The organism is Streptomyces sp. NPDC002788 (assembly GCF_053592115.1).
In genome coordinates, this window is the sequence record NZ_JBSFVB010000009.1 from 105375 (window position 1) to 162875 (window position 57501).

At 70.8% G+C, this 57501-nt stretch carries 55 protein-coding genes (2 of these 55 running past the window's edge); 5 read left to right on the forward strand and 50 right to left on the reverse strand.

The window, feature by feature from the left end:
- Window positions 1–33 carry the final stretch of a glycoside hydrolase family 3 C-terminal domain-containing protein gene (locus tag ACWD1U_RS18305; RefSeq protein WP_451108644.1) on the forward strand. 2907 nt of this gene lie to the left of the window's left edge, so 33 of the gene's 2940 nt are visible here — the last part of the coding sequence; its start codon lies off the left edge, out of view; the stop codon is at window positions 31–33.
- A 184-nt stretch (window positions 34–217) separates the two neighbouring features.
- On the opposite strand, the gene ACWD1U_RS18310 is transcribed toward ACWD1U_RS18305, so the two are convergent.
- Both ACWD1U_RS18310 and fmt read right to left on the reverse strand, forming a co-directional pair.
- Window positions 218–1636, reverse strand: a complete 1419-nt coding sequence (locus ACWD1U_RS18310) for an RsmB/NOP family class I SAM-dependent RNA methyltransferase (RefSeq protein WP_451108646.1) — start codon at window positions 1634–1636, stop codon at window positions 218–220.
- A 183-nt stretch (window positions 1637–1819) separates the two neighbouring features.
- A complete protein-coding gene (gene fmt, locus ACWD1U_RS18315) occupies window positions 1820–2752 on the reverse strand; it encodes a methionyl-tRNA formyltransferase (protein WP_451108968.1) in 933 nt (310 codons plus the stop codon).
- A gap of 322 nt (window positions 2753–3074) precedes the next feature.
- On the opposite strand from fmt, the gene ACWD1U_RS18320 reads away from it, so the two are divergent.
- Entirely contained in the window at window positions 3075–3620 is a 546-nt protein-coding gene (locus ACWD1U_RS18320; protein WP_451108648.1) for a hypothetical protein, read from the forward strand.
- A 311-nt stretch (window positions 3621–3931) separates the two neighbouring features.
- Here ACWD1U_RS18320 and ACWD1U_RS18325 read toward each other — a convergent pair whose 3' ends face one another.
- The 14 genes from ACWD1U_RS18325 to pyrR form a co-directional block, all read right to left on the reverse strand.
- Window positions 3932–6091 carry a primosomal protein N' gene (locus tag ACWD1U_RS18325; protein ID WP_451108649.1) on the reverse strand — a complete coding sequence of 720 codons (2160 nt, stop codon included), beginning with the start codon at window positions 6089–6091 and terminating at the stop codon, window positions 3932–3934.
- Between the two features lie 307 nt (window positions 6092–6398).
- A complete protein-coding gene (metK, locus tag ACWD1U_RS18330) occupies window positions 6399–7607 on the reverse strand; it encodes a methionine adenosyltransferase (RefSeq protein ID WP_363121126.1) in 1209 nt (402 codons plus the stop codon).
- 237 nt (window positions 7608–7844) lie between these two features.
- Window positions 7845–9047 carry a bifunctional phosphopantothenoylcysteine decarboxylase/phosphopantothenate--cysteine ligase CoaBC gene (gene coaBC, locus ACWD1U_RS18335; RefSeq protein ID WP_451108650.1) on the reverse strand — a complete coding sequence of 401 codons (1203 nt, stop codon included), beginning with the start codon at window positions 9045–9047 and terminating at the stop codon, window positions 7845–7847.
- A 107-nt stretch (window positions 9048–9154) separates the two neighbouring features.
- Entirely contained in the window at window positions 9155–9427 is a 273-nt protein-coding gene (gene rpoZ, locus ACWD1U_RS18340; RefSeq protein ID WP_030247008.1) for a DNA-directed RNA polymerase subunit omega, read from the reverse strand.
- A 67-nt stretch (window positions 9428–9494) separates the two neighbouring features.
- Window positions 9495–10088, reverse strand: a complete 594-nt coding sequence (gene gmk, locus ACWD1U_RS18345) for a guanylate kinase (protein ID WP_451108652.1) — start codon at window positions 10086–10088, stop codon at window positions 9495–9497.
- 80 nt (window positions 10089–10168) lie between these two features.
- Window positions 10169–10492, reverse strand: a complete 324-nt coding sequence (locus ACWD1U_RS18350) for an integration host factor (RefSeq protein WP_003977346.1) — start codon at window positions 10490–10492, stop codon at window positions 10169–10171.
- A 264-nt stretch (window positions 10493–10756) separates the two neighbouring features.
- Window positions 10757–11602 (reverse strand): orotidine-5'-phosphate decarboxylase, encoded by an 846-nt coding sequence (gene pyrF, locus ACWD1U_RS18355; protein ID WP_451108654.1) that lies wholly within the window; start codon window positions 11600–11602, stop codon window positions 10757–10759.
- Complete coding sequence (locus tag ACWD1U_RS18360; protein WP_451108656.1) at window positions 11599–12705, reverse strand: quinone-dependent dihydroorotate dehydrogenase; 1107 nt, start codon at window positions 12703–12705, stop codon at window positions 11599–11601. Before ACWD1U_RS18360 ends, pyrF begins: the two co-directional genes overlap by 4 nt.
- A 72-nt stretch (window positions 12706–12777) precedes the next feature.
- A complete protein-coding gene (gene carB, locus ACWD1U_RS18365) occupies window positions 12778–16086 on the reverse strand; it encodes a carbamoyl-phosphate synthase large subunit (protein WP_451108658.1) in 3309 nt (1102 codons plus the stop codon).
- Complete coding sequence (carA, locus tag ACWD1U_RS18370) at window positions 16079–17221, reverse strand: glutamine-hydrolyzing carbamoyl-phosphate synthase small subunit (protein WP_338776484.1); 1143 nt, start codon at window positions 17219–17221, stop codon at window positions 16079–16081. Before carA ends, carB begins: the two co-directional genes overlap by 8 nt.
- Window positions 17218–17787 carry a PH-like domain-containing protein gene (locus tag ACWD1U_RS18375; RefSeq protein WP_451108660.1) on the reverse strand — a complete coding sequence of 190 codons (570 nt, stop codon included), beginning with the start codon at window positions 17785–17787 and terminating at the stop codon, window positions 17218–17220. Before ACWD1U_RS18375 ends, carA begins: the two co-directional genes overlap by 4 nt.
- Entirely contained in the window at window positions 17784–19070 is a 1287-nt protein-coding gene (locus ACWD1U_RS18380) for a dihydroorotase (protein ID WP_451108662.1), read from the reverse strand. Before ACWD1U_RS18380 ends, ACWD1U_RS18375 begins: the two co-directional genes overlap by 4 nt.
- A gap of 5 nt (window positions 19071–19075) precedes the next feature.
- Complete coding sequence (locus tag ACWD1U_RS18385; RefSeq protein ID WP_451108664.1) at window positions 19076–20053, reverse strand: aspartate carbamoyltransferase catalytic subunit; 978 nt, start codon at window positions 20051–20053, stop codon at window positions 19076–19078.
- Between the two features lie 92 nt (window positions 20054–20145).
- Entirely contained in the window at window positions 20146–20712 is a 567-nt protein-coding gene (pyrR, locus tag ACWD1U_RS18390) for a bifunctional pyr operon transcriptional regulator/uracil phosphoribosyltransferase PyrR (protein ID WP_451108666.1), read from the reverse strand.
- Window positions 20713–20978: 266 nt separating this feature from the next.
- Between pyrR and bldD the strand changes: the two genes are divergently transcribed.
- On the forward strand, window positions 20979–21482 hold the full coding sequence (bldD, locus tag ACWD1U_RS18395; RefSeq protein ID WP_020938842.1) for a transcriptional regulator BldD: 504 nt from the start codon (window positions 20979–20981) through the stop codon (window positions 21480–21482).
- A gap of 165 nt (window positions 21483–21647) precedes the next feature.
- Here the strand turns inward: bldD and nusB are convergent, their stop codons facing one another.
- From nusB to ACWD1U_RS18490, 19 genes are all read right to left on the reverse strand, one after another.
- Entirely contained in the window at window positions 21648–22082 is a 435-nt protein-coding gene (gene nusB, locus ACWD1U_RS18400; protein WP_451108668.1) for a transcription antitermination factor NusB, read from the reverse strand.
- A gap of 2 nt (window positions 22083–22084) precedes the next feature.
- The gene (gene efp / locus ACWD1U_RS18405) at window positions 22085–22651 is read right to left on the reverse strand and encodes an elongation factor P (protein ID WP_451108670.1); all 567 of its coding nucleotides are present in this window, start codon (window positions 22649–22651) and stop codon (window positions 22085–22087) included.
- A 49-nt stretch (window positions 22652–22700) separates the two neighbouring features.
- On the reverse strand, window positions 22701–23816 hold the full coding sequence (locus ACWD1U_RS18410; RefSeq protein WP_451108672.1) for an aminopeptidase P family protein: 1116 nt from the start codon (window positions 23814–23816) through the stop codon (window positions 22701–22703).
- 330 nt (window positions 23817–24146) lie between these two features.
- A complete protein-coding gene (locus tag ACWD1U_RS18415) occupies window positions 24147–25010 on the reverse strand; it encodes a Pro-rich N-terminal domain-containing protein (protein WP_451108674.1) in 864 nt (287 codons plus the stop codon).
- 331 nt (window positions 25011–25341) lie between these two features.
- Window positions 25342–26433, reverse strand: coding sequence for a 3-dehydroquinate synthase (aroB, locus tag ACWD1U_RS18420; RefSeq protein ID WP_451108675.1), 1092 nt, complete (start codon window positions 26431–26433; stop codon window positions 25342–25344).
- The gene (locus ACWD1U_RS18425) at window positions 26430–26945 is read right to left on the reverse strand and encodes a shikimate kinase (RefSeq protein ID WP_451108677.1); all 516 of its coding nucleotides are present in this window, start codon (window positions 26943–26945) and stop codon (window positions 26430–26432) included. The genes aroB and ACWD1U_RS18425 overlap by 4 nt, the downstream gene beginning before the upstream one ends.
- On the reverse strand, window positions 26942–28126 hold the full coding sequence (gene aroC, locus ACWD1U_RS18430) for a chorismate synthase (protein ID WP_451108678.1): 1185 nt from the start codon (window positions 28124–28126) through the stop codon (window positions 26942–26944). Before aroC ends, ACWD1U_RS18425 begins: the two co-directional genes overlap by 4 nt.
- Window positions 28127–28160: 34 nt before the next feature.
- Complete coding sequence (locus ACWD1U_RS18435) at window positions 28161–28676, reverse strand: hypothetical protein (RefSeq protein ID WP_451108680.1); 516 nt, start codon at window positions 28674–28676, stop codon at window positions 28161–28163.
- Window positions 28677–28727: 51 nt separating this feature from the next.
- Complete coding sequence (locus tag ACWD1U_RS18440) at window positions 28728–29567, reverse strand: shikimate dehydrogenase (RefSeq protein WP_451108681.1); 840 nt, start codon at window positions 29565–29567, stop codon at window positions 28728–28730.
- The gene (mltG, locus tag ACWD1U_RS18445) at window positions 29548–31272 is read right to left on the reverse strand and encodes an endolytic transglycosylase MltG (protein WP_451108683.1); all 1725 of its coding nucleotides are present in this window, start codon (window positions 31270–31272) and stop codon (window positions 29548–29550) included. The genes ACWD1U_RS18440 and mltG overlap by 20 nt, the downstream gene beginning before the upstream one ends.
- A 123-nt stretch (window positions 31273–31395) precedes the next feature.
- Window positions 31396–31860, reverse strand: a complete 465-nt coding sequence (gene ruvX / locus ACWD1U_RS18450) for a Holliday junction resolvase RuvX (protein WP_451108685.1) — start codon at window positions 31858–31860, stop codon at window positions 31396–31398.
- 15 nt (window positions 31861–31875) lie between these two features.
- Window positions 31876–34548: an alanine--tRNA ligase gene (gene alaS / locus ACWD1U_RS18455; protein WP_451108686.1), complete on the reverse strand. Its 2673-nt coding sequence runs from the start codon at window positions 34546–34548 to the stop codon at window positions 31876–31878.
- A complete protein-coding gene (locus ACWD1U_RS18460; protein ID WP_451108687.1) occupies window positions 34548–34901 on the reverse strand; it encodes a hypothetical protein in 354 nt (117 codons plus the stop codon). The genes alaS and ACWD1U_RS18460 overlap by 1 nt, the downstream gene beginning before the upstream one ends.
- A 9-nt stretch (window positions 34902–34910) precedes the next feature.
- Window positions 34911–35342, reverse strand: coding sequence for a DUF948 domain-containing protein (locus ACWD1U_RS18465; RefSeq protein WP_451108688.1), 432 nt, complete (start codon window positions 35340–35342; stop codon window positions 34911–34913).
- A gap of 184 nt (window positions 35343–35526) precedes the next feature.
- On the reverse strand, window positions 35527–36141 hold the full coding sequence (gene rpsD / locus ACWD1U_RS18470) for a 30S ribosomal protein S4 (protein ID WP_010046470.1): 615 nt from the start codon (window positions 36139–36141) through the stop codon (window positions 35527–35529).
- Between the two features lie 310 nt (window positions 36142–36451).
- Window positions 36452–37804 carry a replication-associated recombination protein A gene (locus tag ACWD1U_RS18475; RefSeq protein ID WP_451108690.1) on the reverse strand — a complete coding sequence of 451 codons (1353 nt, stop codon included), beginning with the start codon at window positions 37802–37804 and terminating at the stop codon, window positions 36452–36454.
- A 57-nt stretch (window positions 37805–37861) separates the two neighbouring features.
- A complete protein-coding gene (locus tag ACWD1U_RS18480; RefSeq protein ID WP_451108692.1) occupies window positions 37862–38518 on the reverse strand; it encodes a vitamin K epoxide reductase family protein in 657 nt (218 codons plus the stop codon).
- Between the two features lie 687 nt (window positions 38519–39205).
- Window positions 39206–40468, reverse strand: coding sequence for a histidine--tRNA ligase (gene hisS, locus ACWD1U_RS18485; protein WP_451108694.1), 1263 nt, complete (start codon window positions 40466–40468; stop codon window positions 39206–39208).
- 11 nt (window positions 40469–40479) lie between these two features.
- Entirely contained in the window at window positions 40480–41196 is a 717-nt protein-coding gene (locus ACWD1U_RS18490; RefSeq protein WP_451108696.1) for an MBL fold metallo-hydrolase, read from the reverse strand.
- Between the two features lie 167 nt (window positions 41197–41363).
- Here ACWD1U_RS18490 and ACWD1U_RS18495 point away from each other — a divergent pair, with 167 nt between their 5' ends.
- Both ACWD1U_RS18495 and ACWD1U_RS18500 read left to right on the forward strand, forming a co-directional pair.
- On the forward strand, window positions 41364–42209 hold the full coding sequence (locus ACWD1U_RS18495; protein ID WP_451108697.1) for a peptidylprolyl isomerase: 846 nt from the start codon (window positions 41364–41366) through the stop codon (window positions 42207–42209).
- 136 nt (window positions 42210–42345) lie between these two features.
- On the forward strand, window positions 42346–43575 hold the full coding sequence (locus tag ACWD1U_RS18500) for a DUF349 domain-containing protein (protein ID WP_451108699.1): 1230 nt from the start codon (window positions 42346–42348) through the stop codon (window positions 43573–43575).
- 72 nt (window positions 43576–43647) lie between these two features.
- On the opposite strand, the gene relA is transcribed toward ACWD1U_RS18500, so the two are convergent.
- The 15 genes from relA to ACWD1U_RS18575 form a co-directional block, all read right to left on the reverse strand.
- The gene (gene relA / locus ACWD1U_RS18505) at window positions 43648–46161 is read right to left on the reverse strand and encodes a GTP pyrophosphokinase (RefSeq protein WP_451108701.1); all 2514 of its coding nucleotides are present in this window, start codon (window positions 46159–46161) and stop codon (window positions 43648–43650) included.
- 192 nt (window positions 46162–46353) lie between these two features.
- Entirely contained in the window at window positions 46354–46893 is a 540-nt protein-coding gene (locus tag ACWD1U_RS18510) for an adenine phosphoribosyltransferase (protein ID WP_451108703.1), read from the reverse strand.
- Window positions 46890–48002 (reverse strand): protein translocase subunit SecF, encoded by a 1113-nt coding sequence (gene secF, locus ACWD1U_RS18515; RefSeq protein ID WP_451108704.1) that lies wholly within the window; start codon window positions 48000–48002, stop codon window positions 46890–46892. Before secF ends, ACWD1U_RS18510 begins: the two co-directional genes overlap by 4 nt.
- A 1-nt stretch (window position 48003) precedes the next feature.
- Window positions 48004–49764: a protein translocase subunit SecD gene (secD, locus tag ACWD1U_RS18520; protein ID WP_451108706.1), complete on the reverse strand. Its 1761-nt coding sequence runs from the start codon at window positions 49762–49764 to the stop codon at window positions 48004–48006.
- Between the two features lie 133 nt (window positions 49765–49897).
- Entirely contained in the window at window positions 49898–50395 is a 498-nt protein-coding gene (gene yajC / locus ACWD1U_RS18525) for a preprotein translocase subunit YajC (protein WP_451108708.1), read from the reverse strand.
- A 185-nt stretch (window positions 50396–50580) separates the two neighbouring features.
- Window positions 50581–51651: a Holliday junction branch migration DNA helicase RuvB gene (gene ruvB, locus ACWD1U_RS18530; RefSeq protein ID WP_451108710.1), complete on the reverse strand. Its 1071-nt coding sequence runs from the start codon at window positions 51649–51651 to the stop codon at window positions 50581–50583.
- Between the two features lie 25 nt (window positions 51652–51676).
- Window positions 51677–52282 (reverse strand): Holliday junction branch migration protein RuvA, encoded by a 606-nt coding sequence (gene ruvA / locus ACWD1U_RS18535; protein WP_451108712.1) that lies wholly within the window; start codon window positions 52280–52282, stop codon window positions 51677–51679.
- On the reverse strand, window positions 52279–52809 hold the full coding sequence (ruvC, locus tag ACWD1U_RS18540) for a crossover junction endodeoxyribonuclease RuvC (protein ID WP_451108714.1): 531 nt from the start codon (window positions 52807–52809) through the stop codon (window positions 52279–52281). The genes ruvA and ruvC overlap by 4 nt, the downstream gene beginning before the upstream one ends.
- 120 nt (window positions 52810–52929) lie before the next feature.
- Window positions 52930–53682 (reverse strand): YebC/PmpR family DNA-binding transcriptional regulator, encoded by a 753-nt coding sequence (locus ACWD1U_RS18545; protein WP_190196877.1) that lies wholly within the window; start codon window positions 53680–53682, stop codon window positions 52930–52932.
- 48 nt (window positions 53683–53730) lie between these two features.
- The gene (gene pdxT, locus ACWD1U_RS18550; protein WP_451108716.1) at window positions 53731–54336 is read right to left on the reverse strand and encodes a pyridoxal 5'-phosphate synthase glutaminase subunit PdxT; all 606 of its coding nucleotides are present in this window, start codon (window positions 54334–54336) and stop codon (window positions 53731–53733) included.
- Window positions 54337–54340: 4 nt separating this feature from the next.
- The gene (pdxS, locus tag ACWD1U_RS18555; protein ID WP_451108718.1) at window positions 54341–55246 is read right to left on the reverse strand and encodes a pyridoxal 5'-phosphate synthase lyase subunit PdxS; all 906 of its coding nucleotides are present in this window, start codon (window positions 55244–55246) and stop codon (window positions 54341–54343) included.
- 137 nt (window positions 55247–55383) lie between these two features.
- Window positions 55384–55926 (reverse strand): hypothetical protein, encoded by a 543-nt coding sequence (locus ACWD1U_RS18560; RefSeq protein WP_451108720.1) that lies wholly within the window; start codon window positions 55924–55926, stop codon window positions 55384–55386.
- Between the two features lie 32 nt (window positions 55927–55958).
- Window positions 55959–56096, reverse strand: coding sequence for a hypothetical protein (locus ACWD1U_RS18565; RefSeq protein ID WP_451108721.1), 138 nt, complete (start codon window positions 56094–56096; stop codon window positions 55959–55961).
- A gap of 52 nt (window positions 56097–56148) precedes the next feature.
- A complete protein-coding gene (locus ACWD1U_RS18570) occupies window positions 56149–57312 on the reverse strand; it encodes a glycosyltransferase family 4 protein (protein WP_451108723.1) in 1164 nt (387 codons plus the stop codon).
- Window positions 57309–57501, reverse strand: partial view of a phosphatidylinositol mannoside acyltransferase gene (locus tag ACWD1U_RS18575; protein ID WP_451108725.1) — the 3' end only. 716 nt of this gene lie beyond the right edge of the window; 193 of the gene's 909 nt are visible here — the last part of the coding sequence; the start codon falls outside the window, past its right edge; it ends in the stop codon at window positions 57309–57311. The genes ACWD1U_RS18570 and ACWD1U_RS18575 overlap by 4 nt, the downstream gene beginning before the upstream one ends.

Sequence of the window (57501 nt, forward strand, 5' to 3'; positions counted from 1 at the left end):
GGCCAGAGATTGTCGACGTTCTCGCTGCGCTGACCCGGACGGCGAACCGCCGCCCCGCCACACGACACGTGAACCCGCTGCCCGGGGCGCCCGAAAGGCCGCCCCGGGCGGCACCTCACCTCAGCACTCGCTCAGCGCCGCCCCTCGGCACCTCTCAGCACTCTGCCGGCCTGCGCGATGAGCACTCCAGCAGGCAGGCGTCCACGGTCTCAGGGGGTCATCCGGTCCGGCGAATGAGTGCGAGATACATGGCGTCGGTCCCGTGCAGATGCGGCCACAGCTGCACGTCGGGCCCGTCACCAAGATCCGGGACGCCGGGCAGCAGCGGGCGTGCGTCGAGGAGATCGGTGTCCGGGTGCTGCTTGAGCACGTCGGCGACGACGGCCCGGGTCTCGGCGAGATGCGGCGAGCACGTCGCGTAGCCCACGACGCCGCCGACCCGCACCGACTCCAGAGCGGTCCGCAGCAGCCCGCGCTGCAACGGCGCGAATCCCTCCAGGTCCTCCGGCCGGCGCCGCCAGCGCGCCTCCGGGCGGCGGCGCAGGGCGCCGAGGCCGGTGCACGGCACGTCGACCAGCACCCGGTCGAAGCTGCCGGGCCGCCACGCCGGACGGGTCCCGTCCGCGGCGATCACCTGGTACGGCCCGGGATTCCCGTCCAGCGCCCGGGCCACGAGCCCGGCCCGGTGGGTCTGCTTCTCGGAGGCCACGAGCAGTGCCCCCCGTTCGGCGGCGAGAGCCCCCAGCAGCGCGGCCTTGCCGCCGGGCCCCGCACACCCGTCCAGCCACCGCCGGTCGGACCCTTCCACCGGCGCGTTGGCCAGGGCGATCGCCACGAGCTGGCTCCCCTCGTCCTGCACACCCGCGCGCCCGTCCCGCACCGCCGCGATGGCGCCGGGCTCCCCGCCCTCGGTCAGCCGCACAGCGTACGGCGACCAGCGCCCCGGCACGGCGGCGTCCTCACCGAGCAGCTCCTCGGCGCCGGACCGCCCGGGCCGCGCCACCAGGGTCACCTCGGGCCGCTCGTTGTCGGCGCGCAGCAGCTCCTCGATGCCGGAGCGTCCGCCACCGAGGGAGTCCCACAGCGCGGACACGACCCACCGCGGGTGCGAGTGCACGACGGCGAGATGGTCCTCGGGATCCGCGTCGTAGGGCGGCGCGACCCGCTCCAGCCAGCCGTCCAGATCGTCCTGGGCGACCTTCCGCAGCACGGCGTTGACGAACTTGGCCCGCCCGTCGCCGAGGACGACCCGGGCGAGCTCGACGGTGGCGGACACGGCCGCGTGCGTGGGGATCCGCGTCCCGAGCAGCTGATGCGCGCCGAGGCTCAGCACGTCCAGCACCGGCGGGTCCACTTCCCCGAGCGGCCGGTCCACGCAGGTCGAGAGGATCGCGTCGTACGTCCCCTGCCGCCGCAGCGTCCCGTACACCAGCTCGGTGGCGAGCGCCGCGTCCCGGGCGTCGAAGTCGCCCTGCTCACGCGCCTTGCGCAGCAGGGGCGGCAGGACGAGGTTGGCGTAGGCGTCCCGCTCGTCCACGGCCCTCAGCGCGTCGAAGGCGAGGATGCGGACGGGGTCCTTCTTGGGCCGACGGTAGGGCTTGCCGGACGTGCGGGGCCGACGGGGCTGGTCGCTCACGAAAAAGGTGCTCCGGGGGTGAGAAGAAGTGCGCCGCCCAGCCTACGCCGCCGGGCGCGAGAGGGAATCAGCGGCGGGGCATCGAGCCGCTGGGGGCAAGAAGCGCCCGGCGGCCGGGCACCCAGCCGCCGGACGCGGAGGCAACCAGCGGCCGGGCAACCCAGCCGCCCCGCCCGTCCGGCTTCAGCCCCCGAGCCGCTCCCCTTCGGTGATCCGCATCCCGCGGGCCCAGTCCGCCGCCCGCATCGGCTTCTTGCCCTGGGCCTGCACCCACAGCAGCTCGACACCGTAGGAACCGGTGCCGACGTACACGTTGTTCTTCCCGGCGGCGATCTGACCCGGGGCGAGGTCCGTCCGGTCGGGCAACGGGGCGACCTGGATGAGCTTGAGCCGTTCCCCGCGGAACGTGGTCCAGGCACCGGGCGCCGGGGTGCAACCCCGCACCACCCTGTCGACGCGCAGCGCGGGCGCCTTCCAGTCGAGGTGCGCGTCCTCGACGTTGACCTTGGGGGCCAGGCTGACCCCCTCGGCCGGCTGTGGAACGGGCTTCAGCGTGCCGTCCTCGATCCCGTCCATGGTCGCCGCGAGCAGCCCGGCCCCGGCGAACGCGAGTCGCGTCAGCAGGTCCCCGCTGGTGTCGGTGGCCCGGATCTCCTCGGTCACCGTCCCGTACACCGGCCCGGAGTCGAGGCCCTCCTCGATCAGGAACGTGGAGGCCCCGGTGATCTCGTCGCCGGCCATGATGGCGTGCTGCACGGGTGCGGCGCCCCGCCAGGCGGGCAGCAGCGAGAAGTGCAGGTTGACCCAGCCGTGCGCGGGGATGTCGAGGGCGACGCGGGGCAGCAGGGCGCCGTAGGCGACGACGGGGCAGCAGTCGGGCGCGATCTCCCGCAGTCGCTCCAGGAACCCGGGGTCCTTCGGCTTCGCGGGCTTCAGCACCTCGATCCCGGCCTCCTCCGCCCGCTCGGCGACGGGCGACGCGACGAGCCTGCGCCCCCGTCCGGCCGGCGCGTCGGGTCGCGTGACGACAGCGGCCACCTCGTGCCGCCCGGAGGCGAGAAGAGCGTCCAGAGCGGGAACGGCGACCTCGGGTGTACCGGCGAAGACGAGCTTCATGGGGTGGTGGGGGCCTCTCGGGCAGGGATCGATGACGGGCAACGCCCAAGTCTATGAGCTCGAAACGGGAAGCCGCCGACGGCGGCCCGCCCCTGCGGTGAGCTCAGCCTCTCGGCCAACGGCTTCGGGCGGTGCGGGGGGTGGAGACGACTCCGAGGCCGCAGCCCGAAGGCGCACACCCCGCGCAAACGGGCGCACGCATATGCCCCACGCCCCCACACCGTGACCCGCGGAGCGGATCCGCGTTGGTCAAGACAGAGTTGACCACAGCGGGCCGCGATCGCGGCCCATTCCTTTCAACGCCGGTTCGAGAGGCTTGTTCATGGCCGACCACGCAACCCACGACGCCCAGGCTCGGGCCAGCCTGCACTTGCTGGTGCGGGACATCGAGCGGGTCCGCCGGCAGGTGGACGCACTGCGCACACTCACCGCCCAGCTGGGCAACGTCTACCGCCCGCGCCGCTCCGGCCCGTCCACGGGCTTCGTCGTCTACGGACGCGCCCCCGCCCCGACGGTACGTCTCGCCCAGGAGCTGCGGGACAGTGTCGAGACCCTGGTCACGGCGGCCGTGGACTTCGACCGCTCACTCGGCTTCTCGTGGGACGCCGTGGGCTCCGCACTCGGAGTCACCAAACAGGCGGTCCACCGCCGTTACGGCACCCGTCGCGCCACGGCCCAGACGGCCACGGCCGAGCCGGAGCGCACGCCGGAGCCGACGGGCACCCGCGCGGTCAATGTGCCCGCCGGGCTCCCCACGGTGCCGACGGTCCCCGCAGCCCGCTCCATGCCGACGCAGCCCACGGCGGGCAGCCGGGCGCTCCAGGACGAGGCGAGGCCGACGGCCTTCCCGGGTCCGCGCAACGGCTGACGCGCGCCGACTGACCCCCTCACCTGCCCTCCCGGGACGCTCCGGGAGGGCAGTCGCGCATCCGGGCGATGCCCAGCACACACGGCACCGGCGCACACAGTCACCCACACGGCATCACCGGCACCCGCCCGCACGCACGGTGCCAGGAGCCATCACCGGACACCCGTCCACACCCGCCGTCGCACACCGGCGTCACGGCACCAGTTCACCCACGAGACGCAGCGGCATCACAGGCACGCCACACACACCCGGCGCACGGCATCAGCGCACCGCTCCGCACGCCGTACACACCGGTTCGCTCACGGCTCCGCTCACCCGATGTCAGCCGGATCGACTCGCACCCAGACGCCGGTCCCGCTCCCGCCGCCACTCCCCCGGGCCATCCGCGCAGCCTGCGCGGCCTTGAGCGCCGCCGCCAACGCAGCCCCTCTGCCCGGCGGCACGCGCAGCAGCGCCCGCTCCCACTGCTCGCCGGGCGGCGGCGCCCCCGCCCGCCGCGGTCGCCCCGCGGCGGGAACCGGCAACGGCACGGGCCCCAGTACCTCGGCCTCCGGCGGCAGCTCGGCCGTCCGGAGGAAGTCGGCCACCGCCTCCCCCGGGCCCGACACGGCCGCCATCCGCGACACCGGCGGGAACCCCAGCTCGGCCCGCTCAGCGAGCTCCCGCACGGCGTGACCCACGGGATCCCACCGTACGAGCGCCTGCACGGGCCGCAGCGTCGGCTCGGCCACGACCACCACCGTGCCGCCGGCCGACTGCGGACGGACGAGGGAGGCGGCCGCGATCCACCGCCGCAACGCGTCCTCCCCGGCCCGCAGATCGGGACGCCCCAGCATCGCCCACCCGTCCAGCAGCAACGCCGCCGCATACCCGCCCTCGGCGACCGGCTCGGCCCCCGGCGTGCTCACGACGAGCGCGGGCGCCCCCGGCACCGTGTCGAGCACGTGTTCACGCCCTGAGGTGCGCACGGGCACCGCGGGGAAGGCCCGTCCGAGTTCCTCGGCGGTCCGCCGCGCCCCCACGACCGAGGCGCGCAGCCGGAAGGAGCCGCACTCCGGGCAGTGCCAGTCACTCTCCTCGCGTCCGCACCACCCGCAGCACAGGGCGCCGCCGTCCCGCGTCTCCATCGGCCCGGCGCAGTGCCGGCACCGCGCGGGCGCCCGGCAACTCGCGCACGCCATGCGCGGCACGTACCCGCGCCGGGGCACCTGCACCAGTACCGGCCCTTGCCGCAGACCGTCCCTGACTGCCTGCCAGGCGAGGGTAGGCAGCCGGGCGGCCCGGGCGGCCTCGTCCCTGACGAGATCCCCGTCCCCGACGGTCCGTACGAGCGGAGCGGTTGCCCGCACCTGCTCGCGCCCGGCGACGAGCGGCCTCGCCCACCCGCTCTCGACGAGCTGCGCGGCCTCCACGGTGCAGGCCCAGCTGCCCAGCAGAAAGCCGCATCCGTCCTGGGCGGCGCGCAGCAGGAGCACCTCCCGGGCGTGGGGCTGCGGGGCGTGCTGCTCGCTGTGGCTGTCGTCGCCGTCGTCCCAGAGGGCGACCAGGCCGAGGTTCTGGACCGGCGCGAACATCGCGGCCCGGGTCCCGATCACGGCCCGTACGGATCCCCGCCGTACCGCGAGCCACTGCGCGTACCGCTTCTCGGGACCGGCGTCGGCGGTGAGGACCGCGTGCCGTCCCTCACCCAGCAGGGAGGTCAGCGCGGCGTCGACCCGGGCGACCGCCCGCCCGTCGGGCAGGACGACGAGCGCCCCGCGCCCGGAGGACAGCGTCGCCATGACGGCCCGGGCCAGCTCGTCGCTCCACTGCGGTCCGGGCAGCGCGTTCCACACGGCCCGGGGTGCGCCGCCCGAGGCCAGCGACTCCAGGAAGGCCGCGCCTCGCTCGTACCGCTGCCAGGAGCCTGCATCAGGCGCCCGGGGAGGAGGCAGGGGCTCGGGGGACGGGCGCTGCTCGGCCCGTGCGTTGCGCGGCGGCACGGCGAGCTGCAGGACGTCGGCGAGGCTGCCCGCGTACCGGTCGGCGACCGCCCGGGCCAGCCCGAGCAGTTCCTCGCTCAGTACCCGCTCGGGCGAGACGACCTGGGCGAGGGCGGCCAGCGGCCCGGAGTAGTCGGACTCGGGCAGCCGCTCGACGAGGAACCCGTCGATCAGCCCGCCGCCCTCGCGGCGGCCCTCCCGCACCCGGTGCCGCCCCGCCCCGAACCGTACCCGGACCCGGACGCCCGGCTGGGCCTGCTCGTCCAGTTCCTCGGGCACGGCGTAGTCGAAGTACCGGTCGAGATGGAGCACGCCCTTGTCGACGAGGACGCGTGCGACCGGCAGGTCCTTGGCGAGCGCCGCCCCCCGCCATGTCCGCGGCTTGGCCCGGGGCGTCTTGGCCTTCCGCACGCTTTCGCGGATGAGCGCGAGCTGCTCGGGCGGCGCGCCTTCCGCCCCGCCGTCCGCTTGCTCGTTCTCGCTGCTCACGCTTGCATTCTTACCAAACGCCACTGACATGCGACGGCGCCCGAGTTCCCCGGCTGCGACGGCACGCACTCGCCCTGGACCACTCGGCCACCCACGCGCACCCGCCCGGCGACGGCGGGATTCGAACCCGCGAGGGCTCCAGCGGGCGCCCCGGCACGCTCACCAGCGTAGGGACCGCCTGCCGTCGTCCGCGAACCGATTGCGCGCCCCGGAGGGCACGAGGGCCCCCAGGAGGACTCCCGGCACGCGGCGAGGCCCGGCTCCCCAAGGGGTGCCGGGCCTCGCGCAGTGCCGTGGGGGCCGGAGACTACAGCCCCGCCGCCTTCCGCAGCGCGTCCACGCGGTCCGTGCGCTCCCACGTGAAGTCGGGGAGCTCGCGGCCGAAGTGGCCGTACGCGGCGGTCTGGGAGTAGATCGGGCGGAGCAGGTCGAGGTCACGGATGATGGCGGCCGGGCGGAGGTCGAAGACCTCGTCGATCGCCTTCTCGATCCGGTCCGTGTCGATCTTGGCGGTGCCGAAGGTCTCGACGAACAGACCGACCGGCTCGGCCTTGCCGATCGCGTACGCGACCTGCACCTCGCAGCGCGTGGCGAGACCCGCGGCCACCACGTTCTTGGCGACCCAGCGCATCGCGTACGCCGCGGAGCGGTCGACCTTGGACGGGTCCTTGCCCGAGAAGGCACCGCCGCCGTGGCGGGCCATGCCGCCGTAGGTGTCGATGATGATCTTGCGGCCGGTCAGGCCGGCGTCGCCCATCGGGCCGCCGATCTCGAAGCGGCCGGTGGGGTTGACCAGCAGACGGTAGTTCTCCGTCTCGAGCTTGATGCCCTCGTCGAGCAGCGCCTTAAGCTCCGGCTCGACCACGAACTCCTTGATGTCAGGGGCCAGGAGCGAGTCCAGGTCGATGTCGGAGGCGTGCTGGGAGGAGACCACGACGGTGTCCAGGCGGACCGCCTTGTCGCCGTCGTACTCGATGGTGACCTGCGTCTTGCCGTCCGGGCGCAGGTAGGGGATGGTGCCGTTCTTGCGCACGTCGGACAGGCGCTTCGACAGGCGGTGGGCCAGGAAGATCGGCAGCGGCATCAGCGTCGGCGTCTCGTCCGTCGCGTAGCCGAACATCAGGCCCTGGTCGCCCGCGCCCTGCTTGTCGAGCTCGTCGTCGTCGCCCTCGACACGGGTCTCGTAGGCCGTGTCCACGCCCTGGGCGATGTCCGGGGACTGCGCGCCGATCGACACCGACACGCCGCAGGAGGCGCCGTCGAAGCCCTTCTTCGAGGAGTCGTAGCCGATTTCGAGGATCTTGTTCCGGACCAGCGTCGCGATGTCCGCGTACGTCTTGGTCGTAACCTCGCCGGCCACGTGGACCAGGCCGGTCGTGATCAGGGTCTCGACGGCGACCCGAGAGGACGGGTCTTCGCGCAGCAGCGCGTCGAGGATGGTGTCGCTGATCTGGTCAGCGATCTTGTCGGGGTGACCCTCGGTCACGGACTCCGAGGTGAACAGACGACGGGACACAACGCTCCCTGGGGTTGCAGCGGCTGCTGGCTGATCATTGGCGGACGGCGGGGGCTGCACCCGGCGCCGTCCTTGGAACAGTTTATCGGTCACGCTTCGGCCACGGCCCCCCTGTCTCGCCACTCGGGAGTGGTGTGACCTGCGGCACTGGCATTCTGCCCAATGCCGAGCGGCGTTGGCCAGAGTCGCCACGCCCCGATCGACCGGGATTCGAGAGGGTGTACGGCGACCGGGACATCAGCTCAGGCGTTCGGCCACCAGGTCCCACACCGTTTCGGCGAGGGATTCCTTCGGGCCGTGCGCGACAGCCGTCTCGCTGCCGTCGGCGTCGATCACCACGGCCTCGTTCTCCTCGGAACCGAAGGTCTTGCGCTCCCCCACCTCGTTCACGACCAGCAGATCGCACCCCTTGCGCTTCAGCTTGGCGCGGCCGTTGGCGAGGACGTCGTCCGTCTCCGCGGCGAAGCCGACGACCACCTGACCGGCGCGGGCCCGGTCGGCGGAGATCTCCGCGAGGATGTCGGGATTCCGCACCAGGGTGATCGGCTCGGGCTCCTGATCGTCCTTCTTCTTGATCTTCCCGGCCGCGTAGGCGGCCGGGCGGAAGTCCGCCACCGCCGCCGCCATCACCACGGCGTCGGCGTCGGCGGCGGCCTTCAGCACCTCCTCGCGCAGCCGCGCCGCCGTGTCGACCGGGACCACGTCCACGCCGGCCGGGTCCGGGAGGGTGCTGTTGGCGGCGATCAGCGTGACACGGGCGCCGCGGGCGGCGGCGGTGCGGGCGAGGGCGTAGCCCTGCTTGCCGGAAGAGCGGTTGCCGAGGAAGCGGACGGGGTCCAAGGGCTCGCGGGTGCCGCCCGCGCTGACCACGACGTGCCGGCCCGTGAGGTCCGGCTCTCGCACGCCCCGGGCCAGCACCCGGCGGCAGGCCTCGAAGATCTCGGCCGGGTCGGGGAACCGGCCCTTTCCGGTGTCGACGCCGGTGAGGCGGCCCACTGCCGGTTCGATGACCAGGGTTCCGCGGCGGCGCAGCGTCGCCACGTTCTCCTGGGTGGCGGGGTGCTCCCACATCTCCGTGTGCATGGCGGGGGCGAAGACCACCGGGCAGCGGGCGGTGAGCAGGGTGTTGGTGAGGAGGTCGTCGGCGAGGCCGTGCGCCGCCTTGGCGAGCAGGTCGGCGGTGGCCGGGGCGACGACGACCAGGTCGGCGTGCTGCCCGATGCGGACGTGCGGGACCTCGTGCACGTCGTCCCACACCTCGGTGGAGACCGGGTTGCCGGAGAGGGCGGACCAGGTGGCGGCGCCGACGAAGTGCAGCGCGGAGGCGGTGGGCACGACGCGCACGTCATGGCCCGACTCCGTCAGCCGCCGCAGCAGCTCACAGGCCTTGTACGCGGCGATGCCGCCACTGACCCCCAGCACGACCTTCGGCTTGTCCACTGTCTCTCCCCGGACCTCGGCGACGTACATGTCCCATCACACACCACAGGCCCGGCAGTCGACCTGCCAGGCCTGTGGATAAGTCAGCGTCAAGCTGTAAATCGCATTTACTGCGCCGGGCCCTCGACGGCCTCGGACGTCAGGAGCCCCGCGTTGATCTCACGGAGGGAGATCGAGAGCGGCTTCTCGTGGACGTGGGTGTCGACGAGAGGACCGACGTACTCGAGGAGACCCTCGCCGAGCTGCGAGTAGTACGCGTTGATCTGGCGGGCCCGCTTGGCCGCGTAGATCACGAGGCTGTACTTCGAGTCGGTGGCCTCGAGGAGCTCGTCGATCGGCGGGTTGATGATGCCCTCGGGCGCGGAGATGGAAGAGGACACGCTCTACCTTCCGATGGATGGGAAAGAATCTGTCAGGTGATCAGCGGACCGGAACGATCAGCGATGGTCACACGACGTCCATCAAGGCTAGCAGCTCGCGCGCCACGTCCTCGACGGAGGTGTTGACCAGGGTGGTGTCGAACTCCGGCTCGGCGGCCAGTTCGATCTTCGCTGCCTGCAGCCGGCGCTCGATCACCTCGGGCGGTTCGGTGCCCCGCCCGGTGAGTCGGCGCACCAGTTCCTCCCACGAGGGGGGAGCCAGGAACACCAGCTGGGCCTCGGGCATCGACTCCCGGACCAGGCGGGCGCCCTGCAGGTCGATCTCGAGGAGTACCGGCTCGCCCTTCTCCAGGCGCTCCTGCACGGCCGCACGCGGTGTGCCGTAGCGGTTGCCGGCGAACTCGGCCCACTCCAGCAGTTCGCCGTTGGCGATCAGCTTGTCCATCTCGTCGTCGGTGACGAAGAAGTAGTGGACTCCGTGCTGCTCGCCGGGGCGGGGCTTGCGGGTCGTCGCCGACACCGAGAGCCAGACCTCGGGATGTTCCTTGCGCATATGGGCGACGACCGTGCTCTTACCGACCCCGGAGGGGCCGGAGAGCACGGTCAGCCGCGGACGTACGTCCGGGGGCACGGGGGTCGTCCCCCGGGGTGTTGCAGCCATGCAGCGATTATCCAGCAATCCCGGAGTGCCCGGGACTCGCTTCCCAGGAGTGCCGGACTCGCTTTCCCGGAGTGCCCGGTTCAGGAGCCGGTGCTGCCGAACTCGCGCTCCAGGGAGGCGATCTGGTTGGAGCCGAGACCACGCACGCGGCGGCTCTCGGAGATGCCGAGTCGCTCCATGATCTGCTTGGCGCGGACCTTGCCCACGCCCGGCAGGGACTCAAGAAGGGCGGAGACCTTCATCTTGCCGATGACGTCGTTCTCCTGGCCCTGCTTGATGACCTCGTGAAGCGAGGCGCCGGAGTGCTTGAGTCGATTCTTGACCTCGGCCCGCTCCCGGCGAGCCGCGGCGGCCTTTTCGAGCGCGGCTGCGCGCTGTTCAGGGGTAAGGGGCGGAAGAGCCACGCCTACGTCACCTCGGATGTCGAACTGTCGGATACGGACCGGTGAGGAACCTAGTCGCCCCACACCTGGGGAGCCACGAGCAACACGCTTGCCCGTTCTCTCGTCGGAGACTAGCGGGCAAGTCCGCCAGAGTCAGCGAGAACAGCGGAAAAGTCCTGGTCAGCCTTCATCTGAACGGACATTTAGGACATACTGCCCCGGATTTGAGGATGTATTCAGACTCAGGCGAACCCGGGAGCACTCATCGGAGGATTCGGGAGGAGGTCAGCAGGACGCGACCGTGTGACGGATCTCCTCCGTGAAGCGCTCCGCGGCGTCACGCAGAGCGACCGCGTCGGGACCGTGGCGTAGCACTCCCCGGCTGACGTTCGGCACGACATTGCGCACCGCCGCCCCGAAGACCCGGGGGAGATCGGCCGGCGTGGCACCCTGGGCACCGATGCCGGGCGCGAGGAGCGGGCCGTTGATGTCCAGGTCGTACGTCGACAGGTCACCGAGGGTGGCGCCGACGACCGCGCCGAAGGACCCCAGGGGGTCCTCCCCCGCGTTCTCGGCGGCCAGGTGCGCGAGCATGGTCGCTCCGACGTTCCGGCCGTCGGAGCGCACGGCGTGCTGGACCTCGCCGCCCTCCGGGTTGGAGGTCAACGCCAGCACGAACAGCCCGGCGCCGCTCTCCCGGGCCAGCGCGACGGCCGGGCTCAGCGAGCCGTAGCCGAGGTACGGCGAGACGGTCAGGGCGTCGGAGAACAGCGGGGCGTCCTTGTGCAGGAAGGACTCGGCGTAGGCGGCCATGGTCGAGCCGATGTCGCCGCGCTTTGCGTCCATCACGACCAGCGCGCCCGCCGCCCGCGCCTCGGCCACCGACTTCTCCAGGACGGCGACGCCGCGCGAGCCGAACCGCTCGAAGAACGCGCTCTGCGGTTTGAGCACGGCGACCCGGTCGGCCACCGCCTCGACGACCGTGCGGCTGAACCGCTCCAGGCCCGCCACGTCGTCGTTCAGGCCCCACTCCGCGAGCAGGGAGGCGTGCGGGTCGATACCGACACACAGGGGGCCGCGCTCGTCCATGGCCCGGCGCAGACGCGTGCCGAAGGGTTCCAGGGCACTCATGCCGTCTTCCTCACGTCGGCGCCCACCGCGTCGGCGAGCGTGGCGTAGGGGCTCGTGGCCAGGCGTGCGGCGAGCCCCTTGTGGATCGCGCGGCCCCAGAAGGGACCCTCGTAGACGAAGGCGCTGTAGCCCTGGACCAGAGTGGCGCCGGCCAGGATGCGCTGCCAGGCGTCCTCGGCGTTCTCGACGCCGCCGACGCCCACCAGGGTGATCCGGTCGCCCACGCGCGCGTAGAGGCGGCGCAGGACCTCCAGGGAGCGCTCCTTCAGGGGCGCCCCGGACAGACCGCCGGTCTCCTTGACCAGGGCGGGGTCGGACTTCAGACCGAGTCCTTCGCGCGCGATGGTGGTGTTGGTGGCGATGATGCCGTCCAGGCCGAGTTCCACGGCCAGGTCGGCGACCGCGTCGACGTCCTCGTCGGCGAGGTCCGGCGCGATCTTGACCAGGAGCGGGACGCGCCGCGCGGACACGGCGCGGTCGGCGGCCTCGCGGACGGCGCTCAGGAGCGGACGGAGCGCCTCGGTGGCCTGGAGGTTGCGCAGACCGGGCGTGTTCGGGGAGGAGACGTTGACGACCAGGTAGTCGGCGTACGGCGCCAGCCGCTCGGCGGACTTCACGTAGTCCGCGACCGCCTCCTCCTCAGGTACGACCTTGGTCTTGCCGATGTTGACGCCGACGACCGGCTTGAAGACCGGCGCACGGGAGGCCAGGCGGGCGGCGACCCGGAGCGAGCCGTCGTTGTTGAAACCCATGCGGTTGATCAGCGCCCGGTCCTTGACCAGGCGGAACAGCCGCTGCTTGGGATTGCCGGGCTGCGGCTCGCCGGTGACCGTGCCGATCTCGACGTGGTCGAAGCCGAGCATGGCCATGCCGTCGATGCCCACGGCGTTCTTGTCGAAGCCCGCGGCGAGCCCGAAGGGACCGTGCATGCGCAGCCCGAGGGCCTCGGTGCGCAGCTCTTCGTAACGGGGCGCGAGGGCGGCCGCCAGGAAGGTGCGCAGCACGGGCACGCGGGCGGCCAGGCGGATCCAGCGGAAGGCGAGGTGGTGGGCCTGCTCCGGGTCCAGCCGTTTGAAGACGAGACGGAAGAAGATCTTGTACATGGTGTCCTCACGAAGACGTGGCGTCCTCACGAAGAGGGGGACACCGTTTCCGGTGTCCCCCTCGGGGCTGGGCTAGTCGCGGGCCGCGGTCAGGTGTTCCGCGTGTTCCTGGAGCGACCGGACGCTCACGTCGCCGCGGTTGAGGGCGTCGATGCCCTGGACCGCCGCCGCGAGCGCCTGGACCGTCGTCAGGCAGGGCACGGAGCGTGCCACGGCCGCCGTACGGATGTCGTAGCCGTCGAGGCGGCCGCCCGTGCCGTACGGGGTGTTGACGATGAGGTCGACCTCGCCGTCGTGGATGAGCTGGACGATGGTCTTCTCGCCGTTCGGGCCGGTCCCTTCGGACTGCTTGCGCACGACCGTGGCGTTGATGCCGTTGCGCTTGAGGACCTCGGCCGTGCCGGAGGTGGCCAGCAGCTCGAATCCGTGCGCGACCAGCTCGCGGGCCGGGAAGATCATCGAACGCTTGTCACGGTTGGCGACCGAGATGAACGCGCGGCCCTTGGTGGGCAGCGGGCCGTAGGCGCCCGCCTGCGACTTGGCGTACGCCGTGCCGAAGACGGAGTCGATGCCCATGACCTCGCCGGTGGAGCGCATCTCCGGGCCGAGGATCGTGTCGACGCCGCGGCCGTGGATGTCGCGGAAGCGCGACCACGGCATGACGGCCTCCTTGACGGAGATCGGCGCGTCCAGCGGCAGCTCGCCGCCGTCGCCGCTCGCCGGGAGCAGGCCCTCGGCGCGCAGCTCGGCGATGGTCGCGCCCAGCGAGATGCGGGCGGCGGCCTTCGCGAGCGGCACCGCGGTCGCCTTCGAGGTGAAGGGGACGGTGCGCGAGGCGCGCGGGTTGGCCTCCAGGACGTAGAGGATGTCGCCCGCCAGCGCGAACTGGATGTTGATCAGGCCGCGCACCCCGACGCCCTTCGCGATGCCCTCCGTGGAGGCGCGCAGGCGCTTGATGTCGAAGCCGCCGAGCGTGATCGGGGGCAGGGCGCACGCCGAGTCACCGGAGTGGATGCCGGCCTCCTCGATGTGCTCCATGACACCGCCGAGGTACAGCTCCTCGCCGTCGTAGAGCGCGTCGACGTCGATCTCGATCGCGTCGTCCAGGAACCGGTCGACCAGGACCGGGCGGGACGGGCTGATCTCCGTCGACTCGGCGATGTACGCCTCCAGGCGCGTCTCGTCGTAGACGATCTCCATGCCGCGCCCGCCGAGGACGTACGACGGGCGGACCAGGACCGGGTAGCCGATCTCGTCGGCGATGGCCTTGGCCTCGGCGAAGGTGGTGGCCGTGCCGTGCTTGGGGGCGGGGAGGCCGGCCTCCTTGAGGACCCGGCCGAAGGCGCCGCGGTCCTCGGCGGCGTGGATGGCCTCCGGGGAGGTGCCGACGATCGGCACGCCGTTGTCCTTCAGCGCCTGCGACAGGCCCAGCGGGGTCTGGCCGCCGAGCTGGACGACGACGCCCGCGACCGGGCCGGCCTGCTGCTCGGCGTGGACGATCTCCAGCACGTCCTCGAGCGTCAGCGGCTCGAAGTACAGGCGGTCGGAGGTGTCGTAGTCCGTGGAGACGGTCTCCGGGTTGCAGTTGACCATCACGGTCTCGTAGCCCGCGTCGCTCAGCGCGAAGGAGGCGTGGACGCAGGAGTAGTCGAACTCGATGCCCTGGCCGATGCGGTTCGGGCCGGAGCCCAGGATGATGACGGCCGCCTTCTCGCGGGGCGCGACCTCGGTCTCCTCGTCGTAGGAGGAGTAGAAGTACGGCGTCTTCGCGGCGAACTCGGCGGCGCAGGTGTCGACCGTCTTGTAGACCGGGCGGATGCCCAGCGCGTGCCGGACCTCGCGGACGACGTCCTCGCGCAGGCCGCGGATCTCGCCGATCTGCTGGTCGGAGAAGCCGTGCCGCTTGGCCTCGGCGAGCAGGTCGGGCGTGAGTTCGGCGGCGGCGGCGAGCTCGTCCGCGATCTCCTTGATCAGGAAGAGCTGGTCGACGAACCAGGGGTCGATCTTCGTGTACTCGAAGACCTCCTCAGGGGTGGCGCCCGCGCGGATCGCCTGCATGACGGTGTTGATCCGGCCGTCGGTGGGGCGGACCGCCTCGCGCAGCAGCTCGTCCTTGTCGCCGGGCTCGCCGACGAAGGTGAACTGGCTGCCCTTCTTCTCCAGCGAGCGCAGGGCCTTCTGGAAGGCCTCGGTGAAGTTGCGGCCGATGGCCATGGCCTCACCGACCGACTTCATGGTGGTGGTGAGGGTGGAGTCCGCGCTCGGGAACTTCTCGAAGGCGAAGCGCGGGGCCTTCACGACCACGTAGTCGAGCGTCGGCTCGAAGGAGGCGGGCGTCTCCTGCGTGATGTCGTTCGGGATCTCGTCCAGCGTGTAGCCGACGGCCAGCTTGGCGGCGATCTTGGCGATCGGGAAGCCGGTCGCCTTGGAGGCGAGCGCGGAGGACCGGGAGACGCGCGGGTTCATCTCGATGACGATGACCCGGCCGTCCTCGGGGTTCACCGCGAACTGGATGTTGCAGCCGCCGGTGTCGACGCCGACCTCGCGGATGACGGCGATGCCGATGTCGCGGAGGGTCTGGTACTCGCGGTCGGTGAGGGTCATGGCCGGGGCGACCGTGATCGAGTCACCCGTGTGCACGCCCATGGGGTCGAAGTTCTCGATGGAGCAGACGACCACGACGTTGTCGTGCTTGTCGCGCATGAGCTCCAGCTCGTACTCCTTCCAGCCGAGGATGGACTCCTCCAGGAGCACCTCGGTGGTCGGCGAGAGCGTGAGGCCCTGCCCGGCGATGCGGCGCAGCTCCTCCTCGTTATGGGCGAAGCCGGAGCCGGCGCCGCCCATCGTGAAGGACGGGCGGACGACGACCGGGTAGCCGCCGAGCTCCTCGACGCCGTTGAGGACGTCGTCCATGGAGTGGCAGATGTAGGACCGGGCGGACTCGCCGTGGCCGATCTTCTTGCGGACCTCCTCCACGACCTCCTTGAACTGGTCGCGGTCCTCGCCCTTGTGGATCGCCTCGACGTTGGCGCCGATCAGCTCGACGCCGTACTTGTCGAGGACGCCGTTCTCGTGCAGCGAGATGGCGGTGTTGAGGGCCGTCTGGCCGCCCAGTGTGGGCAGCAGCGCGTCGGGCCGCTCCTTGGCGATGATCTTCTCGACGAACTCGGGGGTGATCGGCTCGACGTAGGTGGCGTCGGCGATCTCCGGGTCGGTCATGATCGTCGCCGGGTTGGAGTTCACCAGGATGACGCGCAGGCCCTCGGCCTTGAGCACGCGGCACGCCTGGGTGCCGGAGTAGTCGAACTCGGCGGCCTGGCCGATGACGATCGGGCCGGAGCCGATGACCAGGACGGACTGGATATCGGTGCGCTTAGGCACGCTGGCCCTCCATCAGGGATACGAAGCGGTCGAACAGGTAGGCGGCGTCATGCGGGCCGGCTGCCGCTTCGGGGTGGTACTGGACGCTGAAGGCGGGGCGGTCGAGGAGCTGAAGCCCCTCCACCACGTTGTCGTTCAGGCACACGTGCGACACCTCGGCGCGGCCGAACGGGGTCTCGGAGACCTGGTCGAGCGGGGCGTCGACGGCGAAGCCGTGGTTGTGCGCGGTGACCTCGACCTTGCCGGTCGTGCGGTCCTGCACCGGCTGGTTGATGCCGCGGTGGCCGTACTTCAGCTTGTAGGTGCCGAAGCCGAGGGCACGGCCCAAAATCTGGTTGCCGAAGCAGATGCCGAACAGCGGAGTGCCGCGCTCCAGGACGCCCCGCATCACGGAGACGGGGTGGTCGGCGGTGGCCGGGTCGCCCGGGCCGTTGGAGAAGAACACGCCGTCCGGATTCACCGCGTAGACGTCCTCGACGGTCGCGGTCGCCGGGAGCACGTGCACCTCGATGCCGCGCTCGGCCATGCGGTGCGGGGTCATGCCCTTGATGCCGAGGTCGACGGCGGCGACGGTGAACTTCTTCTCGCCGATCGCGGGGACGACGTACGGCTCGGTGGTGGCGACCTCGGCGGAGAGGTTCGCGCCCTTCATCTGCGGGGCTTCCTGCACGCGCGCGAGGAGTGCGCTGTCGTCCCGGACGGCGTCGCCGCTGAAGATGCCGACGCGCATCGCGCCGCGCTCGCGCAGGTGGCGCGTGAGGGCGCGGGTGTCGATGCCGGAGATGCCGACGACGCCCTGCGCCGCCAGCTCCTCGTCCAGCGAGCGCCGGGAGCGCCAGTTGGACGGTACGCGCGCGGGGTCGCGCACGACGTACCCGGAGACCCAGATGCGCTGGGACTCGGGGTCCTCGTCGTTGACGCCGGTGTTGCCGACGTGCGGTGCCGTCATCACCACGACCTGGCGGTGGTACGACGGGTCGGTGAGGGTCTCCTGGTAGCCGGTCATGCCGGTGGAGAACACCGCTTCGCCGAAGGTCTCCCCCACGGCCCCGTAGGCACGGCCGCGGAAGACCCGGCCGTCCTCCAGGACGAGTACGGCGGGAGTTTTGGCTGCTCCCCTGGTGGAGGTCGTCATCGTTCGGCGCCTTCCCTGCTGTTCGTTTCGATCATGGAGTTGATGGCCTCGACCCACTCGTTGTGCTCGGCCGCGTGGTCGGAGCGGAAGCCGGAGTCGATCAGCCGGTCGCCGTGCTCCCAGGTGACGACCAGCAGGCCGCCCTCGGTGAGCACCTTGCCGGCGATGCCCTTGTCGAGCCGGGCCTCGCGGAGCTGTGCGGCCGGGACGAAGAAGTCGCTCGCCCCGGGGCGCACGACGTCCAGTCCGGCGTCCGTGAGCGTGAGCTCGGCGCGGCTGCGGGTGCCCAGACCCTGCGCGACGATGCGGTCGAGCCACTGTCCGGCGGTGGTGGAGCCGTGGTAGCGGCCGCTCATCGTCAAGCGCGCCGGGCCCGGGTCGTCCGGGGTGGTCGGCAGCTCGGGCAGGTCGCCCTGGAGGGTGCCGCGCCACTTCCAGCCTTCGCGCATCAGCCAGTAGACGAGCGCGACGAACAGGGCGAGGCCGACGACCCAGCCGATACGGGCGGCCCAGTCGGTCACTTGCGCCGATTCCTTCTCGGCGGCCAGGAGGAGTACAGGTGTCACGTGAGCTTCCCGTCGACGAGCGTGGCCTTGCCCCGCAGCCACGTGTGCGTCACACGGCCCGGCAGCTCACGCCCCTCATAGGGGGTGTTGCGGCTGCGCGAGGCGAAGCCCGCGGGGTCCACAGGGCCACGGTATGCCGTGTCGACGAGGGTGAGGTTGGCGGGCTCACCTGCCGAGACAGGACGGCCGTGACCCTTGGCCTGTCCGATCTGCGCGGGCTTGACGGACATGCGGTCGGCGACGCCGGCCCAGTCCAGCAGGCCCGTGTCGACCATGGTCTCCTGCACCACCGACAACGCGGTCTCCAGGCCGACCATGCCCATGGCGGCCGCGGCCCACTCGCAGTCCTTGTCCTCGTGCGGATGCGGGGCGTGGTCGGTCGCGACGATGTCGATCGTGCCGTCGGCGAGCGCCTCGCGCAGGGCCATCACGTCGCGCTCGGTGCGCAGCGGCGGGTTGACCTTGTAGACGGGGTTGTACGTGCGGACCAGCTCGTCGGTGAGGAGCAGGTGGTGCGGGGTGACCTCGGCGGTGACGGCGATGCCGCGGGACTTGGCCCAGCGGACGATCTCGACGGACCCGGCGGTCGACAGGTGGCAGATGTGGACGCGGGAGCCGACGTGGTCGGCGAGCAGGACATCCCGGGCGATGATCGATTCTTCGGCCACCGCGGGCCAGCCCCCGAGCCCCAGCTCGGCGGAGACGACGCCCTCGTTCATCTCGGCGCCCTCGGTCAGCCGCGGCTCCTGCGCGTGCTGCGCGACGACACCGCCGAAGGCCTTCACGTACTCCAGGGCCCGGCGCATGATCACGGCGTCGTGGACGCACTTGCCGTCGTCGGAGAAGACGGTGACCCCGGCGGCCGACTCGTGCATGGCACCCAGCTCGGCGAGCTTCCTGCCCTCCAGGCCGACGGTGACGGCACCGATCGGCTGGACGTCGCAGTAGCCGTGCTCCTTGCCGAGCCGCCAGACCTGCTCGACCACGCCGGCGGTGTCGGCGACCGGGAAGGTGTTGGCCATGGCGAACACGGTGGTGTAGCCACCGGTGGCCGCGGCCCGGGTGCCGGTGAGGACGGTCTCGGAGTCCTCGCGGCCGGGCTCGCGCAGATGCGTGTGCAGGTCGACCAGGCCCGGCAGCAGCACCTTGCCCCCGGCCTCGACGACCTCCGCGCCATCGGCGGACAGCCCGGCACCCACCTCGGCGATGGTGCCGCCGTCGACCAGCACGTCCTGCGGCTCGCCGCCCAGCACCTTCGCACCACGGATCAGGATCTTGCTCATCTGTCTTACTTCTCCTCGGTACGGGTGTGGGTGACGGCGGGCTCGTTTCCACCGAGCAGCAGGTACAGGACGGCCATCCGGATGGACACTCCGTTGGCGACCTGCTCGACGACGGTGCAGCGGTCGGAGTCGGCGACCTCGGCGGTGATCTCCATGCCGCGAACCATCGGGCCGGGGTGCATCACCACGGCGTGCTCGGGCATCCGCGCCATGCGGTCGCCGTCGAGGCCGTAGCGGCGGGAGTACTCGCGCTCGGTCGGGAAGAACGCGGCGTTCATGCGCTCGCGCTGGACGCGCAGCATCATCACCGCGTCGGACTTGGGCAGCGTGCTGTCCAGGTCGTAGGACACCTCGCAGGGCCAGGTCTCGATGCCGACGGGCAGCAGGGTCGGCGGGGCGACGAGGGTGACCTCGGCGCCGAGGGTGTGCAGCAGGTCGACGTTGGAGCGGGCGACCCGGCTGTGCAGGACGTCGCCGACGAGGGTGATGCGCCTGCCTTCGAGGTCCCGACCGAGTCCGGCGTCCGGTCCGACCAGGCGGCGGCGCATGGTGAAGGCGTCCAGCAGAGCCTGGGTGGGGTGCTGGTGGGTGCCGTCGCCGGCGTTGACGACGACCGCGTCGATCCAGCCGGAGTTCGCCAGCCGGTACGGGGCTCCGGAGGCTCCGTGCCGGATGACCACGGCGTCGACGCCCATGGCCTCCAGGGTCTGGGCGGTGTCCTTCAGGGACTCGCCCTTGGAGACGCTGGAGCCCTTGGCGGAGAAGTTGATCACATCCGCGGACAGCCGCTTCTCGGCGGCCTCGAAGGAGATCCGGGTCCGGGTCGAGTCCTCGAAGAAGAGGTTGACGATCGTGCGGCCGCGCAGGGTCGGCAGCTTCTTGATCGGCCGGTCGGCGACCCGGGCCATCTCCTCGGCGGTGTCGAGGATCAGGACCGCGTCGTCGCGAGTGAGGTCGGCGGCCGAGATGAGATGACGCTGCATCTGTCAGGCTCCGTAAGGCAGTTCAAACGGGAGAATTGGGGCAGACGGGCGCGCACCGAGCCGACGTACGCCGGCGGCGTACGTCTGGAGCGCTACTGAGGGGTCGGCTTGGCACCGAGCAGCACGGTGTCGCGACCGTCCTCCTCGGCGAGCTGGACCTTGACCGTCTCCCGCAACGACGTGGGGAGGTTCTTGCCGACGTAGTCGGCGCGGATGGGCAGTTCACGGTGACCGCGGTCGACGAGGACGGCGAGCTGCACCGCGCGGGGACGCCCGATGTCGTTCAGCGCGTCGAGGGCGGCGCGGATGGTGCGGCCGGAGAAGAGCACGTCGTCGACGAGGACGACGAGCTTGCCGTCGAGGCCGTCACCGGGGATCTCGGTGCGGGCCAGCGCACGCGGCGGATGCATGCGCAGGTCGTCGCGGTACATGGTGATGTCGAGCGAGCCGCACGGAACCTTGCGCTCGGTGATCTGCTCGAGCTTGTCGGCGATCCGCCGGGCGAGGAAGACGCCGCGGGTCGGGATGCCGAGGAGGACCACGTCGTCGGCACCCTTGGCGCGTTCGACGATCTCGTGGGCGATGCGGGTCAGTACCCGTGCGATGTCGGGCCCTTCGAGAACGGGCCGGGCACCGGACTGCGAGTCGTGCGTGTCCATACGAAACGGACCTCCTTCTCCGCCTCACGGGACGGACCTTAAAGGACGTCGGGATTGCGCCATACACGGTAGCAGGTCCCCGCCGTCACTCCGATGGCCCCCTCCAATCACCCACTCGGCCCAACGGAACACCGATAGCACGGAAGAGTCGGTGCGGACCATTCGGCTTGACGCGGCAGAGTAACGCTGCGTAACCTCACAGTGAGTTACCAGCCGCGCGGCCTGGCACCCACGCCAGACGCGTCGACACAGTGCCGGGGAGCTATATGTCCAGCGAATACGCCAAACAGCTCGGGGCCAAGCTCCGGGCGATCCGCACCCAGCAGGGCCTTTCCCTCCACGGTGTCGAGGAGAAGTCCCAGGGACGCTGGAAGGCGGTCGTGGTCGGTTCGTACGAGCGCGGCGACCGTGCCGTGACCGTGCAGCGCCTTGCCGAGCTGGCGGATTTCTACGGCGTTCCGGTGCAGGAGCTGCTTCCGGGCACCACCCCGGGCGGCGCCGCCGAGCCGCCGCCGAAGCTGGTCCTGGACCTGGAGCGGCTGGCCACGGTGCCGGCCGAGAAGGCGGGCCCTCTCCAGCGCTACGCGGCCACGATCCAGTCGCAGCGCGGTGACTACAACGGCAAGGTGCTCTCGATCCGCCAGGACGACCTGCGCACACTCGCCGTCATCTACGACCAGTCGCCGTCGGTCCTCACGGAGCAGCTGATCAGCTGGGGTGTCCTGGACGCGGACGCGCGTCGCGCGGTGGCCACCCACGAGGACGCCTGACCCCTTTCGCGGGGACAGCAGAAACGTGCCGCCGGGGTGGCCGAAACCGTATGGGTCTCGGCCACCCCGGCGGCGTTCTGAGGGCCTCGCGGCCCTCGCCCGTACGGGAATGCCGAAGGGCCCGCAGCAGTCACGCTGCGGGCCCTCCGGCGTATGTGATCTTCCTCAGACCTCGTCGCGGCGGAGCGAGGGCTTGAGTTCCTTCAGCCGGCCGAGCAGGCCGTTCACGAACGACGGCGACTCGTCCGTGGAGAACTCCTTCGCCAGCTGCACCATCTCGTCGAGGACGACTGCGTCCGGAGTCCCGTCGACCCAGATCAGCTCATAGGCGCCGAGCCGCAGGATGTTGCGGTCGACGACCGGCATCCGGTCGAGCGTCCAGCCGACCGAGTACTGAGCGATCAGCTCGTCGATGCGCTTCGCGTGCTCCGCGTAGCCCTCGACCAGCTCCATCGTGTACTCGCTGACCGGCGGCTGCCGGGTGTCAGCCCGGGAGAGCCGCACCCAGTCCGCGAGGACCGTCAGGACGTCGACGCCGCGCTGGTCACCCTCGAAGAGGATCTGGAAGGCGCGCTTACGGGCCGTGTTGCGGGCAGCCACGGTTAGCTGTTCACCCGGCCGAGGTAGTCGCTGGAGCGAGTGTCGACCTTGATCTTCTCACCGGTGGTGATGAAGAGGGGCACCTGGATCTGGTGGCCGGTCTCCAGGGTGGCGGGCTTGGTGCCGCCGGTGGAGCGGTCGCCCTGGACGCCCGGCTCGGTCTCCTGGATCGTCAGCTCGACCGCGGCGGGCAGCTCGACGAAGAGCACCTCGCCCTCGTGCTGCGCGACGGTGGCGGTGAAGCCCTCGATCAGGAAGTTGGCGGCGTCGCCGACGGCCTTGCGGTCGACGTGCAGCTGGTCGTAGGTCTCCATGTCCATGAAGACGAAGTACTCGCCGTCCATGTAGGAGAACTGCATGTCCCGCTTGTCGACGGTGGCCGTTTCGACCTTGACGCCGGCGTTGAAGGTCTTGTCGACGACCTTGCCGGAGAGCACGTTCTTGAGCTTGGTGCGCACGAAGGCCGGGCCCTTGCCGGGCTTGACGTGCTGGAACTCGACGACGGACCAGAGCTGGCCGCCTTCGAGCTTGAGCACCATGCCGTTCTTGAGGTCGTTCGTGGAAGCCACGGTTGCGGAATCTCCTGGACTGACGTACGACCCCGGGGCACGCACCTGCCTACAGGGCGAGCAGCTCCTTGGTCGTGATGGTGAGTAGCTCGGGTCCGCCGTCCGCCTCGGGGCGGACGACGAGCGTGTCATCGATCCGGACACCACCCCGGCCCGGGAGGTGGACCCCAGGTTCGACGGTGACCGGCACGCAAGCGTCCAGTTTACCCATGGCCGCGGGACACAATTGAGGGTCCTCGTCGATTTCGAGCCCCACCCCGTGCCCCGTCAGGGCCGTGAGGCCCTCCGTGTACCCCGCGGAGTCCACAACCTGGCGGGCGGCGCGGTCGACGTCCCGGCAGGCGGCGCCGGGTACCAGGCTCTCACGCCCGGCCCGCTGGGCCGCGAAGACCAGGTCGTACAGCTCGATCTGCCAGTCCGCGGGGGCGGTGCCGATGACGAACGTACGGCCGATCTCACAGCGGTAGCCGCGGTACGTCGCACCCAGGCAGACGGAGAGGAAGTCGCCCTCCTCCACGCGGCGGTCGGTGGGACGGTGGCCGGGGCGGCCGGAGTTCGGCCCGGTGCCCACGGAGGTGGGGAAGGCCGTCCCGTCCGCCCCGTGATCGACCAGGCGCCTTTCGAGTTCCAGGGCGAGATGGCGCTCGGTGCGGCCGACGAGGATGGACTCCAGCAGTTCGCCGAGGGCCTGGTCGGCGATCTCGGCACCGATGCGGAGGCAGGAGATCTCCTCCTCGTCCTTGACGACCCTCAGTTGCTCGACCGCGCTGCCGAGGTTGGCCAGGCGCAGCCGGGGCGCGACCGAGCCGAGGGCTCGGTGCCGGGCCACGGTGAGGTGGTGCTCCTCCACTGCGAGCGAGTCGGCGCCCTGGCCTTCGGCGATGTCGGCTGCCGCGACGGCCGGGTCGCCGCCGCCGGTCGCGGGCAGGGTCTGTACGCGCAGGGCCTCGTCGGGGCGCTCCTGCGTGGGGCGGTCGGCCGTCGGGCCGGCGCACAGCAGAAGGTCCTGCTGTGCTGTCCTGCCCAGCAGCAGAACGGCGCCGGGCGGGGCGACACCCGCGAGATAGCGCACATTGGCGGGGCGGGAGACGAGCGCCGCCGCGCTGCCGCCCGCGTTGCAGTATTCCCTCAGACGCGTCCGGCGGGCCGCGTACACCTCTGACATGACCCGAGCCTACGAGCGACGGGGGGATGTCGCCGGTCGGGAGGGCCGAGTGGGGTGCGGGTGCCTCCGGCGGTCGGGCCGGGGTCGTGACTGCGGCGGCCCGGGCGCACTCGCGCCTTCTCGCCGGGTGGGTAGGGGGTCGCGCCGGGGGGTGTCCGTCCTCGGAACGGCGCGATGGGGTTGCGTACCCGACTCAGCGTCCGTCGACGCGCCCACCGCTGCGGGCGGACACCCCCCGACACGGTCCCTTGCGTCGTCCGGCGGGCTGCGCACCCACTCGGCCCCGGCACGAAAGCCCGGCACAGCCGGAACCCCGGTGCACCGCACCGGCTACCACTGCGGCGGGCTCGCGATCGACCTGACCAGGACGTCGTCCAGTACGCGCGCGGTCTCCGGGACGTCCAGCTGCGAGTTGTCGATGATGGGCAGGCCGGATCCGTACCAGCCGGCCATGCGGCCATGGATGCGGGCGACCTCCTCGTCCGACAGCCGCCGGTTCCCCGAGCGCTCCGCGTTGCGTTCCAGGACGATGTCCAACCCGGGCAGCAGGACGACCGGCAGCAGACCGGGGCCGACGTGGCGCTTCCAGCCGCCGAGGCCCACGACCGGGCGGTCGGGGAAGACCGCGTCGTCGAGGACGCACGAGATGCCGTTGGCCAGGAAGTTCCGCGCGGCGAAGCCGCAGGTGCGGCGGGCGAGGCGGTACTGGGCCTCGGAGCTGTCGTTCCACCCGGACTGCGGGTCGGCGAAGCCGGAACGGACCCATTCGCGTACGTCGTCGAGGCTGATGTGCGCCGTGGGGACCCGGCGGTGGTCCGCCCAGTACTTGGCGACGCTGGTCTTGCCCGCACCGGCGGGGCCGATCAGCAGGACGGCGAGGGTCGTGCCCGCCGGGTCCGGGGCCGCCGCGGCGGGCGGCGCGCTCGGCACGGCGAACGGGCCGCCCGGCGGCAGCGGCACATGTCCGGTGGTCTCCGGTGCGGGAGGAAGGGAACCGTGCTGCGGGGGCGCGGCCGGCCCGGGCTGCGGCGCGGGGTATCCCGGAGGCGGGGGCGGTGGGGGCACGGGCGCGGGGCCCTGGTGCGCGCCCGGGGGCTGCGGGCCCGGGTGGTGTGCGGCCGGCGACCAGCCGACGGCCGGTCCGTGCCCCGGCTGATGGGGCGGCGGCAGCGGAGAACCCACTGCGTGCTGCATCCGGTGCCACTCCGTCTCGTACAGGCGATAGGCGCTGACAGCGGGGGCGGAACCCCGCTGCTACCGAACGGTACCGCCCCCGGTCGTCGATGTGTGAACGGCCGGGGGCGGCCCGAAGTGCCCTTTCCCGTAAGGCGATTTCGGGCGGAAGGCGCGCCGCGGGACTTAGGGGTCCTTGCGCTATGAGCGTCCGATCAGGTCGCGCGGCCTGGTGCCGTGCATCGCAAGGCGCCGGAGAGCCCTGGTAGCGGAGCTACCTGGGCGCTTCGGCAACGCGGCGAGGCGCGGTGCCAGGCCGCGCGACCCGGGCGGGCACAGTGCAAGGACCTCTTTACTGACCGACCTCGCCGTACGCGGCGAGCAGCACGGCCGGGTCGGGTCCTTCCAGGACCGTGGGCTTGGCCAGACCGTCGAGGACGATGAAGCGCAGCAGGTCGCCACGGGACTTCTTGTCGACCTTCATCGTCTCCAGCAGCTTGGGCCACTGGTCGTGGCGGTAGTGCAGGGGCAGGCCGACCGATTCCAGGATCGTGCGGTGGCGGTCGGCCGTCGCGTCGTCCAGCCGGCCCGCCAGACGGCCCAGTTCGGCGGCGAAGTGCATACCGACCGACACGGCCGCGCCGTGCCGCCACTTGTAGCGCTCGTTCTTCTCGATGGCGTGGCCCAGCGTGTGGCCGTAGTTGAGGATCTCGCGCAGGCCCGACTCCTTCAGGTCCGACGACACGACGTCGGCCTTGACCCGGATGGAGCGCTCGACGAGCTCGGCGGTGTGCGGTCCGGCCGGGGTGCGGGCCGCCTCGGGGTCGGACTCGATGAGGTCGAGGATCACCGGGTCGGCGATGAAGCCGGCCTTGATGACCTCGGCGAGTCCGGACACGTAGTCGTTGACCGGGAGGGAGTCCAGCGCGGCCAGGTCGCAGAGGACACCGGCGGGCGGGTGGAAGGCGCCGACGAGGTTCTTGCCCTCGGCGGTGTTGATGCCGGTCTTGCCGCCGACGGCCGCGTCGACCATGGCGAGCACGGTCGTCGGGATGGCGATCCAGCGCACCCCGCGCAGCCACGTGGCGGCCACGAACCCGGCGAGGTCCGTGGTGGAACCGCCTCCGACACCGACGATGACGTCCGTGCGCGTGAAGCCGGACTGGCCCAGCGCCTTCCAGCAGTAGGCGGCGACCTCGGCTGTCTTGGCCTCCTCCGCGTTGGGCACCTGGATGGCGACGGCCTCGTAGCCCTGCCCTGCCAGGTCGGCGCGCAGCGCTTCACCGGTCTCGGCCAGTGCCTCGGGGTGGACGATCGCGACCCGCTTGGCCTTGGTGCCGATCAGCCCGCCGAGTTCGCCCAGGAGCCGCCGGCCCACCAGGACCTCGTACGGGTCGGTCCCCGCCGTGCCGCCGACCTGGATCCGGGTGACTGCCTCGCTCATGCTTCCTTCAACTCCAGTGCGTCCAGGGCGACTTCGGTGACCTCTTCGGGCGTGCGACCGTCGGTGGCGACCACGGCCGTGGCGACCTCCTCATAGAGGTGCCGACGGGCGTCCATCAGCTCGCGCCACTGCTTGCGCGGGTTGACCGCGAGCAGCGGGCGGGCCGCGTTGAGGCCGGTGCGCTTGACCGCCTCCTCGACGTCCATCGACAGGTACGCCACCCGCTGCCCGGCGAGCAGCGCGCGCGTGTCGGCGTCGAGGATCGCGCCGCCGCCGAGCGCCAGGACGCCGTCGTGCTCGGCGAGCGCCCGGTGCACGGCCGCCTTCTCCGCGGCCCGGAAGGCGGGCTCGCCCTCCTCGACGAAGATCTCGGCGATGGTCCGGCCCTGCTCGGCGACGATGTCGTCGTCGGTGTCCCGGTAGGAGACGCCGAGACGCTCGGCCAGCAGCTGCCCGACGGTGGACTTGCCCACCCCCATCGGGCCGACCAGGACGACCAGCGGCCCGCTCATCGGATGGTGAGGTTGTCGAGGTACGAGGTGACGTTGCGGCGGGTCTCGGCCACCGAGTCGCCGCCGAACTTCTCCGCCACCGCGTCCGCGAGCACGAGCGCCACCATGGCCTCGGCGACGATGCCGGCGGCCGGGACCGCGGACACGTCGGAACGCTGGTGGTGGGCCTGCGCCGCCTCGCCCGTGGTCACGTCCACGGTCTGCAGGGCGCGCGGCACCGTCGCGATCGGCTTCATCGCGGCGCGGACGCGCAGCAGCTCACCCGTGGTCAGGCCGCCCTCGGTGCCGCCCGAGCGGCCGGAGGTGCGCCGGATGCCCTCGTCGGTCTTCACGATCTCGTCGTGTGCCTTGGACCCCGGAATCCGCGCCAGTTCGAAGCCGTCGCCGATCTCGACGCCCTTGATCGCCTGGATGCCCATGAGCGCGCCGGCGAGCCGGGCGTCCAGCTTGCGGTCCCAGTGCACATGTGAGCCGAGACCGACCGGCACGCCGTACGCCAGGATCTCGACCACGCCACCGAGGGTGTCGCCGTCCTTGTGGGCCTGGTCGATCTCGGCGACCATCGCCTTCGACGCGTCCGCGTCCAGGCAGCGCACGGGGTCCGCGTCCAGCTTCTCGACATCGGCCGGCGTGGGGTGGACACCCTGCGGCGCCTTCGCCCCGGCCAGCTCCACGACGTGGCTGACGATCTCGATGCCGGTCGTCTCCTTGAGGTACGACCGGGCCACCGCGCCCAGTGCCACGCGGGCGGCGGTCTCACGCGCGGAGGCGCGCTCGAGGATCGGCCGGGCCTCGTCGAAGCCGTACTTCTGCATCCCGGCGAGATCGGCGTGGCCGGGTCGCGGGCGGGTCAGCGGGGCGTTGCGTGCGAGACCGGCGAGGATCTCCGGGTCGACCGGGTCGGCCGCCATGACCTGTTCCCACTTCGGCCACTCGGTGTTGCCCACCATGATCGCGACCGGGGAGCCGAGGCTGAGGCCGTGCCGGACGCCGCCGATGAAGGTGACCTCGTCCCGCTCGAACTTCATCCGTGCACCGCGCCCATAGCCCAGCCGCCGCCTCGCGAGGTGGTCCGCCACCATGTCCGTGGTGATCGGCACGCCGGCGGGAAGGCCCTCCAGCGTCGCGACGAGTGCGGGACCGTGGGACTCGCCCGCGGTCAGCCAGCGCAACCTGCTCAACGGTGCTCCTCAGTGCTCGCGCCTGGTACTGCCCTCAGTACGCGCGTCCTCGCGTACGGCGACGGCCTGACCGGGTGCGCGGCCCGGTCCGCCACCTCCGATCCTCCCACGTCCCGCCCGACTGCCCGGCGTGCGGTCCATCAAGCGGACGCGTTCGCGGACGGGCCGTCGCCCTGACGCTGCCGCGGTGCGTACGCCCCCCCAGGAAGTCGGCACCGCTCGGCTGCTGCGCGGGCTGTGCCTGCCGCGGTGCGTACGCCCCGAGGTGGTCGGCCCCGGCGCCCTGCTGCGGCGGCGCCTGCCGCAGGGCGTACTCCCCCAGGTAGTCCGCCGCGCGCCCCTGCCCGTACTGCGCCGCCGCGTGCACCGGCTGCCCGCTGCGGACGGCGCGGCGGTAGGCGATCTTGCGTTTGATCTTCACGACCCAGGACGCGACGACGGCGAGGACGATCAGGGCGAGCACCGTGATCTGCACCCACTCGGGCAGGAATCCCAGCAGGGCTTCGAATATCTGGGACTTGACGGACGCCTGAGGCAGGCCTGCGGACATGACGGACGTTCCCCTCCCCCGTTCCGCCCCCTGCGGAACCGAGAGCGGATCTTATCGGGCCGCGAGAGCCCGCTCGCCCGCTTTTCGCATGGCGTCCAGGGGCGCCGGGGCCAGCCCCGTCATCAGCTCGACCTGGAGCACGGCCTGGTGGACCAGCAGGTCGAGGCCGCTGACGACGGCACCGCCGTACGCCGACCAGCGGGCGGCGAGGTCGGTCGGCCAGGGGTCGTAGAGGACGTCGAAGAGGGCCGCCGGACGCTCCGGCACGGACCGGGCGAGGGCGTCGGTGACACCGGCGGGCGTGGTGCTGATCACCAGGGGGGCGCGCAGGGCCTCCTCGGCGTCCGCCCAGTCGGCGATGCGCACCGGGACGTCCAGCCGCTCGGCCCACTGCCGCATCTCGGCGGCGCGGGCCTCGCTGCGCACGTACACGGCGATCTCGCCCGGGCAGATGCGGGACAGCGCCGCCAGCGCGGACGAGGCGGTGGCGCCCGCGCCCAGGATCGCGGCGGCCTCGACCTTGGCGATGCCGTGTTCGCGCAGAGCCGCGACCATGCCGGGGATGTCGGTGTTGTCGCCGGCCCTGCGCCCGTCCTCGGTGAAGACGACGGTGTTGACGGCGTCGACCGAGGCCGCGGTCTCGCTGACCTCGTCGAGCAGGGGGATCACGGCCCGCTTCAGCGGCATGGTCAGCGACAGCCCGGCCCACTCGGGCCCGAGCTTCTCGACGAACCCGGGCAGCGTCGCTTCGTCGACCTCGAAACGGTCGTACGACCAGCCGCTCAGCCCCAGTTCCGCGTACGCCGCGCGATGCAGCACCGGAGAGAGGGAATGGGCGATGGGGCTGCCGAGCACCGCGGCCCGATGGGCTTCAGTTGCCCGTGGTGGCATCGAACTTTTCCTTGAGCTTCTCGAACTCGGTGTACGTCTTGGCGAACTCGGTCTTGGTGTGGCCGTCGGTCGCCACGAAGTAGATCCAGCCGTCCTTCGTCGGCTTCAGAGCCGCCCGCAACGCGACGTCCCCCGGGTTGTCGATCGGACCGGGCGGCAGGCCCTTGTTGGTGTACGTGTTGTAGGGGTCCTTGTTGCTGTTGATCTCGGACTCGCTGATGTGGATGTTGCTCTCGTTCTTCAGATAGTTGAAGGTCGAGTCGAACTGGAGCAGCTGGTTGGTCTCGGTATTGGTCGGCTTCAGGCGGTTGTAGACCACCTCGGCCATCTTCCGGAAGTCGTCGTGCGTCTTGCCCTCGGCCTGGACGAGGCTCGCGACCGTGATCAGCTGCCACGGGTCCTTGAGTCCAAGGCTCTTGGCCTTCTTCTCGACGCCGAGCTTCTCGTACGTCTCGGTGGCCCGTGCCACCATCTGCTTCAGCACGGCCTCGGGCTTCTGCCCCTTGCTGATGCCGTAGCTGGAGGGATAGAGGAACCCTTCCAGCGGGTCCTTGACGTTCGGGTGGTTCTTCGCCCAGGCAGGCAGACCGAGCTTCTCGTAGTCCTTCTCGGCGACCGCGGCGGTGGTGCCCTCCTTGACGCCCAGCCGCTTGTCGATGAGGTGGTAGATGTCGGCGTTGCGCTTACCCTCGGCGATGATCAGGTTGTCGCGGCTCTTGGGGCTGAGCATCAGTTCGACCGCACTCTCGGCCGACATTTGCTTCTGCAGCGTGTACACGCCGTCCTGGATGCTTTTGCCCTCCGGGTTGCTCTGCTGGGCCGCGACGAAGGCGTCGATGCTCTTGACGACCCCCGCGTCCTTCAGCACCTGACCGATCTTGTAGCCGAGTGCTCCCTCGGGGATCTCGACCGTCACCTGCTGCCCGTTGCCGTCGCCCGCGAAGTCCGGAGCGTCGCCGAAACGATCCTGGTAGAACTGGTAGCCGAAGTACGTGACGCCTGCCAGGCCTCCGCCCAAGGCCAGGACGACGAACAGGCATGCCATTCCGTTGCGGCGCTTCTTGGGCTTGCCACCGCGTCCGCGTTTGCCGTCGCGACCGCGGCGGTCCCGCGGCTCGTCGCCGTCGTCATCCTCGTCCCCACCCGCGAAGAAGGCGTGTTCACCCTGGTCGGGGCCGGGGTCCCAGTCGGTCTCCGGTTCCGGCTCCGCCTCGGCCCGCCGCCGGCCGGGCGGCTCGGGGGGCGGATAGGCATCGGGGGTGCCGTAGTAGTCCTGCTGGGCCCCGGCGCCGTACGCGCCGGTCTGCTGGCCGTACGGATCACCTGGGTCACCGGGGTACGAGACCTGCTGCTGGTGCTCGCCGTTGTTCCAGCCGCCGTTGTCGTAGTGCTGCTGGTCGTATCCCGGGTCCTGCGGGTGCCCGTGGCCCCCCTGACCGGGGTACTGCTGGTGACTGTGGGCCTGTGCCGCGTACTGCTGGCCGTACGGGTACTGCTGCTGCGCCTGACCGTGTCCGCCCTGCTCACCGGTGCCCCAGTCGCCGTACTGCGGCTGCTGCGGCTGCTCTGGATAGTGCTGCGGCTGGCCGCCGTAGGGGGACTGCTGACCCTGATGGGCCTGCTGTCCGCCCCATCCGCCGTCCCCGTACAACGGGTCCTCCGGATGCCACGGTTCGGAGCCTTGGCCCCGGCCATACTCAGTCATCGATCCCCTAGAGCCGCGAGGCGGCGGTGGCGCGGCTTCCGGCTCGGCGCTCCCGTTCCGCCTCTTGCTGTGCGGCGGCTGTTCGAATGCCGTCGCATCGCGCGGAACGTTACCGTATCGCGATCAGATGACCACTTCGACGCCTTCACCGGGTGCTTTACCTGACACCCGTTCGGATTCAAGCGCCTGTTGCAGGATCACCACGGCTGCGGCCTGGTCGATGACGGACCGTCCCTTCTTGGACTTCACGCCGGAGGCGCGCAGCCCCTGACTGGCCGTCACCGTCGTCATGCGTTCGTCCACGAGTCTCACCGGAACCGGGGAGATCATGCGGGCCAGTTCCTGGGCGAAGCCCCGGACCTTCACCGCGGCCGGGCCCTCGCCGCCCTTGAGGGAGCGCGGGAGACCGACGACGACCTCGATGGGCTCGTACTCCTCGACGAGTTGCTTCAACCGCCGCTGAGCTGCGGGGATGTCCCGCCCCGGGACCGTCTCCACCGGGGTGGCGAGGATCCCGTCGGGGTCGCACGAGGCGACCCCGATGCGGGCGTCCCCGACGTCGATCGCGAGTCGACGTCCTCTGCGCATGCTCTCGACCGTCTCTTACTCGGCCGTCTCGGCGACGAGTCGCTCGACGGCGTCCACGGCGTCACCGACGGCGGCCGGGTTCTGGCCGCCGCCCTGGGCCACGTCCGGCTTGCCGCCACCGCCGCCGCCGAGGGTCTTGGCGGCCGTGCGGACCAGGTCGCCGGCCTTCAGGCCGCGCTCGCGGGCGGCCTCGTTGGTGGCGATGACCGTCAGCGGCTTACCGTTCGCCACTGTGAACAGGGCGACCACGACGGCCCGGCCGCCCTGGATGCGTCCACGCACGTCGAGTACCAGCTTGCGCAGGTCGTCGGCGGTCGTGCCGTCCGGGACCTGACCGGTCACGACAGCGACGCCACGGACGTCCTTGGCCGACTCGGCGAGACCGGCGGCGGCCTGCAGGACCTTCTCGGCACGGAACTTCTCGATCTCCTTCTCGGCGTCCTTCAGCTTGCCGAGCATGGCGGAGACCTTCTCCGGGAGCTCCTCCGGGCGGCCCTTGATCAGCTCCTGGAGCTGGGCGACGACCGTGTGCTCACGGGCGAGGAAGTTGTAGGCGTCCACGCCGACCAGGGCCTCGATACGGCGCACACCCGAGCCGATGGAGGACTCGCCGAGCAGCTTCACCAGGCCCAGCTGGGCGGTGTTGTGCACGTGTGTGCCGCCGCACAACTCCTTGGAGAAGTCGCCGATGGTGACCACGCGCACGCGCTCGCCGTACTTCTCGCCGAATTCGGCGATGGCGCCCTGCTTCTTCGCCTCGTCGATGCCCATGACCTCGGCCTGGACGTCCAGTTCCCGGGCGAGCACCTCGTTGATCTTCTGCTCGACGTCGGTCATCACGGCCGTCGGGACGGCGGACGGGGAACCGAAGTCGAAGCGGAAGCGGCCGGGCTGGTTCTCGGAACCGGCCTGGGCGGCCGTCGGGCCGAGGGCGTCACGCAGGGCCTGGTGGGTCAGGTGGGTGGCCGAGTGGGCGCGGGCGATGGCCGTGCGGCGGCGACCGTCGATCGAGGCGTGGGCCGTGGCGCCGACCGTGACCTCGCCGACCTGGACGACGCCCTTGTGGACGTACACACCCGGGACCGGCTTCTGGCAGTCGCGGATCTCGATGACGGCGCCCGTGTCGACCTTGATCCGACCGGTGTCGCCGATCTGGCCGCCGCCCTCGGCGTAGAACGGGGTCCGGTCGAGGACGATCTCCACCTCGTCGCCCTCGGTGGCGGCCGGGGAGGAGGCGCCGTCGACGAGGATGCCCACGATCGTGGACTCGCCCTCGGTGTCGGTGTAGCCGATGAAGTCGGTCGCACCGGCCTTGTCGGCGATCTCGCGGTAGGCGCCGACGCCGGCGTGGCCGGTCTTCTTGGCCTGGGCGTCGGCCTTGGCGCGCTCCCGCTGCTCCTTCATCAGGCGGCGGAAGCCGTCCTCGTCCACGGAGAGGCCCTGCTCGGCGGCCATCTCCAGGGTGAGGTCGATCGGGAAGCCCCAGGTGTCGTGGAGCAGGAAGGCCTTGTCGCCGGGCAGGACGGTGCCGCCGGCGGCCTTGGTGTCGCTGACGGCCGTGTCGAGGATGTTGGTGCCGGCCTTCAGCGTCTTGAGGAAGGCGTTCTCCTCGGCGAGGGCGACCTTCTCGATGCGCTCACGGTCGGTGATGAGCTCCGGGTACTGCTGGCCCATCATCTCGATCACGGTGTCGATCAGGTCCTTGACGACCGGACCGGTGGCGCCGAGCAGGCGCATGTTGCGGATGGCGCGGCGCATGATGCGGCGCAGCACGTAGCCGCGGCCCTCGTTGCCCGGGGTGACGCCGTCGCCGATGAGCATCACGGAGGTGCGCATGTGGTCGGTGACCACGCGCAGGGACACGTCCGAGGCGTGGGCGTCGCCGTAGCGGACGCCGGTCAGCTCGGTGGCCTTGTTGATGACGGCCATCGAGGTGTCGATCTCGTACATGTTCTGCACGCCCTGCAGAATCATGGCGAGGCGTTCGAGGCCGAGACCGGTGTCGATGTTCTTGCTGGGCAGGTCGCCGAGGATCTCGAAGTTGTCCTTGCCGATGCCCTCGCCCCGCTCGTACTGCATGAAGACGAGGTTCCAGATCTCCACGTACCGCTCGTCGTTGACGGCGGGGCCGCCCTCGGCGCCGAACTCGGGGCCGCGGTCGTAGTTGATCTCGGAGCAGGGTCCGCAGGGGCCGGGGACGCCCATGGACCAGTAGTTGTCCTTCATGCCGAGGCGCTGGATGCGCTCCTTCGGCACGCCGACGACCTCGTGCCAGATGCGCTCGGCCTCGTCGTCGTCCTTGTAGACGGTGATCCACAGGCGCTCGGGGTCGAGACCGTAACCGCCCTTGTCCTGGGGGCTGGTGAGCAGCTCCCAGGCGAGCTGGATGGCGCCTTCCTTGAAGTAGTCGCCGAAGGAGAAGTTGCCGCACATCTGGAAGAAAGTGCCGTGCCGGGTGGTCTTGCCGACCTCTTCGATGTCCGGCGTGCGCACGCACTTCTGCACGCTCGTGGCGCGGGCGAAGGGCGGCTTGACCTCACCCAGGAAGTAGGGCTTGAAGGGCACCATGCCGGCCGGGACGAGGAGCAGAGTCGGGTCGTCCGCGATGAGCGACGCCGAAGGGACGACGGTGTGACCGCGCTCCTCGAAGAAGCTCAACCAGCGGCGGCGAATCTCAGCCGACTCCATCAGTGGTCCTCATTCCGGTTGTACGAGTACGTCTGGTACGCCGACCCCTCGACGTACTTCGGGTTGTTGCGGTTCTCGATGGCGGCATGCCGCCGGGGGCCGGGGAGTTCGGGGTTCTCGTTGATCCCGAGGGCGTCGCCCAGCTCGGCCTCCCGCACGGCCATGTTGTCCCGGACGTCGAGCGCGAAGCCCACGGCACGGTCCTTGATGCGGTGACCGGCCTCGATCGCCTTGTTCCCGGCGGTTCTGGCGAGGCTCTCGGGGGTCAGCTGCTTCAGCTTGCGGTTGACCTTGGTGGTGGCCCACACACCGGCGGCGACGCCCGTGGTGAACCAGAAGGTGCGGCGGAACATCGCTGGCTCTCAGTCCCTCTTCCCTCGGGAGCTGCGCCGAGAGACCGTGCGGCCCACGATCACGGTACGCCTCGACGGCTTGGCGGGCACGTCCTCCTTGCGGCCGCCGAGGGCCCGGCGCACGCCGTAGCCGAAGGCGGCGACCTTGACCAGGGGTCCGCCGAAGGTGGAGGCGACGGTGGTCGACAGCGCCGAGGCGTTCGACGTGACTTCCTGGACGTCGGAGGCGATCGCGTCGACCCGGTCGATCTGGGTCTGCGCGGAGCGCACTGCCGCGGAGGCGTCGGCCAGCAGCGGGACGGCCTGGTCGGTCACGTCCGCCACGAGCTTGGTGGTCGCCCTGAGCGTCTGGGCCAGCCTCGCCAGCGCGACGGCGAGGAAGGAGACCAGAATCGCCCAGAAGACGGCCACCAGGATCCCGGCAACCTCTCCACCGGACACAGCGCACCCGCTCCCTGAAACGTGCCTGAACATCGAAAAAGTCGTGCGACGAGCCTATCGCGCCGGGGGTGGCGCTCCGTACCGGATTACCGCCCGGGCGTGGGGTGATCGCGAAAACCCGCCGCCTCGCCCGCCCGGAAGGGCGGGGAGACGGCGGGCTGAAGTACCGCGTGCCTGCAGAGGATCAGCGGGCGTAGTACTCGACGACGAGCTGCTCGTCGCAGATCACCGGGATCTCCTTGCGGTTCGGCTCGCGGTCCAGGCGGAACGCCAGGGCCTTGAGGTTCACCTGGAGGTAGCGCGGGGTCTCACCGTCGGGGGCGAAGCCACCCTCACGGGCGATCGTGAAGAGGGTCTTCTCCTTGGAGCGCTCGCGGACCTGCACGACGTCGTCCGGACGGACACGGAAGGAGGGCTTGTCGACCTTCTTGCCGTTGACCGCGATGTGGCCGTGGACGACCATCTGGCGGGCCTGGTAGATCGTGCGGGCGATGCCCGAACGCAGGACCAGGGCGTCGAGACGGCGCTCCAGCTCGATGATCAGGGCCTCACCGGTCTTGCCCTGGACCTTGGAGGCACGCTCGTAGGCGCGGACGAGCTGGCGCTCGGACACGTCGTACTGCGCGCGCAGGCGCTGCTTCTCGAGCAGACGGACCTTGTAGTCCGAGTTCTGCTTGCGGCCGCGGCCGTGCTCACCCGGCGGGTAGGGGCGGGCCTCGAAGTACTTGACGGCCTTCGGGGTGAGCGCGATGCCGAGCGCACGCGACTTCTTGACCTTGGGGCGGGACTGGTTCGCCACTGTTTCTCGTTTCCTAGTGTCGGCTTGTCAGGGTTGTGGGAGGTCGCATTCGCAGCCGGGGAAACCCTCCTCGTCCGTGAAGGACGGGGCGGGCAGCCGCTCCCCTGATCTGGGCACATACGTGCAGCACGCGAGTGGCCCACCGACCGGTCCCCTCGCGGGAGGGATGGTGATGGGCTGCCCGCGACACCGTTCGACGGTGCGCGACGCTCCTGGAGCCGGTACGGGGGCTGTGCCCCCGACTGGCTCCGGCTGACTGTCCCGTTCTGACTGCACGGGACGCAGCACTCCGGACGAGTTTACAGGGTGCTCAGGACCGCTTTCGACCGAGGTTCCTCCGGGTCCACTCGACCGCGTCCGCGTAACGGGCCTCCGCGCCGTGGCGGGTCGGCTCGTAGTACTCGCGGTCCTTGAGGGCGTCCGGGGCGTACTGCTGGGCGGCGATCCCCTCGGGCAGGTCGTGCGGGTAGACGTAGCCCTGACCGTGGCCCAGCTTGGTCGCGCCCTTGTAGTGGCTGTCGCGCAGATGCGCGGGGACGGGTCCGGCCAGGCCCTTGCGGACGTCGTCCAGGGCGGCGCCGATCGCGGTGGTCGCGGCGTTGGACTTGGGGGCCAGGGCGAGGGCGATGGTGGCGTGGCTGAGGGTAAGGGCGGCCTCGGGGAAGCCGATCATGGCGACGGCCTGGGCGGCGGCGACCGCGAGGGGCAGCGCGTTCGGGTCGGCGAGGCCGATGTCCTCGCTGGCGGAGATCATCAGGCGCCTGGCGATGAAGCGCGGGTCCTCGCCGGCCTCGATCATCCGGGCCAGGTAGTGCAGAGCGGCGTCGACGTCGGAGCCGCGGATGGACTTGATCAGGGCGCTGGCGACGTCGTAGTGCTGGTCGCCGTCGCGGTCGTACTTCACGGCGGCCCGGTCGACCGTCTCCTCCAGCGTGGTCAGGGCGATCTCCGCCTCACCCTTGTCGAGGGCGGCTCCCGCGGCCGCCTCCAGGGCGGTCAGGGCGCGGCGGGCGTCGCCCCCGGCGATGCGCAGGAGGTGGCTCTCGGTCTCCTCGGGCAGGGCGACGGCGCTCTTCAGGCCGCGATCGTCGGCGAGGGCGCGCCGCAGCAGGCTCCTGATGTCGTCGTCCGTGAGCGGTTCGAGGGTGAGCAGCAGGGAGCGGGACAGCAGCGGCGAGATCACCGAGAAGTACGGGTTCTCCGTCGTCGCCGCGATGAGCGTCACCCAGCGGTTCTCGACGGCCGGGAGCAGCGAGTCCTGCTGGGCCTTGCTGAAGCGGTGGATCTCGTCGAGGAAGAGGACGGTCTCCTTGCCGTAGCCGCCGGAGGCGCGGCGGGCGCCGTCGATGACCGCGCGGACCTCCTTGACGCCGGCGGTGATCGCGGACAGCTCGACGAAGCGGGCGTCGGTGGCCCTGGAGACGACGTAGGCCAGGGTCGTCTTGCCGGTGCCGGGCGGCCCCCACAGGAGCACCGAGGAGGGGCCGGCCGGGCCGGAGGCCTCCCCGACCAGTCTGCGCAGGGGTGAGCCCGGCTTCAGCAGATGCTGCTGGCCCACGACCTCGTCGAGGGTGCGCGGGCGCATCCGCACCGCCAGGGGACTGCTGGACGGTTCCTTCTCCTGGCGTTCTTCGGCTGCGGCGGTGAACAGGTCGGGCTCCACGTCAGAAACCCTAAATCACCGCACTGACAGTCGGGCCGGGCACGGGAACGGCCTGGCTCAGCTGAGCCAGAAGTCCCACCAGCGGGTCAGGATCAACATGCCGATGATGCCGATGTGCAGCACGGGCATGACCCACGTGAACTCGTCGAAGAAGCCCTTCAGCCAGCCCGGGGCGGGCAGGAAGCCCTTGCGGATGTTGAACGACGTCACGTACCAGAACATGAGGATCGTGGCGACCCAGGCCAGGCAGCACCACAGGCACAGGGCGTTGATCCGGTACAGGGACTGGAACATCAGCCAGGCGCAGAAGCTCACGCCGAACAGGCAGCCGGCGTTGAAGGTGAGCCAGTACCAGCGCGGGAAGCGGGCGCGGGCGAGCAGGCTCATGCCGACGCAGACGACGATGCCGTAGCAGACCAGGCCGAGCATCGGGTTGGGGAAGCCGAAGACGGCGGCCTGCTTGCTCTCCATGACGCTGCCGCAGGACACGACCGGGTTGAGGCTGCAGCCGGGCGTGAACGTCTTGCCCTCGACCTTGGCTTCGAGGATCTTGAACTTGTCGATCGTGATGACCCACGCCGCGAGCAGACCGGCCGCGCCGGTGATCACCAAGAGCAGGGCGAGAGCCCGGCTGCCGCCCTCCGCACGGGGCGCGATCTCGGCGCGTTCCGGCTCGGGCTCCGTGGAGACGTCCCTGACTGTCGTCTTGCTCATCACGCCGATCCGTCACTTGAGACCTGAACACCTTCGGGAAGAACCATTGTGCCGCACCGGCAGGTCTGTCCACCGTTCAGTGGACATAAGGATGTCCGCTCGGTCGTCCCCTGAGGGGTGCGTTCCGGCCGACGCTCGTCGCATGACGGCACACGGGTACGACCTCGCCGTGCAGGTGCGGGGTCGCGTGAGCGCTACGGCGACGTGACCGCCGTCGACGGGATCGATCCCGGCATCCGGCACGGCGGGGTGTTCGGCCTGCGCGGGCCCGGCGGCGCGGGGCAGGCACCACGGTGGAGATCCCCCAGGGCGGGACGGGGGCGAGGTGTCCGTGCTCGGGTCGGACCCGGCGACCGGCACGCGTCGCGCGGCCCTCCTGTGTCGGATCGTATGGCAGGGCGAATCGGCGCCCGCGGAGTTGACGGTCCGGGTGACCGAACGGCACTTCGCCCGCTGCTCCCCGCGACCGCACGACCCGGAGGGGATCACCGGCCCGGTCGGTCTCGACACGAAGCCGGACAGCCGGGTCAGAGCCGGGCTGCCGTGCCGGTGGTCGTGCTGACGACGTACGAGACGGACCGGGCATCTGGCCGTGGGCGACCGGACACCGGCCGTGACGGGCGACGCGGTTGGGGCTGCCGGAGAACTGAGGAAGGCGCCGGGAGGCCCGGCGCCTTCGACGGCGGCTCAGCCGAGCCGTGCCTCCAGTTCCGCCACGATCTCGTTCACGCCCACGGCTGCCTGTTCGCCCGACTCCATGTCCTTGAGCTGGACGACACCTTCGGCGAGGTCGCGTTCGCCGGCGACGATCGTGTAGCGGGCGCCGCTGCGGTTGGCGTTCTTCATCGCACCCTTGAGGCCCTTGGCCCCGTAGGAGAAGTCGGTCGCGATGCCGTTCTTGCGCAGCTCCGTGACCTTGGCGAACAGGACCCGGCGGGCCTCCTCGCCGAGCGGAACGGCGAACACGCTGGTGGTGGCGGGCAGTTCGAGCTCGACGCCTTCCGCCTCCAGCGCGAGGACCGTGCGGTCGACGCCGAGGGCCCAGCCGACGGACGGCAGCGCGGGGCCGCCGATCATCTCGGACAGGCCGTCGTAGCGGCCGCCGCCGCCCACCGCGGACTGCGAACCCAGGCCGTCGTGGACGAACTCGAAGGTCGTGCGGGTGTAGTAGTCCAGGCCGCGCACCAGCTTCGCATCGTCCTCGAAGGCGACACCCGCCGCCGTGATCAGCTCGCGGACCTCCTCGTGGTACGCCTTGCAGGCGTCGCACAGGTAGTCGCGCAGCAGCGGGGCGTCCCCCAGCTGCTTCTGGACGGACTCGCGCTTGTCGTCCAGGACGCGCAGCGGGTTGATCTCCGCGCGGCGCAGGGTGTCCTCGTCCAGGTCCAGGCCGCGCAGGAACTCCTGCAGCGCCGACCGGTAGACCGGGCGGCACTCCTTGTCGCCCAGGCTGTTGAGCAGGATCCGGAAGTCGCTCAGGCCCAGCGAGCGGTACGCCTGGTCGGCCAGGATGATCAGCTCGGCGTCCAGCGCCGGGTCCTCCGCGCCGATCGCCTCCGCGCCGACCTGGGAGAAGTGGCGGTAGCGGCCCTTCTGGGGGCGCTCGTAGCGGTAGTACGAGCCGGAGTACCAGAGCTTGACCGGGAGGTTGCCGGCCTTGTGCAGGTTGGCCTCCAGGGCGGCGCGCAGGACCGAGGCCGTGCCCTCGGGGCGCAGGGCGAGCCGGTCGCCGCCCTTGGTCTCGAAGGCGTACATCTCCTTGGTCACGATGTCGGTGGACTCACCGACCCCGCGCGCGAAGAGCTCGACGCTCTCGAAGCCGGGCGTCTCGATGTAGCCGTAGCCGGAGTTGCGCAGCGGCGCGGCGATCGCCTCGCGGACCGCCAGGTACTTCGCGGAGTCCGGCGGGATCAGGTCGTACGTGCCCTTGGGGGCCTTGAAGGTGCTCACGAAAGGTCTCGTCACATTCCTCGTCGGGGAGCCGGGGACGCGCTGCGCTGTTGGCGGTCTGCCGCCACCTGCCGCAGATACGGGTTGGTGGCGCGCTCCTGGCCGATGGTCGTCTGGGGGCCGTGGCCGGACAGCACCACGGTCGAGTCGTCGAGCGGCAGGCACACGCGGGCCAGCGAGTCGAGCATCTCGGCCATGTCACCGCCGGGCAGGTCGGTGCGTCCGACGGAGCCGGCGAACAGCAGGTCGCCCGAGAACAGGATCGGGGGGATGTCCGCCGCCTCGGGCATGCCGAAGGTCACCGACCCCTTGGTATGGCCGGGCGCGTGCGCGACGGACAGCTCCAGGCCCGCCAGCTCCAGCTTCGCCCCGTCGGACAGCTCCTTGACGTCGTCCGGCTCCCCCACGGTCAGCTCGCCCAGCAGCGGCATCCCGATGGAACGGCCGAGCGCCTTCTCGGGGTCGCTCATCATGTACCGGTCGTCGGGGTGGATCCAGGCCGGCACGTCGTGCGCGCCGCACACCGGGACGACCGAGGCGACATGGTCGAGGTGGCCGTGAGTGAGGACGACGGCGACGGGCTTGAGCCGATGCTTTCTGATCGCTTCCTCGACGCCGTCGGCGGCCTGATGGCCGGGGTCGATGATCACGCACTCCTCACCGGCGGCGGGGGCGACGAGGTAGCAGTTCGTCCCCCAGGCCCCGGCGGGGAACCCGGCAATGAGCACGATCGTCCTTCGTTGTGTCGATACGGGCGGCTACGGCTGCTCACAGAGCCTACCGGCGCTGCCGATTCCTCAGCGAACCCATATACGGTACGGGGCACACGCAGGCGGTCGGCGCACAGGACGCGCGCGTACCGGTCGACGTATCAGACCCATGAGGAGAGAACCCGGTGGTCAGCCAGGAACAGCGGCGGCGTCAGCTCGCCCGGGAGAAGTTCTTGCGGCAGCAGCAGCGACGCACGGACGCGCGACGCAAGGCCCGTATCCGCAACTCCGTGATCGCCTCGGCTCTCGGCGTGATCGTGGTGCTGTCCGTGACGGTCTTCCTGACCAAGCCGTTCGAGGACAACGGCAAGACGGAGAACGCGGGCGCGGACGTCACCCCGAGCGCCACGCCCAGCAAGGCCCCGGACCCGTGCGCGAAGCCGGCCGCGGGCAAGGTCAAGTCGGAGACCTGGAAGAAGGAACCGGCGATGACCATCGACAAGTCGGCGAAGTACACGATGAAGCTGGACACGACCTGCGGCGAGATCGACATCGCGTTGAAGGCGTCGGCGGCCCCGCACACCGTCAACTCGTTCAAGTTCCTCGCCGACCAGGGCTACTTCGACCACAGCAAGTGCCACCGGCTCACCGACCAGAACATCTACGTCCTGCAGTGCGGCGACCCGAAGGGCACCGGCGTGGGCGGTCCCGGCTACACGATCCCGGACGAGAACCTCAAGGACAAGAGCCTCAAGGGCGGGGTGTATCCGGCGGGCACGGTCGCGATGGCGAACCAGTACAACGCCCAGGCCAAGCAGGGCCGCAACACCGGCGGCAGCCAGTTCTTCCTCGTCTACCAGGACAGTCAGCTGCCGCCCGACTACACACCGTTCGGTACGGTGTCCGAGGCGGGCATGAAGGTTCTGCAGAAGATCGCCAAGGCCGGGGTGCAGGCTCCCGACCCGCAGACGGGCAATACGGCGCCCAACGCGACGGTCGTGATCAACAAGGCGACCATCAGCGAATCCTGACCCCCAACTGCGAAATTTCGGTCGCGCGGGATGCGGACAGGCCCCCCGCCGGTCGCCTATGTTGGCCGTGACGAAACTGTGGACGATGCCCGGGGGAGCTTCAGGCCCCTCGCAGGCATCATGTGGAGGAGGCGCTGTGAGCAGCGACCCGTGGGGCCGCGTCGACGAGACGGGGACCGTGTACGTGCGTACGGCCGACGGCGAGCAGGTCGTCGGTTCCTGGCAGGCGGGCTCCCCCGAGGAGGCGCTGGCCTATTTCGAGCGCAAGTACGAGGGCCTGGTTGTCGAGATCGGCCTCCTCGAGAAGCGAGTGAAGACCACCGACCTGTCGGCGAAGGACGCCCAGGCGGCCATCGACCACATCCGGGAGCAGGTCGACGCGCATCACGCGGTGGGCGACCTGGACGCCCTCCGGGTCCAGCTGGACAAGCTCGTGGAGCTGGTGGAAGCGCGCCGCGAGGAGCGCAAGGCGCAGCGGGCGAAGCAGTCCGACGAGGCCCGCAAGGCCAAGGAGGCGCTGGTCGCCGAGGCGGAGGAGCTGTCGCAGTCCGACCAGTGGCGGGCGGCCGGTGAGCGGCTGCGCTCCCTGGTGGACACCTGGAAGGGGCTGCCGCGGCTGGACCGCAAGTCCGACGACGAACTGTGGCACCGGTTCTCGCACGCGCGGTCGGCGTTCTCCAAGCGGCGCAAGCAGCACTTCGCGCAGCTGGACGCGCAGCGCGAGGAGGCGCGGCGGACCAAGGAACGTCTGGTCGCCGAGGCCGAGGCGCTGGCGAACTCGACGGACTGGGGCGTGACGGCCGCGCGCTACCGCGAGCTGATGTCCGAGTGGAAGGCCGCGGGCCGCGCCCAGCGTGAGCACGAGGACGACCTGTGGAACCGCTTCCGCGGCGCCCAGGACGTCTTCTTCGCGGCCCGCAGCTCGGTCTTCGCCGAGCGGGACGCCGAGCAGACCGAGAACCTCAAGCTCAAGGAGGAGCTGGCCGAGGAGGCCGAGAAGCTCCTGCCGATCACGGACCTGAAGGCGGCCCGGGCCGCGTTCCGTTCCGTGAACGAGCGCTGGGAGGCCATCGGCCACGTGCCGCGCGACGCCCGGCCCAAGGTCGAGGGCCGGATGCACGCCGTCGAGAAGGCCATCCAGGAGGCCGAGGAGGCCGAGTGGCGCCGGACGAACCCGGAGGCACGTGCGCGAGCCGAGGGTCTGACCGGCCAGCTGCAGGCCGCCGTGGACAAGCTGAGGGGCCAGATCGAGCAGGCCCGGGCGCAGGGCAACAACGCCAAGGCGGACAAGCTCGAGCGTGAACTCGAGGGCCGCCGGGCGCTGCTGGACCAGGCGCTGAAGGGCCTGCAGGAGTTCGGAGGCTGACCTGGCCGGAACGAAAGGGGGCTCCCGTACGCCGTGTACGGGAGCCTCCTTTCGTGTGGCTGCTGCGGGGTGTCACGACCTGCTGCGCGCCGAGGTCACCCGGTAGACGTCGTAGACGCCCTCCACGCCCCGGACCGCCTTCAGCACATGGCCGAGGTGCTTCGGGTCGCCCATCTCGAAGGTGAAGCGGGAGGTGGCGACTCGGTCGCGGGAGGTCTGGACGGCAGCGGAGAGGATGTTGACGTGCTGGTCGGACAGGACGCGTGTGACGTCCGACAGGAGCCGGGAGCGGTCCAGGGCCTCGACCTGGATGGCGACCAGGAAGACCGAGGACTGCGTGGGCGCCCACTCGACCTCGAGGATCCGCTCGGGCTCCCGGGAGAGTGACTCCACGTTCACGCAGTCGTTGCGGTGAACCGATACGCCACTACCACGGGTGACGAAGCCGATGATGGGGTCGCCGGGTACCGGCGTACAGCAGCGGGCGAGTTTGACCCACACATCCTCGACGCCCTTGACGACGACGCCCGGGTCGGCGCTGGAGCGGCGCTTGCGGCTGCGTCCGCGGGCCGGCGGGACCGACTCGTCGATCTCCTCGGTGGCGGCCTCCTCGCCGCCGAGGGCCTGTACCAGCTTCTGCACGATGTTCTGAGCGGAGACATGGCCCTCGCCGATCGCCGCGTACAGGGCGGAGATGTCGGAGTAGCGCATCTCGTGCGCGAGGGTCACCAGCGAGTCGCCGGTCAGGATGCGCTGGATCGGCAGGTTCTGCTTGCGCATCGCGCGGACGATGGCGTCCTTGCCCTGCTCGATCGCCTCGTCGCGGCGTTCCTTGGAGAACCAGGCGCGGATCTTGTTGCGGGCGCGCGGTGACTTGACGAAGCCGAGCCAGTCGCGGGAGGGACCGGCGCCGGGTGCCTTGGAGGTGAAGACCTCCACCAGGTCGCCGTTGTCGAGGGTGGACTCGAGCGGGACCAGCCGGCCGTTGACCCGGGCGCCTATGGTCCGGTGGCCGACCTCGGTGTGGACCGCGTAGGCGAAGTCCACGGGCGTGGCACCGGCGGGGAGCGCTATGACGTCGCCCTTGGGGGTGAAGACGAAGACCTCGTTGCGGGAGAGGTCGAAGCGCAGCGACTCCAGGAACTCGCCGGGGTCCTCGGTCTCCTTCTGCCAGTCCAGGAGCTGCCGCAGCCACGCCATGTCGTTGATGGCGTCCTTGTCCTTGCCGGAGGACCTGGGTGCGTCCGTGCGCACCTTGGAGGCGCCGGCGACGGCTTCCTGCTTGTACTTCCAGTGCGCGGCGATGCCGTACTCGGCGCGGCGGTGCATGTCGAACGTGCGGATCTGCAGTTCGACCGGCTTGCCGCCGGGGCCGATGACCGTCGTGTGCAGCGACTGGTACATGTTGAACTTGGGCATCGCGATGTAGTCCTTGAACCGGCCGGGGACCGGGTTCCATCGCGCGTGCACCGTGCCGAGGGCCGCGTAGCAGTCGCGGACGGTGTCCACGAGGACGCGGATGCCCACCAGGTCGTAGATCTCCGCGAAGTCACGGCCGCGGACGATCATCTTCTGGTAGACGCTGTAGTAGTGCTTGGGGCGGCCGGTGACGGTCGCCTTGATGCGGGCCGCCCGCAGGTCGGCCTGGACCTCGTCGGTCACTATGGCGAGGTACTCGTCGCGCTTCGGGGCGCGCTCGGCCACCAGGCGGACGATCTCGTCGTACATCTTGGGGTAGAGGATCGCGAAGGCGAGGTCCTCCAGCTCCCACTTGATGGTGTTCATGCCCAGGCGGTGGGCGAGCGGCGCGTAGATCTCGAGGGTCTCGCGCGCCTTCTTCTCCTGCTTCTCGCGCTTGAGGTAGCGCATGGTGCGCATGTTGTGCAGGCGGTCGGCGAGCTTGATGACCAGGACGCGAGGGTCCCTGGCCATGGCGACGACCATCTTGCGCACCGTCTCGGCCTGCGCGGCCTCGCCGAACTTGACCTTGTCCAGCTTGGTGACGCCGTCGACGAGCAGGGTGACGACGTCGCCGAAGTCGCGGCGCAGGTCCTCCAGGCCGTACTCGGTGTCCTCGACCGTGTCGTGCAGCAGGCCGGCCATCAGCGTGGCCGGATCCATGCCCAGTTCGGCGAGGATGGTCGTCACGGCGAGCGGGTGTGTGATGTACGGGTCGCCGCTCTTGCGCTTCTGGCCGCGGTGCCAGCGCTCGGCGACCTGGTAGGCGCGCTCGATCTGGCGGAGCGTCGACGTCTCGATCTTCGGGTCGTTGCTGCGCACTATCCGCAGCAGCGGCTCCAGCACCGGGTTGTACGGGTTCGCACGCTGCACGCCGAGCCGGGCCAGACGGGCGCGGACGCGGTTGGAGGAGCCGCTGCGGGCCGGCTGACCGGAGGCCTGCCGCACCGGCGGGGCAGGCTTGGGGCGCGACTGCTCGGCGGGCTTGTCGACGGGCGCCGACTGGGCGTGCTCGACCGGCCCGCGGGAGTCGTTCTTCGCGTGGGGCGCGTTCGGCGCGGGCTTGGCCGCGGCTGCCGAGGCGGACTCGGGCTTGGCGGCGGTCAGGTGCTGGGCCTCGTCTGGCAAGAGGGCTCCTCGTGCGCGATCCGGGTCCCCGGTCAGGCTCCGGAGCACCCATGGTAGCGATCCTGAGCTCCAGGATCGCCTTCAGACCGATGTGAGAGCCGTCAACCAGGGAAACGCAAGAGGCGGGCTCCGGATTCCTCCGGGCCCGCCTCGAGGTGTCGTGCCGGTGTCCACCGGGCTGTGCGGTGGTGGCTAGACCGTGAGCAGCGCCTCCAGAGGGGCACCGTCCAGAGCCGGTGCCAGACGGGCGCGGCCGCCGAGGAAGCCGAGTTCCATGAGGACGGCGAGGCCGGCGACCTCGGCGCCGGCCCGGCGGATGAGCTGGACCGAGGCCTCGGCGGTGCCGCCGGTGGCGAGGACGTCGTCGACGATCAGCACGCGGTCGCCGGCGCTCAGGTCCTCGGCGTGCACCTCGATCTCCGCCGAGCCGTACTCGAGCTCGTAGGCCTGGGCGAGGGTGGCTCCGGGGAGCTTGCCCGCCTTGCGCACGGGGATGAAGCCGAGGCCGGCGCGGACGGCGACCGGAGCACCGAGGATGAACCCGCGGGCCTCCAGGCCGACGACCTTGGTGGCGCCGGTGCGCTCGGCGATCTCCGAGAGGGCGTCGGTGAGCGCGGTGAACGCCGCCGGGTCCGCCAGGAGCGGGGTGATGTCCTTGAACATCACGCCCGGCTCCGGGTAGTCGGCCACGTCCCGGATGCGGCTGAGCAGCAGCTCCCTGATGTCGGTCACCGGCGCTTCCCCGAGGGACGGCCACGGCCGCGGGTGCGGGACGCGGGCTGGTTGCGCGGGCCGACGACCGCGGCTGCGGCGTCCTCGGGCTCGCCGGCGTACGACTCGTCGTCATCGTGGACGGCGGCCTCGCCCTGAGCGGCCTGGGCCCGCTTGGCGAGGACGCGCTTCCTGAGGGCCTTCATCTGCGGCTCGCGCTCCTTGAGGTCGGCGACGAGCGGCGTGGCGATGAAGATCGAGGAGTAGGCACCGGCGGCGAGGCCGACGAACAGCGACAGCGAGATGTCGTTCAGCATGCCGGCGCCGAGGACACCGCCACCGATGAACAGCAGGCCCGCGACGGGCAGCAGCGCGACCACCGTGGTGTTGACGGAGCGGACCAGGGTGCTGTTGATCGAGCGGTTGGCGACGTCGCTGTAGGTCCAGCGGGTCTGTTTCGTGATGTCCTTGGTCTGTTCCTTGAGGCTGTCGAACACCACGACCGTGTCGTAGAGCGAGTAGCCGAGGATGGTCAGCAGACCGATCACCGTGCCCGGTGTGACCTCGAAGCCGACCAAGGCGTAGATGCCGACCGTGATGGTGATGTCGTGGATCAGCGCGACGAACGCGGCCAGCGCCATACGCCACTCGAAGGCGATCGCCAGGTAGATCACCACGAGGACCAGGAAGATGCCGAGGCCCTGCCAGGCCTTGTTCGCGATCTGCTCGCCCCAGCTGGGCCCGACCAGTTCGGCGTTGATCTGCTCCGCGTCGATCTTGAGGTCGTCGGCGAGGGTGTTCTTGATCTCGTTCGCCGCGCCGGTGTCGATGCCGGCCACCTGGATGCGCAGGCTGCCGTCGCCGAGCTTCTGGACGATCGCGTCGTGGCCGGACGCCTCTTCCGCGTACCCCTCCGCCTGGGACACCGAGGCGCTGGTGTTCTTCGGGGTGTTGAAGACGGCGCCGCCCTGGAACTCGATGCCCATGTTCAGGCCGCGGACCGCCAGGCCGACGATGGCCGTGATGGTGATCAGGATGGACAGGCCGTACCAGATCTTGCGGTTCTTGACGAAGTCGTAGCCGACCTCGCCACGGTGCAGTCGGGCGCCGAGGTTGCCGAGTTTCGACATCTCAGGCCTCCTTGGTGTCGACGGGGACGGCGGGGCGGCGGGTGCGGCGCAGCGGCGGCTGGGCGCCCAGGCTCTTCGGGTCGAGGCCGGACCACTTGTGGCCGTTGGCGAAGAACGGGCGGCGGGCCATCAGGGTCAGCAGCGGCTTGGTGAAGAGGAACACGACCACCACGTCGAGCAGGGTGGTCAGGCCGAGCGTGAACGCGAAGCCCTGGACCTTGCCGACCGTGACGATGAAGAGCACCGCGGCGGCGAGGAACGACACGAAGTCGGAGACCAGGATGGTGCGCCGGGCGCGCGGCCAGGCCCGCTCGACGGCGGGGCGCAGCGAGCGGCCCTCGCGGATCTCGTCACGGACGCGTTCGAAGTACACGATGAACGAGTCCGCCGTGATGCCGATGGCGACGATGGCGCCGCAGACGGCCGGCAAGTTGAGCGCGAAGCCGATGGCCGGACCGAGCAGGGACATGAGCGTGTAGGTGAGAGCGGCGGAGACCAGCAGCGAGAGGATCGCGATGAACGACAGGCCGCGGTAGTAGGCCAGCAGATAGATGATGACCAGGGCCAGACCGATCGCACCGGCGATCAGACCGGCCTTCAGCTGGTCACCGCCCAGCGCGGCGGTCACGGTCGTCATGCTGTCCACCTTGAAGGTCAGCGGCAGCGCGCCGTACGACAGCATGTTGGAGAGGTCCTGGGCGGACTGCTGGGTGAAGTTGCCGGAGATCTCGGCGTTGCCGCCGGTCAGGGCCTGCCTCACGAACGGGTCGGAGACCACGTCGCCGTCGAGGACGATCGCGAACTGGTTCTGCGGCGACTGGTTCTGCGCCAGCTTGCCGGTGATTTCCGCGAACTTCTTGGCGCCGCCGTCGGTGAAGTCCATGGTGACCGTCCAGCCGGCACCGGTCTGGGTGTTCAGGACGGCCTGGGCCTTGTCGACGTCCGTGCCGTCGACCTCGGCGGGGCCGAGGATGTACTTCTGCCACTGGCCCTGCGCGTTCTGGCCGCAGGCCAGCGTCGGTTCGGAGGCCTTGACGCCGTCGCCCACGGTGGAGCGGGTCTTCTCATCGGTGCAGTCGAGCTTGGCGTACTGCTCCTGCAGCTTGCTCGCGTCGTCACCGGCCGTGCCGCCGGTCGCGGACGGGGAGGGGCTGGCCTTCGCCTTGTCCGAGGCGCTGGCGGACGGCGTCGCGTCGGCCTTCAGCGCGTCGGTGACCGCGCGGCCCTGCGTGGTGGGAGAGGCGGACGGGGACGCGGATCCCTTGTCGGTGGCCTCGGGCTTGTCGGTGGCCTTGCCGGACGGCTGGTCCGACGGGCTGCCCGTGGGGCTCGGCGACGGGGCCGTGCCGCCGCCGGACACCTCGGTGGCGATGACCGGACGGAAGTAGAGCTTCGCGGTGGTGCCGACCTGCTTGCGGGCCTGCTCGGAGTTCGTGCCCTTGGGGATGTTGACGATGATGTTGTCCCGGCCCTGCGTCTGGACCTCGGCCTCCTGGACGCCCAGACCGTTGACACGGCGCTCCATGATGGAGACGGCGGTGTCCATGTTGGTCTTGTTGATCGCCGCCTCGTTGCCGGCCTCGGGCACCGCGCGGAGCGTGATGCTCGTGCCGCCGGCCAGGTCGATGCCGAGACGCGGCGTCGTGTGTCCCGAGGCGAACATCCCACCGGTGAGCGCCGCGATGGCGATCAGAATCAGGGCCAGCGAGCGCCCCGGCTTGCTCTGGGCGCTCGCGCTCCGGCCCTTTTTAGGTGTGGCCACCTTCTCGTACTCCCTCTCGGGCCGCCTCGCTCCGGATCGGCGGACGGGCGGCCATGACATGGTGTCGGGACTCCGGGCGAGCCGGTCTTGTCCCGGGGTGCGCGGGCAGGGCCCGCCCCGCCCCGGGACGCGACTACTTCGCCTCGGAGTCGCCGTCGGTCTTCTTCGGCTCTGCGTCCGTCTTCGCCTCGCCGGCCGGGGCCTCGTCGGCCGGGTCGTCGGCCGGGTCCTTCTTGCCGAGGTCGACGGCCTTGTCGTCAGCGGGGGCGTCGGTGGCGGAGTCGTCGGTCTCGGTGAGGGAGGAGGCGTCGTCCGGGACGATGTCGGCGTCGGACTTCAGGTCGTGCTCGACGCCGTGGACGATGCGGTTGTACTCGTCGTCGGTCAGGACGGCACCGATGGCGTTCTTGGCGAAGAGGAGCTCGACGCCGGGACCGGCGTCGACGAGGACGGTGTCCTCGTTGACCTCCTTGACCGTGGCGTACATGCCCCCGATGGTGCGGATACCGCTGCCGGGCTGCATTTGGTTCCGCATCTCCACGGCCTGCTGCTGCTTCTTCTTGGCCGACCGGGTCATCAGGAACATGGCCCCGATGAGCACGATGAACGGGAGGAGGGTCAGGAGACTCACGGGTCGGTACTTCCTTCACACGACCGCGCTGTGAGCGGCCAGATGGTTGGGGGTATGTGCGCCGCCGACAAAGGCGGCATCGGCGGAGTCTAAGCGAGTCCGCGCGCATGGAACAACGCTCAGCATGGCACCGGGGTTCCTCCTTGGGCCACTGTCCTCGCCGTGCCGGAGCGGTGGCGCCGCCGTCACGCCCCGAACAGGTCCTGTTGTCCGTTTCCGGTGGTCCGGGAGCGGGGCGGGGTGAGGCCGAGATGCGCCCATGCGGCGGGAGTGGCGACCCGGCCTCGGGGGGTGCGGGCCAGCAGTCCCTGCCGTACGAGGAAGGGTTCGGCGACCTCTTCCACGGTCTCACGCTCCTCCCCCACCGCGACAGCGAGCGTGGACAGTCCGACGGGTCCGCCGCCGAACAGCTTGAGCAGTGCTTCCAGCACGCCCCGGTCGAGACGGTCTAGGCCGCGGGCGTCCACCTCGTAGACGGCGAGGGCGGCCGCGGCGATGTCCCGGGTGATCAGCCCGTCGGCCTTGACCTGCGCGTAGTCCCGGACGCGGCGCAGCAGGCGGTTGGCGATGCGGGGCGTGCCGCGGGAGCGGCCGGCGATCTCGGCGGCGCCGTCCGGCTCGATCTCGACCTCGAGCAGGTTCGCCGAGCGGTGGATGACCCGCTCCAGCTCGGCCGGTTCGTAAAACTCCATGTGCGCGGTGAAGCCGAAGCGGTCGCGCAGCGGCGGCGGCAGCAGGCCGGCGCGTGTGGTGGCGCCGACCAGGGTGAAGGGGGGCAGCTCCAGCGGGATGGCGGTGGCTCCGGGGCCCTTGCCGACGATGACGTCGACGCGGAAGTCCTCCATCGCCATGTACAGCATCTCCTCGGCGGGCCGGGACATGCGGTGGATCTCGTCGAGGAAGAGGACCTCGCCCTCCTGCAGGGAGGAGAGGATCGCTGCGAGGTCGCCGGCGTGCTGGATGGCGGGGCCCGAGGTGATGCGGATGGGGGCCTCCATCTCGGCCGCGATGATCATCGACAGGGTGGTCTTGCCGAGGCCGGGGGCGCCGGAGAGCAGCACGTGGTCGGCGGTGGCGCCACGCGCGCGTGCTGCCCGCAGGACGAGGTCGAGCTGCTCGCGGACCTTCTCCTGGCCGATGAACTCGCCCAGGTCCTTGGGGCGCAGGGCGGCCTCTACGGCCTGGTCCTCACGGTCGGCGGACGCGCCGACGAGCCGCTCGGCGGCGGGTGTGTCGGTCGTGTCGTCCCAGTTCATGTGATGTGCCTCGGAGGTGTGGGGGTCAGCGGGCGCGGTTCAGGGTCTGCAGGGCCGCCTTCAGCAGCTGGCCCACCTGGGGCGTGCCCTCGGCGGCCTCGGCCTGCGGAGCGACGGCGGTCACGGCCTCGTCGGCCTCCCGGGTCGCGTAGCCGAGGCCGATCAGGGCGGCGTGCAGCTGGTCGCGCCAGCCCGCGCTGACGGCCGTACCGCCGGCGGGCGCGCCCACCGGCGCGCCGAGCCGGTCCTTCAGCTCCAGGAGCAGCTTCTGGGCGCCCTTCTTGCCGATGCCGGGGACGGCGGTGAGCGCCTTCTCGTCCGCGGTGGCCACGGCTCGGCGCAAGGCGTCCGGGCTGTGCACGGCGAGCATGGCCTGGGCCAGCCGGGGGCCGACACCGCTGGCCGTCTGGAGCAGCTCGAAGACCTGCCGCTCGTCGTCGTCCGCGAAGCCGTACAGGGTGAGTGAGTCCTCCCGTACGACGAGGGACGTGTGCAGCTTGGCGGGCTGGCCCATGCGGAGTGTGGACAGCGTGTTCGGCGTGCACTGGACGGCCATGCCGACGCCGCCGACCTCGACGACCGCGGCGTCGGGGGCGAGCGCGGCGACCGTGCCGCTGACGAAGGCGATCATGCCGTACGGCCTTTCGATGTGTGCAGGGCTACAACCTGCTGGAGTCGGTTCTGCGCGGGCGCGCGCCAGATGTGGCAGATGGCGAGGGCCAGGGCGTCGGCCGCGTCGGCGGGCCTGGGCGGTGCGCTGAGCCGGAGCAGACGGGTGACCATCGCGCCCACCTGGGCCTTGTCCGCCCGGCCGCTGCCCGTGACGGCCGCCTTGACCTCGCTCGGGGTGTGCAGCGCCACGGGGATTCCGCGGCGCGAGGCGCACAGCAGGGCGACGGCGCTGGCCTGGGCGGTGCCCATCACCGTACGGACGTTGTGCTGGCTGAAGACGCGCTCGACGGCGACGAATTCGGGGCGGTGCTCGTCCAGCCACTGCTCGATGCCCTGCTCGATGGCGACGAGGCGGTGGCCGAGGTCGGCGTCCGAGGGTGTCCGGACCACACCGACACCGATCATGGTGAGCGGCCGTCCGGCGACGCCCTCGACCACGCCCACACCACACCGGGTCAGTCCCGGGTCCACCCCCAGAACGCGCACGCGCCCTCCCTTTCGATCACCAGTTTGTGCAGGCTATCGGGTGCCACCGACAACGCGACGGGCCGACGGGGTGTGTCCCGTCGGCCCGTTGGTCATCGGAGCCCTTCGCAGGGCCCGGTGTTACGCGTCGACCTTCTCCATGACCTCGTCGCTGACGTCGAAGTTGGCGAAGACGTTCTGCACGTCGTCGCTGTCCTCGAGCGCGTCGATGAGCTTGAAGATCTTCTTGGCGCCCTCCTCGTCCAGCTCGACCTGCATGGTCGGGACGAAGTTGGCGTCGGCGGAGTCGTAGTCGATGCCGGCGTCCTGGAGGGCGGTGCGGACCGCGACCAGGTCGGTGGCCTCGCTGAGGACCTCGAAGCTCTCGCCGAGGTCGTTGACCTCCTCGGCGCCCGCGTCCAGCACGGCGGTCAGCACGTCGTCCTCGGTCAGCTCGCCCTTGGGGACGATGACGACGCCCTTGCGGTTGAACAGGTACGACACCGAGCCCGGGTCGGCCATGGAGCCGCCGTTGCGGGTCATGGCGACGCGGACCTCGGAGGCGGCGCGGTTGCGGTTGTCGGTGAGGCACTCGATGAGCACCGCGACGCCGTTCGGGCCGTAACCCTCGTACATGATCGTCTCGTAGTCGGCGCCGCCGGCCTCCAGGCCCGCGCCGCGCTTGACCGCCGAGTCGATGTTCTTGTTGGGGACCGACGACTTCTTCGCCTTCTGGATGGCGTCGTAGAGCGTCGGGTTGCCCTCGGGGTCCGCGCCGCCCATCCGCGCCGCGACCTCGATGTTCTTGATCAGCTTCGCGAAGAGCTTGCCGCGCTTGGCATCGATGACGGCCTTCTTGTGCTTCGTCGTGGCCCATTTAGAGTGGCCGGACATCTGCCTGTCTCCTTCGCGTAACCCATCTCAGCAACGAACGCAGGAATCCTACAAGGACTCGGCTGTCCGGTCCGCCCGCACCATGTCGACGAACAGGGCGTGCACGCGGTGGTCGCCGGTCAGTTCCGGGTGGAACGACGTGGCGAGCGCGTTGCCCTGGCGGACGGCGACGATGTGGCCGTCGTGTTCGGCGAGCACCTCGGCGCGGGCGCCGACCGACTCGACCCAGGGGGCGCGGATGAAGACGCCCTCCACCGGGGCGCCCTCGACGCCCTTGAGGTCGACGGCCGCCTCGAAGGACTCGTTCTGCCGGCCGAAGGCGTTGCGGCGCACGATCATGTCGATGCCGCCGACGGTCTCCTGGCCCGAGCGCGGGTCGAGGATCTTGTCGGCGAGCATGATCATGCCGGCGCAGGTGCCGTAGACGGGCATGCCGTCCCGCACGCGTGCGCGCAGCGGCTCCATCACGCCGAACAGCACGGCCAGCTTGGAGATGGTGGTGGACTCGCCGCCGGGGATGACGAGGCCGTCCACCTCGGCGAGTTCTTCGGGGCGCCGCACCGGCCTGGCCACGGCATCGGCCGCGGCCAAGGCGACGAGGTGCTCCCGTACGTCGCCCTGGAGGGCCAGGACGCCTAGGACAGGAGTGCTCATGGGATTACCAGCCGCGGTTGGCGTAGCGCTCGGTCTCGGGGAGGGTGTCGCAGTTGATGCCGACCATGGCCTCGCCGAGGTTGCGGGACGCGTCGGCGATGATCTTCGGGTCGTCGTAGAAGGTGGTGGCCTTCACGATGGCGGCGGCGCGCTTGGCCGGGTCGCCGGACTTGAAGATGCCGGAGCCGACGAAGACGCCCTCGGCGCCGAGCTGGCGCATCAGGGCCGCGTCGGCGGGGGTGGCGACGCCGCCGGCGGAGAACAGCACCACCGGGAGCTTGCCGAGCTCGGAGACTTCCTTGACCAGCTCGTAGGGGGCGCGCAGCTCCTTGGCTGCGGCGTACAGCTCGTGGTTGTCGAAGCCGCGCAGCTTGGCGATCTCGTTCTTGATCTGGCGCAGGTGGCGGACGGCCTCGACGACGTTGCCGGTGCCGGCCTCGCCCTTGGAGCGGATCATCGCGGCGCCCTCGGCGATGCGGCGCAGGGCCTCGCCCAGGTTGGTGGCACCGCAGACGAACGGCGTCGTGAAGGACCACTTGTCGGAGTGGTTGACCTCGTCGGCCGGGGTGAGGACCTCGGACTCGTCGATGTAGTCGACGCCGAGCGACTGCAGGACCTGGGCCTCGACGAAGTGGCCGATGCGGGACTTGGCCATGACCGGGATCGAGACGGCCTCGATGATGCCCTCGATCATGTCCGGGTCGGACATCCGGGCCACGCCGCCGTCCTTGCGGATGTCGGCCGGAACCCGCTCCAGCGCCATGACGGCGACGGCGCCCGCGTCCTCGGCGATCTTCGCCTGCTCCGGGGTGACGACGTCCATGATGACGCCGCCCTTGAGCTGCTCGGCCATGCCGCGCTTCACACGGGCGGTTCCGGTCTCGGGAGCCTGGTTTTCGGAAGTGGACACGGGTGACCTCGCTGAGGGGAAAGAGGGGTTTTCTGCAGCACCGAGGAAACGTGACAGGACCAGGCCACAGCAAGGGCCAATGGGAACGCTGTGGATCCTTTTCCGGCGGACCGCCGGAAAACGGCCGGTGAACGGGGTCAGGCGGCCCGGTCCACCAGGGCCGCCGGAGGCTCGTCGTCCATTTCGAAGGCCATGGGGAAGGGCGCGTGGCCGGCCAGGCGGAACCAGCGCACCTTGCGGTGCCGGCGCAGGGCCCGGGCGGCCCGTACGGCGTCGTTGTGGAAGCGCCGGGCCATCGGCACCCTGCGGACCGCCTCGGTGAGCTCGCGGGCGGCTTCCTCTCCCCCGGGCGCCTCGCGTACGGCCTCCACCTGCGCGGGCTCCCCGAACACCGCCCGCAGCGCCTGGCTCAGCTCGCTCTCGGCGACCTCCCGCTGCTCCTCCTCGGCCTGCCGCGCGGCGTGCGCGGCCTCGTAGAGGACGATGGAGGCGGCCGGGTCGAGCACCCCTGAGGTGGCCAGTTCCTGGGCGACGGAGACGCGGCGCAGCAGCTGCGCGTCGAGCGCGGCGCGCGCGGCGTCGATGCGCGCGTGCAGCCGGTCCAGCCGCCCGGCCGTCCAGCTCAGGTACAGGCCGATCACCACGAGGGCGACGAGGATCCAGATGAGGGTTGCGGTCACGGGCCAAGAGGCTACCGGGGCGCTCCGCCCGGTCAGCCGGGTGTCGTGCCGGCGATGTCGCGGGGCACTGCCGGGGCGGCCGCCCCGGACGCCCCGCCACCGGCCTGAACGGCCTCGTCCTCCGGCACCGGACGGGCCGAGTCCGCGCCCGGCCGGGAGGCGGCCGTCACACCAGGCAGGTCAGAAGCCCGCCGTCACACCAGGCCGGTCAGAAGCCGGCCGTCAGTCCCGCGCCAGCCCCAGCCGCCCCCACAACCCCGTCGCCCGTTCGTCCTCGGCCACCGCCGCCGCCCCCGCCGTCACCGTCTCGTAGACGGACATGATGTCCGCGCCGACGGTCGACCAGTCGAAGCGCCGCACATGGGCGCTCCCCCGCTCGCGCAGTCCGGCGCGCCGCTCCGGGTCCTCCAGGAGCCGCAGGGCCGCGTCGGCCAGGGCGTCGGCGTCCTCGTTGGGGAACAGCTCGCCGGCCGCGCCCCGGTCGAGGACCTGGGCGAAGGCGTCCAGGTCGGAGGCGAGGACGGGGGCGCCGGCGGACATGGCCTCGACCAGGATGATGCCGAAGCTCTCACCGCCGGTGTTGGGCGCGACGTACAGGTCGACGCTGCGCAGGAAGCGGGCCTTGTCCTCGTCGCTGACCATGCCGAGGAACTCGACGCGGGAGCGCAGTTCGACGGGCAGGGACTCCACCGCCTCCTTCTCGTCGCCGCGTCCGGCGACCAGCAGCCGGGTCTGCGGGCGGGCGGCGAGGATCTTCGGCAGGGCCTTCATCAGCACCGGCAGTCCCTTGCGGGGCTCGTCGATGCGCCCTATGAAGCCGATGGTGTCGCCCTGCCACTCGGCCTTGGGCTCGGCCTCGGCGAAGAAGTCGACGTCGACACCGTTGGGGATGACCACCGCGTCCCCGCCGAGGTGCTCGACGAGCGTGCGGCGGGCGTACTCGCTCACCGCGATCCGGGCGCTGATCTTCTCCAGGGCGGCCTGGAGGATCGAGTACGCGGCGATCATGGCCCGGGAGCGCGGGTTGGAGGTGTGGAAGGTCGCCACGATCGGACCCTGCGCGGCCCAGCAGGTCAGCAGGCCCAGTGACGGCGATGTGGGCTCGTGGATGTGGATGACGTCGAACGAGCCGTCGTGCAGCCAGCGGCGCACCCGGGCGGCGCTGAGGAAGCCGAAGTTCAGCCGGGCCACCGAGCCGTTGTACGGCACGGGCACCGCACGCCCGGCCGAGACGACGTACGGCGGCAGGGGGGTGTCGTCGTCGGCGGGCGCGAGGACGGACACCTCGTGGCCGAGCCGGATGAAGTACTCGGCCAGGTCGCGGATGTGGAACTGGACGCCCCCCGGTACGTCCCAGGAGTACGGGCAGACGATGCCGATCTTCACGGGCGCCCCTTCTCGGGGTCGAGGTCCGCGAGCCACAGGCGCTGCAGCATGTGCCAGTCCTCAGGATGGTCGGCGATCCCCGAGGCGAAGGTGTCGGCCAGTTCCTGTGTCATGACAGACGTCTTCTCGGCGCGCGTGCCCGACTCGGGCACCTCGACCGGCGGGTGGACGCGGCCGCGCATCACGGGC

Bases quoted from the DNA above. Each gene is read 5' to 3' on its own strand.
- ACWD1U_RS18380 (WP_451108662.1), bottom strand. From the start codon at position 19,070: ATGAGCAAGATCCTGATCCGTGGTGCGAAGGTGCTGGGCGGCGAGCCG.
- ACWD1U_RS18385 (WP_451108664.1), bottom strand. From the start codon at position 20,053: ATGCAGCGTCATCTCATCTCGGCCGCCGACCTCACTCGCGACGACGCG.
- ACWD1U_RS18320 (WP_451108648.1), top strand. From the start codon at position 3,075: ATGGCCGACCACGCAACCCACGACGCCCAGGCTCGGGCCAGCCTGCAC.
- ACWD1U_RS18425 (WP_451108677.1), bottom strand. From the start codon at position 26,945: ATGAGCGGGCCGCTGGTCGTCCTGGTCGGCCCGATGGGGGTGGGCAAG.
- fmt (WP_451108968.1), bottom strand. From the start codon at position 2,752: ATGAAGCTCGTCTTCGCCGGTACACCCGAGGTCGCCGTTCCCGCTCTG.
- ACWD1U_RS18435 (WP_451108680.1), bottom strand. From the start codon at position 28,676: ATGTCCGCAGGCCTGCCTCAGGCGTCCGTCAAGTCCCAGATATTCGAA.
- bldD (WP_020938842.1), top strand. From the start codon at position 20,979: ATGTCCAGCGAATACGCCAAACAGCTCGGGGCCAAGCTCCGGGCGATC.
- gmk (WP_451108652.1), bottom strand. From the start codon at position 10,088: ATGGCTGCAACACCCCGGGGGACGACCCCCGTGCCCCCGGACGTACGT.
- mltG (WP_451108683.1), bottom strand. From the start codon at position 31,272: ATGACTGAGTATGGCCGGGGCCAAGGCTCCGAACCGTGGCATCCGGAG.
- secF (WP_451108704.1), bottom strand. From the start codon at position 48,002: ATGTCGAAACTCGGCAACCTCGGCGCCCGACTGCACCGTGGCGAGGTC.
- ruvA (WP_451108712.1), bottom strand. From the start codon at position 52,282: ATGATCGCCTTCGTCAGCGGCACGGTCGCCGCGCTCGCCCCCGACGCC.
- ACWD1U_RS18440 (WP_451108681.1), bottom strand. From the start codon at position 29,567: ATGCCACCACGGGCAACTGAAGCCCATCGGGCCGCGGTGCTCGGCAGC.
- ACWD1U_RS18410 (WP_451108672.1), bottom strand. From the start codon at position 23,816: ATGTCAGAGGTGTACGCGGCCCGCCGGACGCGTCTGAGGGAATACTGC.
- pdxT (WP_451108716.1), bottom strand. From the start codon at position 54,336: ATGAGCACTCCTGTCCTAGGCGTCCTGGCCCTCCAGGGCGACGTACGG.
- ACWD1U_RS18545 (WP_190196877.1), bottom strand. From the start codon at position 53,682: ATGTCCGGCCACTCTAAATGGGCCACGACGAAGCACAAGAAGGCCGTC.
- ACWD1U_RS18480 (WP_451108692.1), bottom strand. From the start codon at position 38,518: ATGAGCAAGACGACAGTCAGGGACGTCTCCACGGAGCCCGAGCCGGAA.
- alaS (WP_451108686.1), bottom strand. From the start codon at position 34,548: ATGGAGTCGGCTGAGATTCGCCGCCGCTGGTTGAGCTTCTTCGAGGAG.
- ruvX (WP_451108685.1), bottom strand. From the start codon at position 31,860: ATGCGCAGAGGACGTCGACTCGCGATCGACGTCGGGGACGCCCGCATC.
- pyrF (WP_451108654.1), bottom strand. From the start codon at position 11,602: ATGAGTGCCCTGGAACCCTTCGGCACGCGTCTGCGCCGGGCCATGGAC.
- ACWD1U_RS18360 (WP_451108656.1), bottom strand. From the start codon at position 12,705: ATGTACAAGATCTTCTTCCGTCTCGTCTTCAAACGGCTGGACCCGGAG.
- ACWD1U_RS18460 (WP_451108687.1), bottom strand. From the start codon at position 34,901: ATGTTCCGCCGCACCTTCTGGTTCACCACGGGCGTCGCCGCCGGTGTG.
- aroB (WP_451108675.1), bottom strand. From the start codon at position 26,433: ATGAGCGAGGCAGTCACCCGGATCCAGGTCGGCGGCACGGCGGGGACC.
- ACWD1U_RS18415 (WP_451108674.1), bottom strand. From the start codon at position 25,010: ATGCAGCACGCAGTGGGTTCTCCGCTGCCGCCGCCCCATCAGCCGGGG.
- pyrR (WP_451108666.1), bottom strand. From the start codon at position 20,712: ATGGACACGCACGACTCGCAGTCCGGTGCCCGGCCCGTTCTCGAAGGG.
- carA (WP_338776484.1), bottom strand. From the start codon at position 17,221: ATGACGACCTCCACCAGGGGAGCAGCCAAAACTCCCGCCGTACTCGTC.
- ruvB (WP_451108710.1), bottom strand. From the start codon at position 51,651: ATGAACTGGGACGACACGACCGACACACCCGCCGCCGAGCGGCTCGTC.